Annotated in this window: 51 protein-coding genes (2 of these 51 cut by a window edge); 38 read left to right on the top strand and 13 right to left on the bottom strand. The window is 71.9% G+C overall.

Annotated features, from left to right (window positions below; genetic code table 11):
• The 8 genes from LXT12_RS07070 to LXT12_RS07035 all read left to right on the top strand — a co-directional run.
• A protein-coding gene (locus tag LXT12_RS07070) for a 3-hydroxyacyl-CoA dehydrogenase NAD-binding domain-containing protein (RefSeq protein WP_233390724.1) crosses the window boundary here: on the top strand, positions 1-1,662 show its 3' portion. 432 nt of this gene lie to the left of the window's left edge; the window shows 1,662 of its 2,094 coding nt (coding positions 433-2,094); the start codon falls outside the window, past its left edge; the stop codon is at positions 1,660-1,662.
• Between the two features lie 118 nt (positions 1,663-1,780).
• The gene (locus tag LXT12_RS07065; RefSeq protein ID WP_233390722.1) at positions 1,781-2,956 is read left to right on the top strand and encodes an acetyl-CoA C-acyltransferase; all 1,176 of its coding nucleotides are present in this window, start codon (positions 1,781-1,783) and stop codon (positions 2,954-2,956) included.
• Positions 2,957-2,960: 4 nt separating this feature from the next.
• Complete coding sequence (locus tag LXT12_RS07060) at positions 2,961-3,386, top strand: PaaI family thioesterase (RefSeq protein ID WP_233390720.1); 426 nt, start codon at positions 2,961-2,963, stop codon at positions 3,384-3,386.
• A 42-nt stretch (positions 3,387-3,428) separates the two neighbouring features.
• The gene (locus LXT12_RS07055; RefSeq protein ID WP_233390719.1) at positions 3,429-5,225 is read left to right on the top strand and encodes an acyl-CoA dehydrogenase; all 1,797 of its coding nucleotides are present in this window, start codon (positions 3,429-3,431) and stop codon (positions 5,223-5,225) included.
• Between the two features lie 17 nt (positions 5,226-5,242).
• On the top strand, positions 5,243-6,034 hold the full coding sequence (locus LXT12_RS07050) for an SDR family oxidoreductase (RefSeq protein ID WP_233390718.1): 792 nt from the start codon (positions 5,243-5,245) through the stop codon (positions 6,032-6,034).
• Between the two features lie 7 nt (positions 6,035-6,041).
• Positions 6,042-6,479, top strand: coding sequence for a PaaI family thioesterase (locus tag LXT12_RS07045; RefSeq protein WP_233390717.1), 438 nt, complete (start codon positions 6,042-6,044; stop codon positions 6,477-6,479).
• Between the two features lie 258 nt (positions 6,480-6,737).
• A complete protein-coding gene (locus tag LXT12_RS07040) occupies positions 6,738-7,376 on the top strand; it encodes an RpiB/LacA/LacB family sugar-phosphate isomerase (protein WP_233390716.1) in 639 nt (212 codons plus the stop codon).
• A 42-nt stretch (positions 7,377-7,418) separates the two neighbouring features.
• Entirely contained in the window at positions 7,419-9,716 is a 2,298-nt protein-coding gene (locus tag LXT12_RS07035) for a DEAD/DEAH box helicase (protein ID WP_233390715.1), read from the top strand.
• 188 nt (positions 9,717-9,904) lie between these two features.
• Here the strand turns inward: LXT12_RS07035 and fba are convergent, their stop codons facing one another.
• From fba to LXT12_RS06985, 10 genes are read right to left on the bottom strand one after another with little or no spacing between them, the layout of a single operon-like run.
• The gene (gene fba, locus LXT12_RS07030) at positions 9,905-10,936 is read right to left on the bottom strand and encodes a class II fructose-bisphosphate aldolase (protein ID WP_233390714.1); all 1,032 of its coding nucleotides are present in this window, start codon (positions 10,934-10,936) and stop codon (positions 9,905-9,907) included.
• Positions 10,937-10,971: 35 nt separating this feature from the next.
• Complete coding sequence (gene tkt / locus LXT12_RS07025; RefSeq protein WP_233390713.1) at positions 10,972-12,984, bottom strand: transketolase; 2,013 nt, start codon at positions 12,982-12,984, stop codon at positions 10,972-10,974.
• Between the two features lie 10 nt (positions 12,985-12,994).
• Positions 12,995-13,873, bottom strand: coding sequence for a phosphoribulokinase (locus tag LXT12_RS07020; protein WP_233390711.1), 879 nt, complete (start codon positions 13,871-13,873; stop codon positions 12,995-12,997).
• A 25-nt stretch (positions 13,874-13,898) separates the two neighbouring features.
• On the bottom strand, positions 13,899-14,972 hold the full coding sequence (locus tag LXT12_RS07015; RefSeq protein ID WP_233390709.1) for a class 1 fructose-bisphosphatase: 1,074 nt from the start codon (positions 14,970-14,972) through the stop codon (positions 13,899-13,901).
• Positions 14,973-14,988: 16 nt separating this feature from the next.
• Entirely contained in the window at positions 14,989-15,669 is a 681-nt protein-coding gene (locus LXT12_RS07010) for an HAD-IA family hydrolase (RefSeq protein WP_233390708.1), read from the bottom strand.
• Positions 15,666-16,361, bottom strand: a complete 696-nt coding sequence (gene rpe / locus LXT12_RS07005) for a ribulose-phosphate 3-epimerase (RefSeq protein ID WP_233390707.1) — start codon at positions 16,359-16,361, stop codon at positions 15,666-15,668. The genes LXT12_RS07010 and rpe overlap by 4 nt, the downstream gene beginning before the upstream one ends.
• The gene (locus tag LXT12_RS07000; RefSeq protein WP_233390706.1) at positions 16,358-17,164 is read right to left on the bottom strand and encodes an HAD-IA family hydrolase; all 807 of its coding nucleotides are present in this window, start codon (positions 17,162-17,164) and stop codon (positions 16,358-16,360) included. The genes rpe and LXT12_RS07000 overlap by 4 nt, the downstream gene beginning before the upstream one ends.
• Positions 17,154-18,059, bottom strand: coding sequence for a CbbX protein (gene cbbX / locus LXT12_RS06995; RefSeq protein ID WP_233390705.1), 906 nt, complete (start codon positions 18,057-18,059; stop codon positions 17,154-17,156). The genes LXT12_RS07000 and cbbX overlap by 11 nt, the downstream gene beginning before the upstream one ends.
• Before the next feature lie 10 nt (positions 18,060-18,069).
• Complete coding sequence (locus tag LXT12_RS06990) at positions 18,070-18,489, bottom strand: ribulose bisphosphate carboxylase small subunit (RefSeq protein WP_233390703.1); 420 nt, start codon at positions 18,487-18,489, stop codon at positions 18,070-18,072.
• Positions 18,490-18,515: 26 nt separating this feature from the next.
• Positions 18,516-19,982 carry a form I ribulose bisphosphate carboxylase large subunit gene (locus LXT12_RS06985; RefSeq protein WP_233390702.1) on the bottom strand — a complete coding sequence of 489 codons (1,467 nt, stop codon included), beginning with the start codon at positions 19,980-19,982 and terminating at the stop codon, positions 18,516-18,518.
• 102 nt (positions 19,983-20,084) lie between these two features.
• Here LXT12_RS06985 and LXT12_RS06980 point away from each other — a divergent pair, with 102 nt between their 5' ends.
• The 23 genes from LXT12_RS06980 to LXT12_RS06865 all read left to right on the top strand — a co-directional run bounded on the left by LXT12_RS06980 (position 20,085) and on the right by LXT12_RS06865 (position 41,968).
• Positions 20,085-21,086: a LysR family transcriptional regulator gene (locus LXT12_RS06980; protein ID WP_233390701.1), complete on the top strand. Its 1,002-nt coding sequence runs from the start codon at positions 20,085-20,087 to the stop codon at positions 21,084-21,086.
• Positions 21,083-22,384, top strand: a complete 1,302-nt coding sequence (locus LXT12_RS06975) for a DUF3422 family protein (protein WP_233390700.1) — start codon at positions 21,083-21,085, stop codon at positions 22,382-22,384. Before LXT12_RS06980 ends, LXT12_RS06975 begins: the two co-directional genes overlap by 4 nt.
• Positions 22,385-22,631: 247 nt before the next feature.
• The gene (locus tag LXT12_RS06970; protein WP_233390699.1) at positions 22,632-23,720 is read left to right on the top strand and encodes a hydrogenase small subunit; all 1,089 of its coding nucleotides are present in this window, start codon (positions 22,632-22,634) and stop codon (positions 23,718-23,720) included.
• Positions 23,721-23,737: 17 nt separating this feature from the next.
• Positions 23,738-25,594 (top strand): nickel-dependent hydrogenase large subunit, encoded by a 1,857-nt coding sequence (locus LXT12_RS06965; RefSeq protein WP_233390698.1) that lies wholly within the window; start codon positions 23,738-23,740, stop codon positions 25,592-25,594.
• A gap of 23 nt (positions 25,595-25,617) precedes the next feature.
• A complete protein-coding gene (locus LXT12_RS06960) occupies positions 25,618-26,223 on the top strand; it encodes a HupE/UreJ family protein (protein WP_233390697.1) in 606 nt (201 codons plus the stop codon).
• A 25-nt stretch (positions 26,224-26,248) separates the two neighbouring features.
• On the top strand, positions 26,249-26,983 hold the full coding sequence (cybH, locus tag LXT12_RS06955; protein ID WP_233390696.1) for a Ni/Fe-hydrogenase, b-type cytochrome subunit: 735 nt from the start codon (positions 26,249-26,251) through the stop codon (positions 26,981-26,983).
• Positions 26,984-27,027: 44 nt separating this feature from the next.
• On the top strand, positions 27,028-27,459 hold the full coding sequence (locus LXT12_RS06950; protein WP_233390695.1) for a HigA family addiction module antitoxin: 432 nt from the start codon (positions 27,028-27,030) through the stop codon (positions 27,457-27,459).
• A 20-nt stretch (positions 27,460-27,479) separates the two neighbouring features.
• Positions 27,480-28,148 carry a HyaD/HybD family hydrogenase maturation endopeptidase gene (locus LXT12_RS06945; RefSeq protein ID WP_233390819.1) on the top strand — a complete coding sequence of 223 codons (669 nt, stop codon included), beginning with the start codon at positions 27,480-27,482 and terminating at the stop codon, positions 28,146-28,148.
• A 3-nt stretch (positions 28,149-28,151) separates the two neighbouring features.
• Positions 28,152-28,964 carry a HypC/HybG/HupF family hydrogenase formation chaperone gene (hypC, locus tag LXT12_RS27110; RefSeq protein WP_419964761.1) on the top strand — a complete coding sequence of 271 codons (813 nt, stop codon included), beginning with the start codon at positions 28,152-28,154 and terminating at the stop codon, positions 28,962-28,964.
• Positions 28,965-28,979: 15 nt separating this feature from the next.
• Complete coding sequence (locus LXT12_RS06930; protein WP_233390694.1) at positions 28,980-29,843, top strand: hydrogenase expression/formation protein; 864 nt, start codon at positions 28,980-28,982, stop codon at positions 29,841-29,843.
• Positions 29,840-30,052, top strand: a complete 213-nt coding sequence (locus LXT12_RS06925; RefSeq protein WP_233390693.1) for a rubredoxin — start codon at positions 29,840-29,842, stop codon at positions 30,050-30,052. Before LXT12_RS06930 ends, LXT12_RS06925 begins: the two co-directional genes overlap by 4 nt.
• Positions 30,049-30,528 (top strand): [NiFe]-hydrogenase assembly chaperone HybE, encoded by a 480-nt coding sequence (gene hybE, locus LXT12_RS06920; RefSeq protein ID WP_233390692.1) that lies wholly within the window; start codon positions 30,049-30,051, stop codon positions 30,526-30,528. Before LXT12_RS06925 ends, hybE begins: the two co-directional genes overlap by 4 nt.
• A gap of 73 nt (positions 30,529-30,601) precedes the next feature.
• On the top strand, positions 30,602-31,717 hold the full coding sequence (locus LXT12_RS06915) for a hypothetical protein (RefSeq protein ID WP_233390691.1): 1,116 nt from the start codon (positions 30,602-30,604) through the stop codon (positions 31,715-31,717).
• Entirely contained in the window at positions 31,710-32,054 is a 345-nt protein-coding gene (locus LXT12_RS06910) for a hydrogenase maturation nickel metallochaperone HypA/HybF (RefSeq protein ID WP_233390690.1), read from the top strand. The genes LXT12_RS06915 and LXT12_RS06910 overlap by 8 nt, the downstream gene beginning before the upstream one ends.
• Positions 32,055-32,064: 10 nt before the next feature.
• The gene (hypB, locus tag LXT12_RS06905; protein ID WP_233390689.1) at positions 32,065-32,994 is read left to right on the top strand and encodes a hydrogenase nickel incorporation protein HypB; all 930 of its coding nucleotides are present in this window, start codon (positions 32,065-32,067) and stop codon (positions 32,992-32,994) included.
• The gene (locus LXT12_RS06900; protein WP_233390688.1) at positions 32,994-34,103 is read left to right on the top strand and encodes a Kae1-like domain-containing protein; all 1,110 of its coding nucleotides are present in this window, start codon (positions 32,994-32,996) and stop codon (positions 34,101-34,103) included. The genes hypB and LXT12_RS06900 overlap by 1 nt, the downstream gene beginning before the upstream one ends.
• On the top strand, positions 34,094-34,312 hold the full coding sequence (locus LXT12_RS06895; protein ID WP_233390687.1) for a HypC/HybG/HupF family hydrogenase formation chaperone: 219 nt from the start codon (positions 34,094-34,096) through the stop codon (positions 34,310-34,312). The genes LXT12_RS06900 and LXT12_RS06895 overlap by 10 nt, the downstream gene beginning before the upstream one ends.
• A 46-nt stretch (positions 34,313-34,358) precedes the next feature.
• Positions 34,359-35,507: a hydrogenase formation protein HypD gene (gene hypD / locus LXT12_RS06890; protein WP_233390686.1), complete on the top strand. Its 1,149-nt coding sequence runs from the start codon at positions 34,359-34,361 to the stop codon at positions 35,505-35,507.
• Positions 35,504-36,559 (top strand): hydrogenase expression/formation protein HypE, encoded by a 1,056-nt coding sequence (hypE, locus tag LXT12_RS06885; protein ID WP_233390685.1) that lies wholly within the window; start codon positions 35,504-35,506, stop codon positions 36,557-36,559. The genes hypD and hypE overlap by 4 nt, the downstream gene beginning before the upstream one ends.
• Before the next feature lie 134 nt (positions 36,560-36,693).
• Positions 36,694-38,142 carry a sigma-54-dependent transcriptional regulator gene (locus LXT12_RS06880; protein WP_233390684.1) on the top strand — a complete coding sequence of 483 codons (1,449 nt, stop codon included), beginning with the start codon at positions 36,694-36,696 and terminating at the stop codon, positions 38,140-38,142.
• 5 nt (positions 38,143-38,147) lie between these two features.
• Positions 38,148-39,158, top strand: a complete 1,011-nt coding sequence (locus LXT12_RS06875; protein ID WP_233390683.1) for an NADH-quinone oxidoreductase subunit B family protein — start codon at positions 38,148-38,150, stop codon at positions 39,156-39,158.
• A complete protein-coding gene (locus LXT12_RS06870; protein WP_233390682.1) occupies positions 39,155-40,615 on the top strand; it encodes a nickel-dependent hydrogenase large subunit in 1,461 nt (486 codons plus the stop codon). Before LXT12_RS06875 ends, LXT12_RS06870 begins: the two co-directional genes overlap by 4 nt.
• A gap of 6 nt (positions 40,616-40,621) precedes the next feature.
• Positions 40,622-41,968, top strand: coding sequence for a sensor histidine kinase (locus tag LXT12_RS06865; RefSeq protein ID WP_233390681.1), 1,347 nt, complete (start codon positions 40,622-40,624; stop codon positions 41,966-41,968).
• On the opposite strand, the gene LXT12_RS06860 is transcribed toward LXT12_RS06865, so the two are convergent.
• Entirely contained in the window at positions 41,943-42,596 is a 654-nt protein-coding gene (locus LXT12_RS06860; RefSeq protein ID WP_233390680.1) for a TetR/AcrR family transcriptional regulator, read from the bottom strand. The two genes, LXT12_RS06865 and LXT12_RS06860, sit on opposite strands and share 26 nt — an antisense overlap.
• A gap of 144 nt (positions 42,597-42,740) precedes the next feature.
• Between LXT12_RS06860 and LXT12_RS06855 the strand changes: the two genes are divergently transcribed.
• The 7 genes from LXT12_RS06855 (at position 42,741) to LXT12_RS06825 (ending at position 54,000) form a co-directional block, all read left to right on the top strand.
• Positions 42,741-44,465, top strand: coding sequence for a PHA/PHB synthase family protein (locus LXT12_RS06855; RefSeq protein WP_233390679.1), 1,725 nt, complete (start codon positions 42,741-42,743; stop codon positions 44,463-44,465).
• 1 nt (position 44,466) lies between these two features.
• On the top strand, positions 44,467-45,876 hold the full coding sequence (locus tag LXT12_RS06850; RefSeq protein ID WP_233390678.1) for an efflux transporter outer membrane subunit: 1,410 nt from the start codon (positions 44,467-44,469) through the stop codon (positions 45,874-45,876).
• A complete protein-coding gene (locus tag LXT12_RS06845; RefSeq protein WP_233390676.1) occupies positions 45,873-46,946 on the top strand; it encodes an HlyD family secretion protein in 1,074 nt (357 codons plus the stop codon). The genes LXT12_RS06850 and LXT12_RS06845 overlap by 4 nt, the downstream gene beginning before the upstream one ends.
• Positions 46,946-49,678: a ribosome-associated ATPase/putative transporter RbbA gene (gene rbbA, locus LXT12_RS06840; RefSeq protein ID WP_233390675.1), complete on the top strand. Its 2,733-nt coding sequence runs from the start codon at positions 46,946-46,948 to the stop codon at positions 49,676-49,678. Before LXT12_RS06845 ends, rbbA begins: the two co-directional genes overlap by 1 nt.
• A 568-nt stretch (positions 49,679-50,246) precedes the next feature.
• Positions 50,247-51,377 (top strand): ABC transporter permease, encoded by a 1,131-nt coding sequence (locus tag LXT12_RS06835; protein WP_233390817.1) that lies wholly within the window; start codon positions 50,247-50,249, stop codon positions 51,375-51,377.
• A gap of 17 nt (positions 51,378-51,394) precedes the next feature.
• The gene (locus LXT12_RS06830; protein ID WP_233390674.1) at positions 51,395-52,804 is read left to right on the top strand and encodes a bifunctional enoyl-CoA hydratase/phosphate acetyltransferase; all 1,410 of its coding nucleotides are present in this window, start codon (positions 51,395-51,397) and stop codon (positions 52,802-52,804) included.
• A complete protein-coding gene (locus tag LXT12_RS06825; RefSeq protein ID WP_233390673.1) occupies positions 52,801-54,000 on the top strand; it encodes an acetate/propionate family kinase in 1,200 nt (399 codons plus the stop codon). Before LXT12_RS06830 ends, LXT12_RS06825 begins: the two co-directional genes overlap by 4 nt.
• On the opposite strand, the gene LXT12_RS06820 is transcribed toward LXT12_RS06825, so the two are convergent.
• Positions 53,990-55,510, bottom strand: coding sequence for a sodium:solute symporter (locus tag LXT12_RS06820; RefSeq protein WP_233390671.1), 1,521 nt, complete (start codon positions 55,508-55,510; stop codon positions 53,990-53,992). The two genes, LXT12_RS06825 and LXT12_RS06820, sit on opposite strands and share 11 nt — an antisense overlap.
• A protein-coding gene (locus LXT12_RS06815) for an N-acetylmuramic acid 6-phosphate etherase (RefSeq protein WP_233390669.1) crosses the window boundary here: on the bottom strand, positions 55,507-55,675 show its 3' portion. Its footprint extends 725 nt past the window's final position; the window shows 169 of its 894 coding nt (coding positions 726-894); its start codon lies off the right edge, out of view; the stop codon is at positions 55,507-55,509. The genes LXT12_RS06820 and LXT12_RS06815 overlap by 4 nt, the downstream gene beginning before the upstream one ends.

Below are 55,675 nucleotides of genomic sequence, written 5' to 3'. Positions count from 1 at the left end.
GGCGTGGAGCCTGCGCTCAACATGATCGTCAGCGGCGAGCCGGTGGAAAGCCAGCTGCTGGCCCAGGTGCCCGGCCAGAAGCTCTTCGACCGCATCGTCGAAGGCGACCTGATGGACGGTGCCCTCAAGTTCGCGGAGGAGGTGTCCGAGAAACGCCCGCTGCCCAAGGTGCGCGACCTCAAGGCCCGCCACCCGGATGCCCAGGCTTACTTCCAGTTCGCGCGCAACATGGTGCGCGGCATGAGCAAGAACTTCCCGGCGCCGCTGCGTTGCCTGGAGGCCGTGGCCGGCGCGGTGACGATGAAGTTCGAGGACGGCCTGCGCGCGGAACGCGAAGGCTTCGCGGCGCTGATGATGACGCCCGAATCCAAGGCCCTGCGCCATGCCTTCTTCGCCGAGCGCGCGGCCAGCAAGATCGCCGACGTGCCCGAGGACACGCCGCTGCGCGACATCAAGAAGGTGGGCGTCATCGGCGCCGGCACCATGGGCGGCGGCATCTCGATGAACTTCCTCAACGCCGGCCTGCCGGTCACCATCCTGGAGACCAAGCAGGAGGCCCTGGACCGCGGCGTCGCCACCATCCGCAAGAACTACGAGGCCCAGGTCAAGAAGGGCAAGCTCAAGGAAGACAAGTACGCCCAGCGCATGGCCCTGCTGAGCACCACGCTGAGCTACGACGACCTCAAGGACTGCGACCTCATCATCGAGGCCGTGTTCGAGGAGATCGGCGTCAAGGAGGCGGTGTTCAAGCAGCTCGACGCCATCGCCAAGCCCGGCGCCATCCTGGCCTCCAACACCTCGACGCTGGACGTCGACAAGATCGCCTCCTTCACCGCCCGCCCGCAGGACGTGGTGGGCATGCACTTCTTCAGCCCGGCCAATGTGATGAAGCTGCTGGAGGTGGTGCGCGGCAAGGCCACCGCCAAGGACGTGCTGTCCACGGTGATGGCCATTGGCAAGAAGATCAGGAAGACGGCCGTCGTCTCGGGCGTGTGCGACGGCTTCATCGGCAACCGCATGATCGAGCAGTACAGCCGCCAGGCCGGCTTCCTGCTCGACGAGGGCTGCAGCCCGCAGCAGGTGGACAAGGCCGTCGAGAAGTTCGGCTTCGCCATGGGCCCCTTCCGCATGGGCGACCTGGCGGGCAACGACATCGGCTGGGCCATCCGCAAGCGCCGCTACGTCGAGAAGCCCCACATGAAGTACTCGGCCAGCGCCGACCGGCTGTGTGAGCTGGGCCGCTACGGCCAGAAGACCGGCGCGGGCTGGTACGACTACCAGCCCGGCAAGCGCGACGCCATCCCGTCGCCCGTCGTGGCCGAGATGCTGGCCAAGCACCGCGAGGCCATCGGCGCGAAGACGCGCGACATCAGCGACGAGGAGATCGTGCACCGCCTCGTGTTCGCCCTGGTCAACGAAGCGGCCCACCTGCTGGAGGAGGGCATCGCCCAGCGCGCCTCCGACGTGGACATGGTCTACCTCACCGGCTACGGCTTCCCGCTGTGGCGCGGCGGCCCGATGTGCTATGCCGACACCGTGGGCCTGTTCAACGTCGTGCAGGCGATGAAGCGCTTTGCGAAGAACCCGATGGACGATGCCGCGTTCTGGACGCCGGCGCCTTTGCTTGCCCGCCTCGTGGCGGAAGGCAAGAGCTTCACCTGACCCGGGCCCAGCAACACAGCCACAGAGGCACAGAGACACAGAGGGAATGCATTGAGTTCACAGAGCTTCTCTGTGTCAGCGTGCCTCGGTGGCTTTGTTCGAACTTAAGGATTCCAAGATGAGCAACGCATTGATCGTCTCCACCGCCCGCACCCCGCTCGCCAAGAGCTGGAAGGGTTCGTTCAACATGACCCATGGCGCGACGCTGGGCGGCCACGTCGTCAAGGCGGCCCTGGAGCGCGCCGGCATCGAAGGCGGTGCCGTCGAGGACGTGCTGATGGGCTGCGCCAATCCAGAGGGCGCGACGGGCGCCAACATCGCCCGCCAGATCGCGCTGAGCGCCGGCCTGCCCGTGTCGGTGAGCGGCATGACGGTGAACCGCTTCTGCTCCAGCGGCCTGCAGACCATCGCCCTGGCGTCCCAGCGCATCATCGCCGGCGAGGGCGAGGTCTACGTGGCCGGCGGCGTCGAGAGCATCTCGTGCGTGCAGCAGGAGATGAACCAGCACATGCTGGAGGACACCTGGCTGAACCGCAACAAGCCCGAGATCTACTGGAGCATGCTGCAGACCGCCGAGAACGTGGCCAAGCGCTACAACATCTCCAAGGAGCGCATGGACCATTACGGCGCCGGCAGCCAGCAAAAGGCCTGTGCGGCGCAGGCGGCGGGCCTCTTCAACGAGGAGATGGCGCCCATCACCGTGACCATGGGCGCCGTCGACAAGGTCATGGGCCTGGTGACCCGCAAGGTCACCGTCAGTGCCGACGAGGGCCTGCGCGAGGGCACGACCTACGAGGGCATCAAGGACATCCGCACGGCCCTGCCGGGCGGCGTCGTCACGGCGGGCAATGCCAGCCAGTTCAGCGACGGCGCGGGCGCCTGCGCCGTCGTCAGCGAACACTACGCCTCCACGCACAACCTCAAGCCGCTGGGCCGCTTCCTCGGCTTCGCCGTGGCCGGCTGCGAGCCCGACGAGATGGGCATCGGCCCGGTGTTCGCCGTGCCCAAGGTGCTCAAGAAGCTCGGCCTCACCGTGGCCGACATCGACCTGTGGGAACTGAACGAGGCTTTCGCCGTGCAGGTGCTGTACTGCGCCGACGTGCTGGGCATCCCCATGGACCGCCTGAACGTCAACGGTGGCGCCATCGCCATCGGCCACCCCTACGGCGTGTCCGGCCAGCGCCTGACGGGCCATGCCCTCATCGAAGGCAAGCGCCGCGGCGCCAAGCGCGTCTGCGTGACCATGTGCATCGGTGGCGGCATGGGCGCCGCGGGCGTCTTCGAAGTGCTGTAAGGCGATGGCCGTTTCTCCAGAGGTCTTCCTGCAGATGGGCCGCGAGGTCCTGGCCCAGCAGGCCTTCAGCCGGCTGCTGGGCGCCGAGCTCGCCGCGCTCGCGCCCGGCCAGGTCGAGCTGCAATTGCCGCTGCGGGACGACCTGCTGCAGCAGAACGGCTTCGCCCACGGCGGCGTCGTCAGCTACCTGGCCGACAACGCGCTCACCTACGCCGGTGGCACCGCCATGCAGGTGCCCGTCGTCACGTCGGAGTTCAAGATCAACTACGTGCGCCCGGCGGTGGGCGAGCGCCTCATCGCCCGCGCCGAGGCCCAGGCCGTCAGCAAGACCCAGGCGGTCTGCCGCTGCGAGGTCTATGCCGTCAAAGACGGGGCCGAGAAGCTCTGCGCCCTGGCCCAGGGCACCATCGTCCGCCTGGCCCAGGACTGACACCGCCGCACGGCGCGGCTTTCTTCTTCAACGGTGGCCCGCATGCGCCAGACCCTCGACTTCCTGCTCTTCGACTGGCTCCGCGCCGGCGACCTGACCACGCGCGAGCGCTTCGCCGAGCATTCGGCCGAGACCTTCGCCGCCGTGCTCGACACCTGCGAGCGCATCGCCCGCGAGAAGTTCGCGCCCTTCAACCGCCTGGCCGACACCGAGGAGCCCCGCTTCGACGGCGAGCGCGTGCACCTGCCCCAGGCCACGCACGAGGCCACCCAGGCCTATGCCGAGTCGGGCATGCTGGCCGCGGCCCAGGACTACGACGTCGGCGGCATGCAGCTGCCCTGCGTCATCGAGATGGCGGGCAACGCCTTCTTCAGCAAGGCCAGCGTCGCCATGGGCGGCTATGCCATGCTGACCTCGGGCAACGCCAACCTCATCATGGCCCATGGCACGCCGCTGCAGCGCGAGGTCTTCGCCAGGAACGAGTTCGCCGGCCGCTGGTTCGGCACCATGTGCCTGTCCGAGCCCCAGGCGGGTTCGTCGCTGTCCGACGTGGCCACCCGCGCCGAACTGGAGGACGAGGCCGACCCGCTCGGCCCGCGCTACCGCCTGACGGGCCACAAGATGTGGATCTCGGCCGGCGAGCACGAGATCACCGAGAACATCGTCCACCTCGTGCTGGCCAAGATCCCCGGCCCCGACGGCAGGCCCGTCCCGGGCACCAAGGGCATCTCCCTCTTCATCGTGCCCAAGAAGCTCGTCGACGAGCGGGCCGAGCTGACCGGCGAGCGCAACGACGTCGTCCTGGCCGGCCTCAACCACAAGCTCGGCTATCGCGGCACGACCAACTGCCTGCTCAACTTCGGCGAGGGCCGCTTCACGCCGCTGGGCCGCAAGGGCGCCGTCGGCTACCTCGTCGGCCGCCCCGGCGATGGCCTGCGCTGCATGTTCCACATGATGAACGAGGCCCGCATCGGCGTGGGCCTGGGCGCGGTGATGCTCGGTTATGCCGGCTACGAGGCCAGCCTCGAGTACGCGAAGCAGCGCCCGCAGGGGCGGCCCATGACCGCGGCCGGAAAAGACGCCGCCAGCCCGCAGCGGCCCATCATCGAGCACGCCGACGTGCGCCGCATGCTGCTGGCCCAGAAGAGCTATGTGGAAGGCGGCCTGGCGCTGGAGCTGTACTGCGCCCGCCTCGTCGACGAACTGCACACGGGCGACGACGCGGCCGGCGCGCAGGCCCTGCTCGACGTCCTCATCCCCATCGCCAAGAGCTGGCCCAGCGAATGGTGCCTGGAGGCCAACTCCCTGGCCATCCAGGTGCTGGGTGGCTATGGCTACACGCGCGACTTCCCCGTCGAGCAGTACTGGCGCGACCAGCGCCTGAACATGATCCACGAGGGCACCCACGGCATCCAGGCCCTGGACCTGCTGGGCCGCAAGGTCGTGCAGCAGGGCGGGGCGTCGCTGGCGGCGCTTGCCGCGCGCGTGCAGCAGACGATCGAACGCGCCATCCACACGGACTGGGCGCCCCAGGCCCACCAGCTCGCCGCGGCCCTGGCCCAGGTGGGCGGTGCCACCAAGAAGGCCTGGAGCACCGGCGAGCCCGAGGAGGCCCTGGCCAATGCCACGCCCTACCTGCAGGCCTTCGGCCACACCGTGCTGGCCTGGCTGTGGCTGGACGTGGCGCTGTCGGTCCAGGGCGAGGGCGACTTCGCCCAGGGCAAGCGCGCTGCGGCCCGCTACTTCTTCGCCTACGAGTTGCCCCGGATCGACGCCTGGCTGGCCGTCGTCGCGCGCCGCGAGCCGCTGTGCCGCGAGATCCGGGCCGAATGGTTGTGAACACAGGAGACACCACGATGAGCACCAAAGTCCAAGACCTCTTCGACCTCAGCGGCCAGGTGGCCCTGGTCACCGGTGGCTCGCGCGGCCTGGGCCTGCAGATCGCCGAAGCCCTCGGCGAGGCGGGCGCCAAGATCATGCTGACCTCGCGCAAGGCCGCCGACCTCGAAGAGGCCGCCGCCCACCTGCAGGACCGCGGCATCGATGCCCGCTGGATCGCGGCCGACGCCGCCCGGCCCGAGGAGGCGCGCCGCGTCGTCGCCGAGACCATGGAGCGCCTGGGCCAGATCGACATCCTCGTCAACAACGCGGGCGCCACGTGGGGCGCGCCGGCCGAGGAGCATCCGCTGGAGGCCTGGGACAAGGTCATGGACCTCAACATCCGCAGCCTCTTCGTCTTCGCCCAGGCGGTGGCCCAGGCCAGCATGATCCCCAGGCGCTCGGGCCGCATCATCAACGTGGCCTCCATCGCCGGCCTGTCCGGCAACTCCGGCGCGATGAAGACCATCGCCTACAACACCAGCAAGGGCGCCGCCGTGAACTTCACGCGTGCCCTGGCCGGCGAGTGGGGCGCCTACGGCATCACCGTCAACGCGTTGGCGCCGGGCTTCTTCCCGAGCAAGATGACCAAGGGCCTGCTCGCCACCGTGGGCGCCGACAAGATGGCGGCCCACGCGCCGCTGAACCGCCTCGGCGACGACGACGACCTCAAGGGCGCGGCCCTGCTGTTCGCGTCGCGGGCCGGCAAGCACATCACCGGCCAGGTTCTCGCCATCGACGGTGGCGTCAGCGCCGTCCACGGCAACTGAGCGCGAGATGGACTTTCCGGTCCACATCCCCTTCGTCGAGCAGTTGGGCTTCACGCTGCATGCCATCGGCGATGGCGAGGCCGAGCTGCGCCTGACGGTCAGCGAGCAGCACCTCAACTCCTGGCGCGTGGCTCACGGCGGCGTCGTCATGACGCTGCTGGACGTGGCCATGGCGCACGCGGCGCGCAGCGTCAACCTCCACCTGCCCGACCTCGGCCCCGGTGTCGTCACGGTGGAGATGAAGACCAGCTTCATGCGCCCCGGCGAGGGCGAGCTGCGGGCCGTCGGCCGGCTGCTGCACCGCTCCACCACCATGGCCTTCTGCGAGGGCTCGGTGTTCGGCGCGGGCGACAGGCTCTGCGCCCATGCCACGGGCACCTTCAAGTACCTGCGAGCCTTGCCGGCGGGGCGGCAGCTCAAGCCGCTGGGCGGCGAGGGCGACTGAGCCCAGCCGGGGTGACGACCCCGCGCTTCCCTCGGGATTGGGTGGGTTTCTGAAACGCCGTTCCGGAAACGTGCACAATCGCGGCAGCGTCTGCACCCCCACCGGGTGCGCGGTTGGCCAGGCGGCCGTCCGGACCATGCCGTCCGGCGCCCGGAAAGGGCGGTACGTCCCTGGCATGACGGCCTGCGCCGGAAGCCCCTCTGGGCCCGGGCGCCCGGCCCTTCGCCCTCTCCAGCTCCGCCCCGAAAGCCACCCGCCATGAAGATCGCCCTCATCATCGAGAACAGCCAGGCCGCCAAGTCCGAGATCGTCCACAACGCCCTCAAGACCGTCGCCGAGCCCCTGGGCCACAGCGTCCACCACTACGGCATGTACACGCCCGAGGACAAGGCCTCGCTCACCTACGTCATGAACGGCCTGCTGGCCGGCATCCTGCTCAACAGCCGCGCGGCGGACTTCGTCGTCACCGGCTGCGGCACGGGCATGGGGTCCATGCTGGCCTGCAACAGCATGCCGGGCGTCTTCTGCGGCCTGGTCATCGACCCGACCGACGCCTTCCTGTTCGGCCAGATCAACGACGGCAACTGCCTGTCCATGCCCTATGCCAAGGGCTTCGGCTGGGCGGCGGAGCTCAACCTGCAGGACTGCTACCGCAAGCTCTTCGAGCACGAGCGCGGTGCCGGCTACCCCAAGGAGCGCGCCGCCATCATGGCCAGGAACCGCGGCATCCTGAAGGACCTCAAGGCCGCCTCCTGCAAGGACATGCTGACGGTGCTCAAGAGCGTCGACCCCGAGCTCCTCAAGGCCGTCGTCTCGGGCGAGAAGTTCCAGGAGCTGTTCTTCACGAACTGCCAGGACGACGCCATCGCCGGCCACATCAAGTCGGTCCTCGCCTGAGGCGAGCCTCGCGCCGGTCTCGCGGGCTGCGAGACTGTCGCGATGTCCTCGGCACCTCCCCATCTCCGGCTGCGCACGCTGACACGCGGCGATGGCCTGCTCGGCCTGCGGCCTCGAGGCCCCCTCGGCGCGCGCGGCGAGCCCGTGACGGTGGCCGTGCTCGATCTTCCTGACGCCGCCACCGAGCAGACACTGCAGCAGTTCGGCCTGGTGCGCCTGGACCCGGCCCTGCTGCAGTGGCGGGGCGAGCCCGCAACGCTGGGCGGCTCGCTCTGGACGCTGCCTCAGGAGGAGTTCTTCGGCGACTTCCAGGCCGACAAGCTGCCCGAACTGCAGGCGCGGGGCTGGCAGGTCGCCATCGAGCCGGGCTTCGCCCACCACAGCCGCTTCGTCAGCGGCTGGCAGCTCGACCTGGCGCCCGAGGAGCCCGGGGCGGCCCGGCCGAGCCGCCGCGTCGAAGGCCTGGGCCTGGACCGCCGCCAGGGCGCCTGGCTGGTCAGCCTGGGCATCGAAGTCGACGGCGAGCGCATCGACCTCGCCCCCCTCATCGCCAACCTGCTGCGCCGCGACAAGCGCTGGCTGGACGCGGTCGCCGTGGCCGCCATCGACGACGAGGCCGTCATCGCCCTGCGCGCGCCGGGAGGGCGACGCTTCCACACGCCGGCTGCGCCGCTCAAGGCCATCATGCTGGCCCTGCTGGACCTGCTCAAGCCGGCCCAGCTCGACAAAGGCGAGCCCCTTCGCCTGGACGCCTGGGACGCCGCCCGGCTGCGCTGCATCGAAGACCAGGGCCGGGGCCGCTGGCAGATCCACGGCGACGCCGGCCTCAGGGCCCTGGCCCGGCGCCTGCTCGAGCAAGGGCCACCCGCGCCGGTGCCGCCGCCGCCGGGCCTCGGCCTCGAACTGCGGCCCTACCAGCTACAGGGCCTCGCCTGGCTGCAATACCTGCGCGAACAGGGCCTCGCGGGCATCCTGGCCGACGACATGGGCCTGGGCAAGACGGCCCAGGCCCTGGCCCACGTCTGGGTCGAGAAGCAGGCGGGCCGGCTGGACCGGCCGGCCCTCGTCGTCGTGCCGACCTCGCTGCTCTTCAACTGGCGGCAGGAGGCCGCACGCATCGCGCCGGGCCTGAGCGTGCTGACCTGGCACGGCGCCGGGCGGGAAGGCAGGCAAGGGGCCGGCGCCGATCTCGCGAACGCCGACATCGTGCTGACCACCTACGCCCTGGTCTGGCGCGACCTGCGCCTGCTCTCGGCCCGGCCCTGGCACCTGCTGATCCTGGACGAGGCCCAGGCCGTCAAGAACGCCCACGCCCGCGCGGCGCGGGCGCTTCGCCGCCTCGATTGCCGCCATCGCCTGGCCCTCACGGGCACGCCGCTGGAGAACCACCTCGGCGAGCTCTGGGCGCTGTTCGATCTGCTGATGCCCGGCTTCCTCGGCGATGCGCGAACCTTCGCCCGCCACTGGCGCAAGCCCATCGAGGTCAACCGCGACGGCCCGCGCGCGCGGCTGCTGGCCGCGCGCGTGCGCCCCTTCATCCTCAGGCGCATGAAGGCCGAGGTGGCGGCCGAGCTGCCGCCGCTGACCGAGCTGGTGCAGCGCGTGCCGCTGGGCGGCGCCCAGAAGCAGCTGTACGAGAGCGTGCGCGTGGCTGCTGACCACATGGTCAGGCGCATCCTGGCGCGCGACGGCTTCAGCGCCACCAGCCTCATCGGCGTGCTCGACGCCATGCTCAAGCTGCGCCAGGTCTGCGGCGACCCGCGCCTGCTCAAGGGCGTGCAGCTGCCGGCCGGCGTGCACAGCGCCAAGCTCGAATGGCTGACGGAGCACCTGCCGGACTTCGTCGCCCAGGGCCGGCGCGTGCTGGTGTTCTCGCAGTTCACCGCCATGCTCGACCTCGTCGCCGAGGCGCTGGACGGCCTGGGCCTGGCCCACCTGCGCCTCACCGGCCAGACGCCCGCCGGCCAGCGGGGGGATCTGGTGCGGCGCTTCCAGGCGCGCGAGGTGCCGCTGCTGCTGGCCAGCCTCAAGGCCGGCGGCGTGGGCCTGAACCTGACCGCCGCCGACACCGTCATCCACCTCGATCCCTGGTGGAACCCGGCCGTGCAGAGCCAGGCCAGCGCCCGCGCCCACCGCATCGGCCAGAGCCAGCCGGTATTCGCCTACCAGCTCGTGGCCCAGGGCAGCATCGAGGAGCGCATGCTGGAACTGCAGGCTCGCAAGCGGGCCCTGGCAGACGGCCTGCTGGGCCGTGACGACGGCTCGGCGTTGGGCAAGTTCAGCGCGCCCGAACTGCATCTGCTGCTGGCGCCGCTGGAAGCCGATGACAGCGGCGCCTGAGAGGGGCACGAGGAAGGGCGCAGAGCCCGTGCGAGTCCCCGAGACGTGGTGCGCGCCGCGACCGGAATGGACATCGGCCGTGAGGCAGGCAGTGGTGCTGCGGGGAGAGAGGCAAGGAGTCTGCGCCCTGGACCTAACTATCGGCCAAGGCGGCGCCGCGGACTGTAGGACGGGGTCGGGTCGGCCCCTCAGCCGGGCGAACGCCGGCTTGTCGGTGCCACCTGCAGCCGCGACGCCATGCCGGCGCTGCCGAAGGCCTCGAAGCGGTCGACGCAGAGCTGGCGCGCGGCGGCCAGGCCCTCGGCCAGGAAGCGCCGCGGATCGAACTCCTCCTTGCGGCGGGCCATGGCCCGCCGCATCGCACCCGTCATGGCCAGGCGGATGTCGGTGTCGATGTTGATCTTGCGCACGCCGTGGCGTATGCCTTCCTGGATCTCTTCCACCGGCACGCCGTAGGTCTCCCGGATGTCGCCGCCGTGCTCGCGGATGACGGCCAGCCACTCCTGAGGCACGGAGGACGAGCCGTGCATCACCAGGTGGGTGTCCGGAATGCGGGCGTGGATCTCCTTGATGCGGTCCATGGCCAGCAGGTCGCCGCTGGGCTTGCGGCTGAACTTGTAGGCGCCGTGCGAGGTGCCGATGGCGATGGCCAGCGCATCGACGCCGGTGCGGGCGACGAAGTCGGCGGCCTGGTCGGGGTCGGTCAGCATCTGCTCGCGGGTGAGCACGCCTTCGGCGCCGACGCCTTCCTCCTCGCCGGCGGTGCCGGACTCGAGCGAGCCCAGGCAGCCCAGCTCGCCCTCCACCGACACCTCCACCGCATGCGCCATCTCGACGACGCGGCGCGTCACGGACACGTTGTAGTCGTAGGAGGCGGGCGTCTTCGCGTCCTCCATCAGCGAGCCGTCCATCATCACGCTGGTGAATCCCGAACGGATGGACTGCATGCACACGGCGGGGCTGGCGCCGTGGTCCTGGTGCAGGACGATGGGCAGGCCCGGCCAGGTCTCGGCGGCGGCCTCCACCATCTTGCGCAGGAAGGGCTCGCCGGCGTATTGGCGGGCGCCGGCCGAGGCCTGCAGGATCACCGGGCTGTCGGTCGCATGGGCGGCCTGCATGATGGCCTGGATCTGCTCCAGGTTGTTGACGTTGAAGGCGGGGACGCCGTAGCCGTGCTCGGCGGCGTGGTCGAGCAGCCGGCGCAGGGAGATCATGGGCATGGGGACTCCGAGAGGGTGGGGGCGGATGGAGGCGCTCAACCGAGCAGGGCGAGGGCGCGTGCGGCGACCGCTTCGGCGGTGAGGCCGAAGAGCTGGAACAGTTCGGGCGCCGGGGCGGACTCGCCGAAGCGGTCCAGGCCGACGACGTCGCCGTCCTCGCCCACGTACTTCCACCACAGGCCGCTGCGGCCGGCCTCGACGGCCAGGCGCGGCAGGTGGCGGGGGATGACCTCGTGGCGCCAGGCGGCGTCCTGGCGCTCGAATCGCTCCAGGCAGGGCACCGAGACGACCCGTGCCGGCACGCCCGCCTCGGCCAGCTTGGCGGCGGCGGCGAGGGCGAGGCCCACCTCGGAGCCGCTGGCCAGCAGCGCGACGCGCTCGCCCTCGGGGCGGCGCAGCACGTAGGCGCCGCGGGCGATGGCGTCCAGTCGCGGCCGGCCGTCGCCGGCATGAGGCAGGGCCTGGCGCGACAGCAGCAGGCAGCTCGGTCCGTCCAGGCGCCGCATCGCCTCGCGCCAGGCGACGGCGGTCTCGGTGGCGTCGGCCGGGCGCCAGACGTCCACGCCGGGGATGAGGCGCAGGCTGGATGCGTGCTCGACGGGCTGGTGGGTCGGGCCGTCCTCGCCCAGGCCGATGGAGTCGTGGGTGTAGACGTGCACGACCGGCAGCCGCATCAGCGCGGCCATGCGCACGGCGTTGCGGGCGTAGTCCGAGAACGCCAGGAAGGTGCCGCCGAAGGGGCGGTAGCCCCCGTGCAGGGCCACGCCGTTCATGATGGCCGCCATGCCGAACTCGCGCACGCCGTAGTGCACGTGGTTGCCGGTGCCGCTGCCCTTGAGGGCGCGGTGGCCGGTCCAGTCGGTGAGGTTGGATCCGGTCAGGTCGGCCGAGCCACCCAGCAGTTCGGGCGTGGCGGGGCCGAGTTCCTGCAGCACGTCCTGCGAGGCCTTGCGTGTGGCGACGGCCGCGGCGCGGGCCTCGGCGCGGGCGCAGGCCTGCGCGAGGGCTTCTTCCGTCTCGGCGGTGAGCGGCGTGCTGCGGTCCTGGCGGCGCAGCAGCTCGCGGGCGAGGTCGGGGTAGGCGAGGGCGTAGGCGGCCATGCGCTGCCGCCAGGCGGCATTCAGTGCCGCGCCGCGTTCGTGCGCCGACCAGGCCTGCCGAAGCGGCTCGGGCACCTCGAAGGGCGCGGCCGTCCAGCCCAGGGCGGCACGGGTCAGGGCGATCTCCTCGGCGCCCAGCGCCTCGCCGTGCACCTTGGCCGTGCCGGCGCGGTTGGGCGAGCCCTTGCCGATGGTGGTGCGGCAGCAGACCAGCACCGGCCGGTCGGCGGCCTGGGCGGCGGCGATGGCACGGTCCAGCGCATCGAAGTCGTGGCCGTCGACGCCGCGCAGCACCGTCCAGCCATAGGCCTCGAAGCGGCCGGGCGTGTCGTCCGTGAACCAGCCGCTGACGGCGCCGTCGATGGAGATGCCGTTGTCGTCGTAGAAGGCGACGAGCTTGTTCAGCCGCCAGGTGCCGGCCAGCGAGCAGGCCTCGTGGCTGATGCCCTCCATGAGGCAGCCGTCGCCGAGGAAGGCATAGGTGCGGTGGTCGACGACGGTGTGGCCGGGGCGGTTGAACTCGTCGGCCAGCAGCTTCTCGGCCAGGGCCATGCCCACGGCGTTGGCGATGCCCTGGCCGAGCGGACCGGTCGTCGTTTCCACGCCCGGCGTCACGCCGACCTCGGGATGGCCCGGCGTCTTGCCGTGCAGCTGGCGGAAGCGCCGCAGCTCGGCCATCGGCAACTCGTAGCCGCTGAGGTGCAGCAGGGCGTAGAGCAGCATGGAGCCGTGGCCGTTGGAGAGCACGAAGCGGTCGCGGTCGGGCCAGGCGGGGTCGGCCGGGTCGTGGCGCAGGTGGTGGCGCCACAGGGCCTCGGCGATGTCGGCCATGCCCATGGGCATGCCGGGATGGCCGGAGTGCGCGGCCTGCACCGCGTCGACGGCGAGCATGCGCAGCGCGTTGGCGCAGTCCTGGCGCAGCGTGAGGGTGGGGAGGTCGTGTTTCATCGCCATCCCCTCATGCGGCCAGCAGGTTGCGGCGCCTCTCCACCAGCCGCATGATCATCGGCGTGAAGATCAGCTGCATGGCCAGCTCCATCTTGCCGCCGGGCACCACCAGCGTGTTGGCCCGCGACATCCAGGAGTCGTGCAGCATGCTGAGCAGGTAGGGGAAGTCGAAGCCGCGCGGGTTGGCGAAGCGGATGACGACCAGGCTCTCGTCGGCCGTCGGGATGGTGCGCGCGATGAAGGGGTCTGAGGTGTCCACCACCGGCACGCGCTGGAAGTTGATGTGGGTGCGCGTGAACTGCGGGCAGATGTAGTGCACGTACTCGTGCATGCGGCGCAGGATGACGTCGGTGACGGCCTCGGTGGAGTAGCCCCGCGTGCTGCGGTCGCGGTGGATCTTCTGTATCCACTCCAGGTTGATGACGGGCACGACGCCGATGAGCAGGTCCACGAAGCGGGCCACGTCGACCTTGTCCGTCGTCACGCCGCCGTGCAGGCCCTCGTAGAAGAGCAGGTCGCTGGCGGGCAGCGGCTCCCAGGCGGTGAAGGTGCCGGGCGGCTGCTGGTAGGGCGCGGCCTCTTCCTCGTTGTGCAGGTATTTGCGGCTGCGCCCCTGGCCGGTCTCGGCATAGCTGCGGAACAGCTCCTGCAGTTCCTCGAAGAGGTTGGCGCTTTCGCCGAAGTGGCTGAAGTGGGGCTGGTCGTTCTTCTCCGCCTCCGCCATGGCGGCCTTCATGGCTTGGCGGTCGTGGCGGTGGAAGCTGTCGCCTTCGATGACGGCGGCGGCCACGCCCTCGCGGCGGAAGATGTTCTCGAAGGTTCGCGTGACCGAGGTGGTGCCCGCGCCGGACGAGCCCGTGATGGCGATGATGGGGTGCTTGGCTGACATGGTGTTCCTGCTCGGTGCTAGGGGTTCAGGCGTTGGCGGCGAACAGGCCGCGGCGGCCGAAGAGGGGCGAGTCGTAGCTCTGGCCGGGCTCTTCGGCGTGGTAGGCCTCGATGCGTTCCACCTCCCGGGCCGAGCCGAACACGAAGGCGATGCGCTGATGCAGCGCGTCTGGCTGCACGTCCATCAGCCGGCGCCGGCCCGTGCTGGCGCGCCCGCCTGCCTGCTCGATTAGGAAGGCGATCGGGTTGGCCTCGTAGAGCAGCCGCAGCCGGCCCGCCCGGGACGGATCCTTGCTGTCGCGCGGGTAGAGGAAGACGCCGCCGCGCATCAGGATGCGGTGGGTCTCGGCCACCAGCGAGGCGATCCAGCGCATGTTGAAGTCCTGGCCGCGCGGCCCTGCGCGGCCGGCCATGCATTCGTCCACGTAGCGCTTGACGGCGGGTTCCCAGAAACGGCTGTTGGAGGCGTTGATGGCGAACTCGCAGGTCTTCTCGGGCACCTGCAGGTCGCGGTGGCTGAGCACCCATTCGCCCAGTTGCGGGTCCAGCGTGAAGGCGTGCGTGCCGCGGCCCAGGGTCAGCACCAGCATGGTGGACGGGCCGTAGATGGCATAGCCGGCACAGACCTGGGCCGTGCCGGGCTGCAGGAAGTCGCCGGGCTCGGGGTCCTGGCCCGGCGTGGCGGCGCGCAGCACCGAGAAGATGCTGCCCACCGACACGTTGACGTCGATGTTGGAGGAGCCGTCCAGCGGGTCGAAGAGCAGCAGGTATTTGCCGCGCGGATGCTGGCGTGGCAGCGCATAGGGCGCTTCCATCTCCTCGGACAACATGCCAGCGAGGTGACCACCCCATTCGCTGGCGCGCAGGAACATGTCGTTGGCGAGAACGTCCAGCGTCTTCTGCTCCTCGCCCTGCACGTTGCCGGTGCCGGCGCTGCCCAGCACGTCGGCCAGCGCGCCGAAGGCCACCTTGCGGGCGATGGCCTTGCAGGCGAGCGACACGTCGGTGACCAGGGCGTTGAGGTCGCCGGTGGCATCGGGGTGGCGGCGGCGCTCCTCGATGAGGAACTGGGTGAGGGTGGAACGTCCGGCGGTAGGCATCAGGGTCTCCTGGTTTTCAAGTCATGGGGGCGGGCTGCTGCAGCCGCGCGAGCAGGTCCTGCGGGGCGTCGAGCCGCCAGGCATCGGCCGCGGGTCCGGGGGCGGGCCCGTAGCCCCATCCCGCCCAGGCCGCACGGCAGCCGGCGGCGCAGGCGGCCTGCAGGTCGGCGGGGCCGTCGCCCACCATCAGCAACGCGGCCGGCGGCAGGTCCAGGCCCTGCGCCGCCTGCTCGATCAGCCGTGGCGAGGGCTTGCGCTCGGCGGGTGTGTCGGCGCCGTGGACGGCGGAGAGATGGCCCAGCAGTCCGGCGGCATCGAGCACGGCGCGTGCCAGCGGCGTCGGCTTGTTCGTGACGACCACCAGCGGATGCGCCTGCGACAGCGCCCGCAGCAGCGCCGCCACGCCGGGGTAGGGCGAGCCCTGGGCGGCAGCCGCGCGCAGCGTGGCGGCGTCGAAGTCGCGGCGCAGCCGCCAGGCGAGGGTGGCGGGGCTGACGCCGTCCAGCGCCGAGGCCCGCAGCGCGCGGTGGACGAGGGCATCCGGCCCGTCGCCGATCCAGCCGCGCACGGCGGCCACGTCGAAGCCGGGCAGGCCGGCACGGGCCAGCGCGTCGTTGAGTGCGAGGGCGACGCCGGCGGCGCTGTCCACCAGCGTGCCGTCGAGGTCGAAGGCGATGGCGCGCAGGCGCTCGCTCATGGCCGGCCTCCGGCGGCCTCGCCGCGCAACGCGGCGATGGCGCCACGGTAGTCGCTGCCGCCGAACACGGCCGAGCCGGCCACGACGGTGTCGGCCCCGGCGGAGACGACGCGGCGGATGTTGCGCGGGTTGACGCCGCCGTCCACCTCCAGCCAGATGTCGCGCCCGCTGGCGTCGATGCGCTTTCGCAGCAGCTCGATCTTGGGCAGGCTGCTCTCGATGAAGGCCTGGCCGCCGAAGCCCGGGTTGACGGACATCAGCAGCACCAGGTCGAGCCGGTCCATCACGTGGTCGACGAGGTGCAGCGGCGTGGCGGGGTTCAGCGCCAGGCCGGCCTTCATGCCGAGGGAGCGGATCAGCTGCAGGCTGCGGTCCACGTGCAGGCTGGCCTCGGGGTGGAAGCTCACGAGCGAGGCGCCGGCCTCGGCGAACAGCGGGATCAGCGCGTCCACCGGTTGCGCCATCAGGTGCACGTCGATGGGCACCGGCCCGCCGTCGGCCGTGCGGCAGTGCGGCCGGATCGCCTGGCACACCATCGGCCCCACCGTCAGGTTGGGCACGTAGTGGTTGTCCATCACATCGAAGTGGATGAGGTCGGCCCCGGCGTCGATGACGGCGCGGACCTCCTCGCCCAGGCGGGCGAAGTCGGCGGACAGGAGGCTGGGGGCGATGCGCAGGGTGGGGGCGTTCATGGCGGGAGGCCGCGGTACAGGGCCTGCAAGGGAGTGAGGGAAGGGGGCGGGCTGGCGAGCTCGCACAGCTCCTCGAAGCGCAGCCAGGCGGCGGTGCCGAGCTGGCAGCCGGGCTCGCCGGCCAGCGGCGCGTCGGGCCCGCCCAGGCCGGGCAGCACCAGGCCGGCGGCGGTGAAGTCGCCGCCCTCGGTCCAGAAGGTGGGCGTCACCAGCGTCCACAGGCCCGCGCCGGTGGCGGCGCGCAGGCCGTGGACCGAGTCCTCCAGCGCGACGGCCCGTTCCGGCGTGAGGCCCAGCGTGGCCAGGGCCAGGCGGTAGATGTCGGGCGCGGGCTTCTTGGCGCGCACCTGGTCGCCGCAGGCGACGACGGCGAAGAGGTCCAGCCCGCGGGGGCCGAGGGTGGCGGCCAGCAGGGCATGGATGTTGGCCGCCGTCGTGGTGCTGGCGATGGCCAGGCGGCAGCCCGCTTCCACGGCCTCGTGCACGAGGCGGGCCACGCCCTCGCGCAGCGGCACGCCGCCGTCCAGCACGGCCGAGGTGTAGAAGCGCGTCTTGTCGGCGTGAAGGGTGGGCACCAGGGCGCGCAGGCGGGCGCGCTCGGCCGGAGGCAGGGGCAGGCTGTCGATGTAGCTGGCGATGCGCTCCTTGCCGCCGCTCACCTCCAGCAGGCGGCGGTAGTCGCTGCGGCTCCAGCTCCAGCCCAGGCGGTGGCGTTCGAAGGCGAGGTTGAAGGCCACGCGATGGGCCTCTTCGGTGTCGGCCAGCGTGCCGTCGACGTCGAAGACCAGGGCTTCAATCGCCATCGCGGGCCTCCTGCATCGCGAAGACGCGGCTGGCCAGCACGTCGCCAGCCTGCAGCGTGCAGAGCTGCTCCCGGGTCGGGGCGGTGCCGGCCGTGAACAGCCGGGTGGCGTGGCGCAGGCGCATGCGGTCCAGCGCGTTGCGGATGGAGCGGGCGTTGGCGAAGTGTGGCTGCCGGCGGCGCAGCGCCACGTAGCGCGCGAAGGCCGGCGCCGCCTCGTCGTCGAAGCGGTAGTTGAGCTGCTCCAGCATCAGCCCGGCGATCTGCATCAGCTCGGGCTCGCTGTAGTCGGGGAAGTCGATGTGGTGGGCGATGCGCGACGCCATGCCCGGGTTGCTGGAGAAAAAGGTCTCCATGCGGTCGCGGTAGCCGGCCAGGATGACGACGAGGTCGTCGCGGTGGTTCTCCATGACTTGCAGCAGGATCTCGATGGATTCCTGGCCGTAGTCCCGCTCGTTCTCGGGCCGGTAGAGGTAGTAGGCCTCGTCGATGAAGAGCACGCCGCCCATGGCCTTCTTGACGATCTCGCGTGTCTTGGGCGCGGTGTGGCCGATGAACTGGCCCACCAGGTCGTCCCGCGTCACGGCCACGAGGTGGCCCTTGCGCACATAGCCGAGCTGCCTGAGCACGGCGGCCATGCGCAGGGCCACCGTCGTCTTGCCCGTGCCGGGGTTGCCGGTGAAGCACATGTGCAGCGAAGGCGGCGTGGACTGCAAGCCCTGCGCGGCACGCAGCTTGTCGACGAGCAGCAGGGCCGCGATGTCCCGGATGCGGCCCTTGACGGGCGCGAGGCCGACCAGCTCGCGGTCGAGCTGGGCCAGCACCTCGCGCACGCCCGAGCTTTCGAGCAGCTCGGCGGGCGTTGGGTCGGCAGCGGGCGAGGGCAGGGCGTTCATGTCCGTGACCTCAGTAGCGTTGCCCTTCGGGCGCGCGCTGGACCGAGTAGCTCTCGATGGCATAGCGCACGGTCCGGCCCGGCTCCTCGGTGCGGACCAGCCGGAAGCCCGGCTCCACCGCGGGGCGGTTGACGATGAAGGACAGCACGACCGACTCGGTGCCGTGCGAGGAATCGAAGGCGGTCAGCCGGATGTACTGGTTCGGGAAGGCCTCGCGGCAGCGCTGCAGCTCCAGCATCACGCCGGCGGCGTCGCCGATGTCGAACATCGGGTTGCCGAACATCTCCCAGTAGGTGTTGCGGGGATGGGGGTCGTCGGTGGTCTCGATGCCGATGGCCCAGCCGCGGGACAGGCAGTGGTCGAGCTGCCGGACGATCTGCGCGTCGCTGAGGTCGGGGAGGAAGGAGAAAGTGCCTTGGGTGAGTCGCATGATGGCGTCCTGGTGGGTCGGAAGGCTCAGGCCACGGAGGCCGTGGGCAGGTAGTCGGAGGTGTCGGTCGGCGCGTAGTCGAAGCTCACCTCGCCCCAGGTCTGCAGCGCCGCCGCCAGCGGCGTGCACCAGCGCGCGGCCTCGCGCAGGATCTCCGGCCCCTCGGCGCGGATGTCGCGCCCCTCGTTGCGGGCCAGCACCATGGCTTCGAGGGCCACGCGGTTGGCCGTCGCGCCGGCCTGGATGCCCTGGGGGTGGCCGATGGTGCCGCCGCCGAACTGCAGCACCACGTCGTCGCCGAACAGGTCCAGCAGCTGGTGCATCTGGCCGGCATGGATGCCGCCCGAGGCCACCGGCATGACCTTGCGCAGGGCGCCCCAGTCCTGGTCGAAATGGAGGCCGCGGGGCAGGTCGACCACCGTGCGCGTGTCACGGCAGACGTTGTAGTAGCCCTGCACGGTCAGCGGGTCGCCCTCGAGCTTGCCGACGGCGGTGCCGGCGTGGATGTGGTCGACCCCCGCCAGGCGCATCCACTTGGCGATGACGCGAAAGCTCACGCCGTGGGTCTTCTGCCGCGTGTAGGTGCCGTGGCCCGCGCGGTGCAGGTGCAGGATCATGTCGTTCTGCCGGCACCAGTGGCTGAGCGACTGGATGCCGGTATAGCCCACGACGAGGTCGACCATGATGACCACGGAGCCCAGCGACCTGGCGAACTCGGCGCGTCGGTACATCTCCTCCATCGTGCCGGCGGTCACGTTGAGGTAGCTGCCCTTGACCTCGCCGGTGGCGGCGCTGGCCTTGTTGACGGCGTCCATCACGAAGAGGAAGCGGTCGCGCCAGTGCATGAAGGGCTGGGAGTTGATGTTCTCGTCGTCCTTCATGAAGTCCAGCCCGCCCTTGAGCCCCTCGTAGACGACGCGGCCGTAGTTGCGGCCCGACAGGCCGAGCTTGGGCTTGGTGGTCGCGCCCAGCAGGGGGCGGCCGAACTTGTCCAGGCGCTCGCGCTCCACGACGATGCCGGTCGGCGGGCCGGCGAAGGTCTTGACATAGGCCACCGGGAACTTCATGTCCTCCAGCCGCGCGGCCTTCAGCGGCTTGAAGCTGAAGACGTTGCCGATGATGGAGGCGGCGACGTTGGTGATGGAGCCTTCCTCGAAGAGGCTGAGGTCGTAGGCGACGTAGCAGAAGTACTGGCCGGGGTTGTTGGGCACGGGGTCGACCCGGTAGGCCTTGGCGCGGTACATGTCGCAGGCCGTCAGGCGGTCGGTCCAGACCACGGTCCACGTGGCGGTGCTGGACTCTCCGGCCACGGCGGCGGCGGCCTCGATGGGGTCGACCCCGTCCTGCGGCGTGATCCGGAACAGGGCCAGCACGTCGGTGTGCCGGGGCTGGTAGTCGGCGTCCCAGTAGCCCATCTGCGCGTACTTGAGGACGCCCGCGGAGTAACGCTTCCTCGCGTCGGTGATCTGCGTGGCTTCTGTCATGTTGCCCATGGGCGCTCTCCTTGATCGGGACGGTGGCGATGGACGCGAATGTAGGGACGCGAATACATTCGCAATAGTTAATTCTTTTGCGCCACTCATTGGCTTTTACTGATGCTGAAGAACGCCACCTTCCGCCAGCTCGCCGCCTTCCATGCGGTCGCGCGCCTGGGCAGCGTCTCGCGCGCCGCGGGCGAGCTGCACCTGACCCAGCCGGCCGTGTCCATCCAGCTCAAGCTGCTGGAGGAAAGCGCCGGCGCGCCGCTGCTGGAGCGCGCGGGGCGGGGCATCCGGCTGAGCGCGGCAGGGGAGGTGATGGCCGGCTACGCGGCGCGCATCCTCGACCTCTGGCGCGAGGCCGGCGACGAGATGGCGGCCCAGCACGGCGTCTTCTCCGGCACGTTGCGCGTGGGCGCCGTGACGACGGCCGAGTACCTGCTGCCGCCGCTGCTGGTGGCCTTCGCGGGCGAGCACCCGCACGTGAAGGTCAAGCTGCACGTGGGCAACCGCGACGAGATCGTCGCCATGCTGGGCGGCCAGGAGGTGGACATCGCCATCATGGGCCGGCCGCCCGGCGAGCTCAAGACCACGGCCGTCGCCTTCGCCAAGCACCCCATGGCCTTCCTGGCCTCGCCGCACCACCCGCTGATGTCCCGGCGCAGGCTCTCGCTGGCCGACCTGCACGATGCCAACCTGCTGGTGCGTGAACGCGGTTCGGGCACGCGCACCACGCTGGAGCGGCTGCACAAGGACGCCGGCCTGCCGCTGCGCATCGGCTCGGAGATGTCCAGCAACGAGGCCATCAAGCAGATGTGCGTGGCCGGCTTCGGCGCGGCCTTCCTGTCGCTGCACACCTGCGGGCTGGAGCTGCAGGCCGGGCTGCTCGGCCTGCTGCCCATGGCCGGCAACCCGCTGGAGCGGGAGTGGTATGCCATGCACCTGGCCTCGCGCCGGCTGCCGCAGGTGGCCTCGGCCTTCAAGCAGTTCCTCGCCGACGAGGGACAGCGTCTCATCCTCGAACAATTGCGCGGCGGGCCGGCCGGCGCCGGCACCGCCGTCCCCCGCCGGCGCTCCACGACGGCGCAGGCACGCAATGTGCGGAAGGAAAAGGCATGAACCTCCTGCCCTCCACCCAAACCCTGGCCCTGCCGCGCGAACTGCCGCAGCGCCAGCGCCTGGCCGACGAACTCCACGCCCGGCCCTTCGAAACCCTGGCCAGCCCCGGCCGCGTGCTCTCTGTGGCCACGCTCCGGACCGACGCGGCCCAGGACGCACTCTGCCTGGCCCATCTGGCGGAGCTGGCGGCCCTGGACCCGGCCGCAGGCGCCATCGGCGGCCCCACCCACCAGCGCCTGCAGTGGCGTGGGCTGCGCATCAAGTGGGAGCGGCACACCGAGTTCTTCAGCCTGAGCGTGTTCTGCGAGGCGGCGCAGGGCGGCGCCTTCGACACTGCTTGGCTCGGCGTGCTGCCCGAAGGCTGGCTGGCCCGCCTGCCGGGCGAGATGGTGTCGGCCACGCTGGTGGCCTTGCTGCCCTGTGCCGGCGAGCCGCCCCACGTGCGCGAGGTGGCGCCGCTGTTCGGCAGCGAGCCCGTGGTGGGCAACCGCGTGGCCGACGGCGCCGCCACGGTGGTGACCGACCTGCGCAGCGTCGGCGGCCTGACCCGCTACCTGGTGTTCGACCACGCCCTCAACCGCCGCCGCGCCGGCCGCACGGTGCAGCGCCTCGTCGAGATCGACACCTATCGCATGATGGCCCTGCTGAGCCTGCCGCTGGCCTCGCGCCGCATGGGCGAACTGGGCGCCGAGGAGGCGCAGCTGGCCTCGCTGATGGAGCGCTTCCGCGGCGCCGCCGAAGGCGACGAGGCGCTGCTGGGCGAGCTGGTGGCCCTGGCCGCCCGCGTGGAGCATGCCCTGGCCGACCACGGTGCGCGCTTCTCCGCCACGCGCGCCTATGCAGGCATCGTGGAGCGCCGCATGGCGGAGCTGCGCGAGGCCGTGGTGCCGGGGCTGCAGCCGCTGTCGGAGTTCCTGCACCGGCGCTTCAGGCCCGCGGTGGAGAGCTGCACCGCGACGGCGGCGCGGCAGGCGGAGCTCTCCAAGCGCATCGCCCGCGCGGCCCAGCTGCTGCAGACGCGCTCCGAGGTCGAACGCGAGCGGCAGAACCAGTCGCTGCTGGCCTCGCTGGACCGGCGCCAGGGCCTGCAGCTGCGGCTGCAGGAGATGGTGGAGGGACTGTCAGTCATCGCCATGACCTACTACGGCGTGGGACTGGCCGCCTATGCCCTCAAGCCGCTGGCCAAGGCCCTGGGCGCGAGCGAAGCCTGGGTGCTGGGCGCGGCGGTGCCCTGCGTCGCGCTGGCGGTGGTGCTCAACCTGCGGCGCCTGCGGCGCGGCCTGGCCTCGGCGCACTGAGGCCTGTCGGCACCGCGCTGCAAGCGCCGCTTCCGGTGCGGCGCCATGGCTGGAAGCGCTGCTTGCAGCGAGGCCGCGGCGGCGCCTCGGGCCGGGAATTTTTCTTGAGCCATATCAAGGGCTTGCGGCGCGCTTTCGGTGTTTTCCCTGGACGGCGCGGAACTGGCGCGCGACTTGTAAGAAGGCTGTCACCCGCCGCGGAGGCGGCCCCGACAACAAGCCCGTACAGGCCAGGAGACAAGCCCAGATGGAAACCTTCTACGAGGTCATGCGCCGGCAAGGCATCTCGCGCCGCAGCCTGCTGAAGTACTGCTCGCTCACCGCCACGTCGCTCGGCCTGGGCCCGGCCTTCGTGCCGCAGATCGCCCACGCCATGGAAACCAAGCCGCGCACGCCGGTGCTGTGGCTGCACGGCCTGGAGTGCACCTGCTGCTCCGAGTCCTTCATCCGCTCGGCGCACCCGCTCGCCAAGGACGTGGTGCTGTCCATGATCTCGCTGGACTACGACGACACCCTGATGGCCGCCGCTGGCCACCAGGCCGAGGCCATCCTTGAAGAGATCATGACCAAGTACAAGGGCAACTACATCCTGGCCGTGGAGGGCAACCCCCCGCTCAACCAGGACGGCATGAGCTGCATCATCGGCGGCAAGCCCTTCATCGAGCAACTCAAGCATGTGGCCAAGGACGCCAAGGCCATCATCAGCTGGGGCAGCTGCGCGAGCTGGGGTTGCGTGCAGGCCGCCAAGCCCAACCCGACGCAGGCCACGCCGGTGCACAAGGTCATCTTCGACAAGCCCATCATCAAGGTACCGGGCTGCCCGCCCATCGCCGAGGTGATGACGGGCGTCATCACCTACATGCTGACCTTCGACCGCATCCCCGAGCTGGACCGCCAGGGCCGCCCGAAGATGTTCTACAGCCAGCGCATCCACGACAAGTGTTACCGCCGGCCCCACTTCGACGCCGGCCAGTTCGTCGAGGCCTTCGACGACGAGTCCGCGCGCAAGGGCTACTGCCTCTACAAGGTCGGCTGCAAGGGCCCCACCACCTACAACGCCTGCTCCACCGTGCAGTGGAACGCCGGCACCAGCTTCCCCATCAAGGCCGGCCACGGTTGCATCGGCTGCTCGGAGGACGGCTTCTGGGACAAGGGCTCGTTCTACAACCGGCTCACGGACATCCACCAGTTCGGCATCGAGGCCAATGCCGACAAGGTGGGCGCCACGGCCGCCGGCGTGGTGGGGGCCGCCGTGGCGGCCCATGCCGCCGCCTCGGCCATCAAGCGTGCCGCCCACAAGCGCGAGCCCAGCAACGACACGACCACCAAGGTCTGACAAGAGCGAGACAAGACATGGGTGCTTACGAAACTCAAGGCTTCAAGATGGACAACTCCGGGCGGCGCATCGTCGTCGACCCGGTGACCCGCATCGAGGGCCACATGCGCTGCGAGGTCAACGTCGACAGCAACAACGTCATCCGCAACGCCGTCTCCACCGGCACGATGTGGCGCGGCCTGGAGGTCATCCTCAAGGGTCGCGACCCGCGCGACGCCTGGGCCTTCGTCGAGCGCATCTGCGGCGTGTGCACGGGCTGCCATGCGCTGACCTCGGTGCGCGCCGTGGAGGACGCCCTCGGCATCACCATCCCCAAGAACGCCTACCTGATCCGCGAGATCATGGCCAAGACGCTGCAGGTGCACGACCACGTCGTCCACTTCTACCACCTGCATGCGCTGGACTGGGTGGACGTCGTCTCGGCGCTCAAGGCCGACCCCAAGAAGACCAGCGAGCTGCAGCAACTGGTGTCGCCCTCGCACCCGCTGTCCTCGCCCGGCTACTTCCGCGACATCCAGAACCGGCTGAAGAAGTTCGTCGAGAGCGGCCAGCTCGGCCCCTTCATGAACGGCTACTGGGGCAGCAAGGCCTATGTGCTGCCGCCCGAGGCCAACCTGATGGCCGTGACCCACTACCTCGAGGCCCTGGACCTGCAGAAGGAATGGGTCAAGGTGCACACCATCTTCGGCGGCAAGAACCCCCACCCCAACTACCTGGTGGGCGGCGTGCCCTGCGCCATCAACCTCGACGGCAACGGCGCCGCGGGCGCGCCCATCAACATGGAGAGGCTGAACTTCGTCGAGGCCCGCATCCGGGAAATGATCGAGTTCAACAACAACGTCTACCTGCCGGACGTGCTGGCCATCGGCACGATCTACAAGCAGGCCGGCTGGCTGCACGGCGGCGGCCTGTCGGCCACCAACGTGATGGACTACGGCACCTACGAGAAGGTCATGGGCGACCACGCCACCCAACAGCTGCCCGGCGGCGCCATCCTGGGCGGCAACTGGGACGAGATCCACGCCGTCGACCCCCGCGACCCCGAGCAGGTGCAGGAGTTCGTGGCCCACAGCTGGTACAAGTACGCGGACGAAGCCAAGGGCCTGCATCCCTGGGACGGCGTGACGGAGCCCAACTACCAGCTCGGCGCCAAGACCAAGGGCACGCGCACCGCCATCGAGGAGATCGACGAGAGCGCCAAGTACTCGTGGATCAAGTCGCCGCGCTGGCGCGGCCATGCCGTCGAGGTCGGCCCGCTGTCGCGCTACATCCTCGGTTACGCGCATGCCCTGAAGGGCCACAAGCACGCCCAGCGCGTCAAGGAGCAGGTCGAGAGCTCGGCCCGCATCGTCAACACCGACTTCCCCAAGGCCCTGGGCCTGCCGACGACCGACTACACGGCCAAGCAGCTGCTGCCCACCACCATCGGCCGCACCCTGGCGCGCTGCCTCGAGTCGCAGTACTGCGGCGAGATGATGCTGGAGGACTACAAGGAGCTGGTCGGCAACATCAAGGCCGGCGACCTCGCCACCGCCAACGTCGACAAGTGGGACCCCTCCACCTGGCCCAAGGAGGCCAAGGGCGTGGGCACGGTGGCCGCGCCGCGCGGGGCGCTGGGGCACTGGATCCGCATCAAGGACGGCCGCATCGAGAACTACCAATGCGTCGTGCCCACCACCTGGAACGGCTCGCCGCGCGACGCCAAGGGCCAGATCGGCGCCTTCGAGGCCAGCCTGATGAACACGCCCATGGTCAACCCCGAGCAGCCGGTGGAGATCCTGCGCACGCTGCACTCTTTCGACCCCTGCCTGGCCTGCTCCACGCACGTGATGAGCCCGGACGGCCAGGAACTCACCACCGTCAAGGTGCGCTGAACCCCACAAGAACAGGAGACGACATGACACGATTCAACTCGCTGGCCCGCCGCGGCGGCATCGCCATGCTGGCCCTGCTCGCCGGCACTGCGCAGGCCCATCCCGGGCATGACGCTTCCGGCCTGGCCGCCGGCCTCGCCCATCCCTTCGCCGGTTTCGACCACCTGCTGGCCATGGTGGCCGTGGGGCTGTGGTCGGCCGCCGCGCTGCCTGCGGGCCGGCGCGTGGCGGGCCCGGCCGTCTTCCTGGCGATGCTGCTGCTGGGCGCGGCGCTGCCGCGGTTCGGCCTGCAGCTGCCGGGGCTGGAAGCCGGTGTGGCGGTGAGCGTTGCCGCCCTCGGCGCGCTGATGATCGCGGCCCGTTCGACGGCGCTGCGCCTGCCGGTGCCGGCAGGCCTGGCTCTCGTCGGCGTGGCTGCGCTGCTGCACGGCATGGCGCACGGAGCCGAGCTGGCCGCCGGCCAGTCGTTCGCGGGCTATGCAGCAGGGTTCATGGCAGCCTCGGCGCTGCTGCACGGTGCAGGCCTGGCGGTCGGCGGCTGGCTGCAGGCCGGCCGCGCCTGGGCCTGGCGCGCGACCGCGGGCCTGGTGGGCTTCAGCGGCCTGGCCCTGCTGGCCGGGCGCCTCTGAGCCGGCCACCACAGGAGGGCACGCCATGTCCGACACCACCACCCACCACGGCCTGAGCCGCGACGACATCACCGACGCCGGCGAAGTCGCCGCCGCGCGCTCCATCAAGTCCGTCTACGTCTACGAGGCGCCGGTGCGCGCCTGGCACTGGGTCAACGCCGCCGCCATCGTCGTGCTGGCCCTGACCGGCTATTTAATCGGCTCGCCCCTGCCCACCCAGCCCGGCGAGGCCAGCGCCAACTTCCTGATGGGCTACATCCGCTTCGCCCACTTCGCCGCCGGCTACGTGCTGGCGGTGGGCCTCATCGGCCGGCTCTACTGGGCGGCGGTTGGCAACCACCACGCCCGCGAGCTGTTCTGGGTGCCGCTGCTGCAGCGGGCCTACTGGGCGGAGCTGTGGGGCATGGTGAAGTGGTATGCCTTCGTCAGCCCGCGGCCGGGCCGCTTCGTGGGCCACAACCCGCTGGCGCGGCTGGCGATGTTCTTCGGCTTCTTCCTGCTGACCGTCTTCATGCTGGTCACCGGCTTCGCCCTCTATGCCGAGGGCTCGCAGGCGGGCTCGTGGCAGGACCGGCTCTTCGGCTGGGTCATCCCGCTGTTCGGCCAGTCGCAGGACGTGCACACCTGGCACCACCTGGGCCTGTGGGCCATGGTGGTCTTCGTCATCCTGCACGTCTACGCCGCCATCCGCGAGGACATCATGGGCCGCTCCAGCGTGGTCAGCACCATGATCTCCGGCCATCGAACCTTCAAAGATTGACGTCCGTGAGCCCCTCGTCCAGCCCTGCTCCGCTGAACGCGGGCATGCCCGGTCGGTCCCCCGAGGGGACGGCGATGCCCGGCGGCGCGACCGCCGAGCACATCGCCAGCGCGGGCCGGCTTGGGAGCGGCCCGGCGCTCGGCCCGCAGGCGGAGCCCACCCGTCGCGGTCTGCGGCACCCGCCGGCGGGCGTGCCCGTGCGCCTGCCGACCCACCCCGGCCGCTTCCTGCAGCGGCACTACCTCGCGCCGCTGGCGCTCTCGCAGAGCGACGCGGCCCGGCGCCTGGGCATGTCGCGGCGACGCCTGCACGAGATCGTGCACGGCCAGCGCGCGGTGTCGCCCGACACTGCCCTGCGCTGCGCCCTGGTGTTCGGCAGCGACGCCGCCTTCCTGCTGGCGCTGCAGTCCGCCTGGGACAGCTTCCACGCCTGGAAGCAGATGCGCTCCCGGTCGCGCCTCGCCTCCCACCCCTGATCCGCCTTGCCATGAGTCCGATGCGCCCCGATTCGCCCGAAAACGCCTGTCACCCCTACGGTGACACCTCCGAGACGATCTGCGTGCTCGGCATCGGCAACGTGCTGTGGGCCGACGAAGGCTTCGGCGTGCGCTGCATCGAGGCCCTGCAACAGCGCTACGAATTCGCGCCCCACGTGCAGCTCGTCGATGGCGGGACCCAGGGCCTCTACCTCGTCCAGCACGTGCAGCAGGCCGGCCGCCTGCTGATCTTCGATGCCATCGACTACGGCCTGGCGCCCGGCGCCCTCAAGCTCGTCGAGAACGAGGACGTGCCCCGCTTCATGGGCGCCAAGAAGATGAGCCTGCACCAGACCGGCTTCCAGGAGGTGCTGATGCTGGCCCAGCTGACCGAGCGCTACCCGAAGGAGGTGCTGCTCGTCGGCTGCCAGCCCGAGGAGATCGACGACTACGGCGGCAGCCTGCGGCCGGTGGTCAAGCAGGCGCTGGAGCAGGCCCTGGCCGTCGGCGTCGAGGCCTTGCGGCGCTGGGGTGCCCAGCCGGTGCCGCGGCAGCGCCCGCTCAGCGAGGTCGAGACCGTGACCTTCGCCGAGCTGGCCCTGGGCCGCTACGAAGCCCAGCGCCCGCCCGAGGCCCTGGCCTGCCGCAGCGGCGACGAGCGCTTCATGCCTGCGCGGCAGGAGACCTGACCGATGTGCATCGGCATTCCCATGCAGGTGCTGGCCATCGAGCCCGGCCATGCGCTGTGCGCCGGCCGCGGCGAGCGGCGCCGGGTGCGCACCGCCCTCGTCGGCGAGCCGCGGCCGGGCGACTGGCTGCTCGTCTTCCTGGACAGCGCCCAGGAGCGCATCGACGCCGGGCGTGCCGGCGAGGTGAACGCCACGCTGGACCTGCTGGCCGCCGTGCAACTGGGCGAGGGCGGCGGCGCGGACGCGGCCTTCGTGCTGCCCTCGCAACTGAGCGCCACCGACCTGGCCGCCCTGACTGGCGCCGCCCCCCCAACCGGAGACCGTCCGATGAACACCGAATCCCTGCTGACCCTGCCCGTGCAGGCGCCCCAGGCCCTGCCCGACACCTCGCCCCTGGTCAGCCGCCTGGCCGAGTCCTTCGGCGCCAGTTGGGTGGACGCCGACACCCTCGACGCCTGGGCCGCCCAGGGCGGCGACCGCGTCGTGCTCTTCGCCGGCGACGCGGTGCGCTTCCCCGAGGGCCAGGACGTCGCCGTGGTGCTGCCCGAGCTGCAGCGCAGCCTGCCCGGCCGCTTCCAGATCGGCGTCGTCCGCCGGCAGGACGAGGACGCGCTGGCCCGCCGCTTCGGCTCGCAGCGCTGGCCCACGCTGCTCTTCCTGCGCGACGGCGCCTACGTGACGACGCTGTCGGGCATGCACGACTGGGACGTCTTCCTGCGCAAGACCGAGGAGGCCCTGGCCATGCCGGTCTCGCGCGTGCCCGGCATCGGTATCCCCCTCGTCGCCGCCGGCGCCAGCGACGCGGGCTGCCACTGAACCACCGGACACGACATGAAAGACTTTCCCATCCCCGTGCGCGTCATCGGCCCCGGCAGCCAGGCCGAGGACGAAACCCTGGCCTACATGCCCATGCCCCAGGGCATGGAGACCTTCCGCGCGCCGCTGCTGCCCGAACCCGCGGAAATGGCCGCCCGCCACCGCGCCCATGCCGCGCTGCGGGACACCCTGGCCCAGCTCGAAGCTGTCTGCGAGGGCGGCGGCAACCGCCGCGTCGACCTCGCCGGCCTCGCCGAGGAAGACCTGGCCCTCGTCAACCAGGTGCTCGGCGAGGGCGAGGTCAGCGCCATCGTGCAAGGGGGCCATGCGCAGGTGCAGGTCCAGGTGCAGGAGGCGGTGTTCGCGGGCGTGTGGCGCGTCGTGACGACGCTGGACGGCCGCGTCGTGTCCGACGTCGTCGAACTCGGCCACGTGCCCGAGGTCCTGAAATCCACGGCCCGCGAGGACGTCGAGCCGGCCGTGCCGCGCTGGCAGGGGGCGCTGCCGCCGAACGTGCAGAACGCGCCCGCCCTGCTGGCCGAGATCGAGGACCAATGGCGCGTCTGGCGCCCGGGCCAGCCGGCCCACGTCGTCAACCTCACCCTGCTGCCCGTCTCGGTGGAGGACATCGGCTTCCTCGACCACCACCTCGGCACCGGCCGCGTGCTCATCCTCTCGCGCGGCTACGGCAACTGCCGCATCACCAACACGCTGCGTCCCAACACCTGGCGGGTCGTCTACTACAACTCGCAGGACGTGGTGATCCTCAACACCGTCGAGGTCAGCGAACTGCCCGAAGTGGCACAGGCGGCCGTCGAGGACCTGCAGGACTCGCAGGAGCGGTTGCGCGAGGTGCTGGCCTGGGTGGAGGGCACATGAGTTTCGAGGGCAGCTACCTGGGCGACGCGGCGCGCCTGCCCGCGCAGGCCCGGCTCGAGTGCAAGATCTGCTGGTGGGTCTACGACCCGGCCGTGGGCGACGAGGTGTGGCAGGTGGCGCCCGGCACGGCCTTCGCCGACCTGCCGTCCTGGTGGCGCTGCCCGCAGTGCGACGGCGAGGCCGAGCAGTTCATGGTGCTGACGACATGAATGCGCTGACCGCCCGCGTGCAGGCCCTGCAGGCGCTGTTCCGCCACGTCGAGAGCACGCGCATGGCGGGCGTGCCGGTGCTGAACCGGGCCCTGTGCGTCGAGGCCGTCGGCTTCGAGCCGGTGGCCGGCGAACCGGGCGAGGCTCCCGCGGCCATGGGCGTGCTGCTGACACCCTGGTTCATGAACCTCGTCTGGCTGCCGCTGCAGCCCGAGGCGACCGAGGCCGGCGTGGGAAGGACGCGGCTGCGCCGCATCGGCGACACGTCCTTCGAGTTCATCGGCGGCCACGAGCCCGGCTTGGGCGCCTACGAGGCCTGCTCGCTCGCCTCGCCCATGTTCGACTTCGCCGACCAGGACCAGGCTCGCGCCACCGCCCGGGCGGTGCTGGCCGAGCTGCGGCCGGCGGCGCCGCCCGTCTCGAAGGGGCGCCGCGGCTTCCTGTTCGGCCGCTCGACCGCGGAGGCGGGGCCATGAGCGCCGCGCCGGGTCGCCCCAAGCAAGCTCATTCCCGCTCGGCGGGAAAGGCCGAAGGCCGAAGGGTGCACCAATGAGCGGCCTGGACCGCCTGGCGGGCGTGCTGCGGCTGCGCCCCTGGGCTCCCCGCCCGGGCAGCGTGCGCAACGAACGGCCCGACTGGGCGGGCACGCTGGCGCGCGGCAGGTTGCCGGCCGAGGTGCCCGGCTTGCTAGCCAGCCTCTACAGCCTGTGCGGACACGCCCATCGGCTGTGCGCGCAGATGGCGCTGCAGGCGGCGGAACGGGGCGAGGCGCCCGCCGATGCCGCCGCGGCCCGCACGCTGCAGCACGAGACCCTGTGCGAGCACGCCCGGCGCATCGGCCTGGACTGGCCCGCAGCGCTGTCGCCCGCCGCCGCAGGCGACGCGACCCGGTCGCTGCAGGCCTGCCCGCCGCTGCGCTCGCGCGAGGCGGACCTGCGCGACGCGCGCCTCTGGCTGCAAAAGCACCTGCTGGCCATGCCCGCCGCCGACTGGCTGCGGGGCTGGGAAGCCTCGCCGGCCTGGTGGTCCGACTGGAGCACGGCCGGCCACGGCTGGCTGCCGGCCCTGGTGCGCGATGCGCGTGCCGCCGCCGACTGGCCGGTGGCCGCCGCCGAACCGCTGCACGCCCATGCCGGCACCGTGTCGCTGCGCCAGCTGGCCGCCAGCCTGCGCGGCACGCCGGGCTTCAGCCGCCAGCCCCTCTGGCAGGACGACTGCGCCGAGACCGGCTGCTGGACCCGCCTGAACGACGCCGCCCGCCCCCTGCCCGCGACGCCCTGGCAGCGCCTGGGTTCGCGCGTGGCGGAGCTGGTGCGCCTGAGCCTGCCCGACGAGCCCGGCCGCAGCGGCAGCGGCTGGCTGGCCTTCGGCGCGCTCCAGGTGGCGCCGGGCGAGGGCCTGGCCTGGGTGGAGATGGCGCGTGGCCTGCTCGTCCACCACGCCGCCCTGGACGGGGCCGGGCGGGTGGCCGCCTACCAGGTGCTCGCGCCGACGGAGTGGAACTTCCATGCCGAGGGCGCCGTCGCCGCGGCGCTGGAGCGGCTGCGCCCGGCGCATGGGGCTTTCGCCCAGCGCCGCATCGCCGCGCTGATGGCGGCTTACGATCCCTGCGTGCGCTTCGAGGTGGAGTCGCAGCCCATGGAAGAGGAACGCGCCCATGCATGAAGCCAGCCTCGCCGGGGGCATCCTGAAGCTGGTGGAAGACGCCGCGCGGCGGGAAGGCTTCCGGCGCGTCACCGCGCTGCGGCTGGAGGCGGGGCGCCTGGCCGGCGTCGAGGTGCGCGCCCTGCGCTTCGCGCTGGAGGCCATCGCGCCCGGCACGGTGATGCAGGGCGCCGAGATCGCCATCGACGAACCCGAAGGCCAGGCCTGGTGCCTGCCCTGTGCCGCCACCATGCCCCTGGCCCGCCGCGGCGACCCCTGCCCGCGATGCGCCAGCCACCAGCTCCAGCCCACCGGCGGGACCGAGCTGCGCGTGCTTGACCTGTTGGTAGACGATTGAGGAGACGACGATGTGTGTGGTGTGCGGATGCGCCGATGGCGGCGCCGGAACGGCGAAGGCCGACGACCCTGATCATGGCCACGTCCACGTGGACCCCGCGCATGGCGACCTGCACTTCGGTGCCGGCGCGGCGCGTGTGTCGGTGCCGGGCATGAGCCAGGCCCGCACCGTCAAGCTCGAGGCCGACATCCTCGGCGAGAACCGCCGCATCGCGAAGCGCAACCGCCAGCACTTCGAGGCCCACGGCGTGACGGCCCTCAACCTGTTGTCCAGCCCCGGCTCGGGCAAGACCACGCTGCTGTGCGCCACCATCGAGGCGCTGAAGCGGCGGGCGGCGGCGGTCGAGGTCGCCGTCATCGAGGGCGACCAGCAGACCAGCTTCGATGCCGACCGCATCCGCGCCACCGGCGCGCCGGCCATCCAGGTCAACACCGGCAAGGGCTGCCACCTCGACGCGCCCATGGTGGCCGAGGCCTTCGCCCAGCTGCACAGCCACGACCACCACCACCATCACCACGGGCACGGCGAAGCGACCGGCAGCCTGCTCTTCATCGAGAACGTCGGCAACCTTGTCTGCCCGGCGCTGTGGGACCTGGGCGAGGCGGCCAAGGTGGTGGTGCTGTCTGTCACCGAGGGCGAGGACAAGCCGCTCAAATACCCCGACATGTTCGCCGTCGCCGAGCTGATGCTGCTGAACAAGGTCGACCTGCTGCCCCACCTGAGCTTCGACGTGCAGCGCTGCATCGACATGGCCCGCCGCGTGAACCCGACGCTGCAGGTCATCCAGCTCTCGGCCACCACCGGCGAAGGCATGGACGCCTGGCTGGACTGGCTGCTCGAATGGACGGCGCCCCGGGACGACGGCCAGGCCGCGCTGCGCGAGCGCGTCGCCGCGCTCGAAGCCGAGCTCGCCCAGGCCCGCGCCGCGCTGGAGAGCTGATGCCGCCCGTCCTCGCCTTCGGCGCCTGGCTGAAGAACGCCGCCTGCCTGCTGGACGGCAGTGCCGCGCAGTGGTCGGCGGTGCACGGCGACCTGGGCGACCCCGCCGCCTGCCGCGCGCTGGACGCCTCGGTGCGCCGGCTGGCCGCCGAATCGCCGCTGCCGGTGGCCGCCGTGGCGCACGACCTGCATCCCGACTTCTTCAGCACGCGGCTCGCATTGGAGCTGGCCGCGGCCTGGGGCGTGCCGGCGGTGGGTGTGCAGCACCACCATGCCCACATCGGCGTCACGCTGGCCGACCACGGCCTGGAGGAGCCCGTCGTCGGCCTGGCCCTCGACGGCGTCGGCCTCGGCACCGACGGCACGGCCTGGGGGGGCGAGCTGCTCTGGGTGGCGCCCGAAGGCTGGCGGCGCCTGGGCGGCCTGTGGCCGCTGCACCTGCCCGGCGGCGACGTGGCGGCGCGCGAGCCCTGGCGCATGGCCGCGGCGGCCCTGCATGCCTTGGGTCGGGGCGGCGAGATCGAGGCGCGCTTCGCACCCGTGGTCGGTGCGACTGCGGCGCGAGGCGTGCAGCGCATGCTGGCCGCGCAACTGAGCTGCCCCGTCACCAGCAGCGCCGGCCGCTGGTTCGACGCCGCCGCGGGAGCGCTCGGCCTGAGCGTGCGCCAGGCGCACGAAGCGCAGGCCGCCATCGCGCTGGAGGCGCTGGCGGCCGGCTGGCTGGAGCATGCCGGCGTGACACCTGCCGACGGCCTCGTCGACCCCGGCGCCCTGGAGCGCCTGGACCTGCGCCCCTTGCTGGCGCGCCTGCTCGACGGCCCCGGCGGCGCCGAGGCGGCGGCCTGGTTCCACGTCTCGCTGGCCGGGGCCCTGGCCGACTGGGCCGCCGCCGCAGCGCGCGAGACCGGCGTCCGCACCGTCTGCCTCGGCGGCGGCTGCTTCTTCAACGCGGTGCTGAGCGCGCGGCTCGCCGAGCGGCTCGCCTCGCACGGCCTGCGCGTGCTCAGGCCGCGCGCCACGAATTGCGGCGATGCCGGCCTGGCCCTGGGCCAGGCCTGGGTCGCCTCCCGCCAGCTCGCCTTCCAAACCGGGACCGTCCCATGTGCCTAGCCATCCCCACCCGACTGATCGAACTCCGGCCTGGCGCCCAGGCCCTCGTGGACCTGGGCGGCATCCGCAAGGAGATCTCCGTGGCCCTCGTGCCCGAGGCGGTCGTCGGCGACTACGTCATCGTCCACGTGGGGCATGCCATCGGGATGATCGACCCCGAGGAGGCCGAGCGCACCTTGCGCATGTTCGGCGAACTGGCAGCGCAGTGACAACCAAAGGCAACCACCTCCGTGGTTGCATTTCCGGATGCCCGACATGAAATACATCGACGAGTTCCGCAATGGCGACATCGCCCGCAGGATCGCCGCCCGGCTGCATGCCGAGGCCCGGCCCGAGCGGTCCTACAGCTTCATGGAGTTCTGCGGCGGCCACACGCATGCCATCTCGCGCTACGGCGTGGCCGAGCTGCTGCCGGCCAACGTGCGCATGGTGCACGGCCCCGGCTGCCCGGTCTGCGTGCTGCCCATCGGCCGCATCGACCTGGCCATCCAGCTCGCGCTGGCGCGCGGCGCCATCGTCTGCACCTACGGCGACACCATGCGCGTGCCGGCCTCCGACGGCCTCTCGCTGGTGCGCGCCAAGGCCCGCGGCGGCGACATCCGCATGGTGTATTCCGGCGCGGATGCGCTGGAGATGGCGCGCCGCGAGCCCGGCCGCGAGGTGGTGTTCTTCGCCATCGGCTTCGAGACGACCACGCCGCCCACCGCCCTCACCATCCGCCGGGCCCGCGAGGAGGGGTTGAAGAATTTCAGCGTGCTGTGCTGCCACGTGCTCACGCCGGCGGCCATCACCCACATCCTCGAGTCGCCCGAGGTGAGGCAGTACGGCACCGTGCCGCTGGACGGCTTCGTCGGCCCGGCCCACGTCAGCATCGTCATCGGCTCGGCGCCCTACGAGCCCTTCGCAGCGGCCTACCGCAAGCCCGTCGTCATCGCCGGCTTCGAGCCCCTGGACGTGATGCAGGCAGTGCTGATGCTGGTGCGCCAGGTCAACGAGGGCAGGGCGGAGGTGGAGAACGAGTTCACCCGCGCCGTCGGCCGCGAGGGCAACCGCCACGCCCAGGCCCTGGTGGACGAGGTGCTGGAGGTGAGGCCGAGCTTCGAGTGGCGCGGCCTCGGGGAGGTGCCGCAGAGCGCGCTGCGCATCCGGCCGGCCTATGCCGAGTTCGACGCCGAGGTGCGCTTCGGGCTGGACTACCGCGCCGTGCCCGACAACAAGGCCTGCGAATGCGGAGCCATCCTGCGCGGCGTCAAGAAGCCCACCGATTGCAAGATCTTCGGCACCGTCTGCACGCCCGAGAACCCGGTGGGCTCGTGCATGGTGTCGTCCGAAGGCGCCTGCGCGGCGCATTACTCGTATGGGCGCTTCCGGGACATCCCGGTGCGCGTGGAGGCCGTGGCATGAGGAAGGACTACATCCGTCCGCTGGACATCAGGAACGGCCGCGTGGACATGAGCCACGGGGCCGGCGGCCGGGCCTCGGCCCAGCTCATCGAGGAACTCTTCCAGGCCGCGCTGTCCAACGAATGGCTGGCCCAGGGCAACGACGGCGCGGCCTTCACCCTGCCGCCCTGCGAGCCGGGCGCGCGCCTGGTGATGGCCACCGACGCCCACGTCGTGTCGCCGCTGTTCTTTCCCGGTGGCGACCTGGGCTCCCTGGCCGTGCACGGCACCATCAACGACGTGGCCATGTGCGGCGCGCGGCCGCTCTATCTGTCGGCCAGCTTCATCCTGGAAGAGGGCTTCCCGCTCGCCGAACTCAAGCGTGTGGTCGACTCGATGGCCGCCGCCTCACGCGCGGCCGGCGTGCCCGTCATCACCGGCGACACCAAGGTGGTGGAGCAGGGCAAGGGCGACGGCGTCTTCATCAGCACGACCGGCATCGGCCTGGTGCCGGCGGGGGTGGACGTGTCGGGGGCCAATGCGCGGCCGGGCGATGTCGTGCTGCTCTCCGGCACCATCGGCGACCACGGCGTGGCGGTGTTGTCCAGGCGCGAGTCGCTGGAGTTCGAGACGACCATCGAGTCAGACTCCGCTGCCCTGCACGGCCTGGTGGCTGACATGCTCGCGGCTGTGCCGGGTGGCGTGCGCGTGCTGCGCGACCCCACCCGCGGCGGCCTGGCCACGACGCTCAACGAGATCGCGCGCCAGTCCGGCGCCGGCATGCTGCTCGACGAGGCCGCCATCCCCGTCAAGCCGCAGGTCGATGCGGCCTGCGAGCTGCTGGGGCTGGACCCGCTCTACGTCGCCAACGAGGGCAAGCTGGTGGCGGTCTGCGCGCCCGAGGCTGCCGAGGCCGTGCTGGCCGCCATGCACGACCATCCGCTCGGCCGCCAGGCGGCGCGCATCGGCGTGGTGGTGGAGGACGCCCACCGTTTCGTGCAGATGGACACCCGCTTCGGTGGCCGCCGCGTGGTGGACTGGCTCAGCGGCGAGCAGCTGCCGCGCATCTGCTGACGCCTCCGTCGCCCGCAGCGACGACTTAAGATGCCCCGCCGGCCGCCGCCGCCGGGCCGCCGCCCGAACCCCGTGTCCCGCATGCGTCCAACTCAGCCCGGTTCCCCTCCTTCCGGTCCCACCGAGGGGGCGGCATGACCCCGCCCCCCTCCCAGCCCGTCGTGCTGGTCGTCGACGACGAAGTGCGGTCCCAGGATGCGATGCGCCGCACCCTCGACGAGGACTTCGCCGTGCTCACCGCCAGCGGCGCCGACGAGGCCCGCCTGCACCTTGAGCGCCAGGACGTGAGCGTCATCCTGTGCGACCAGCGCATGCCTGGCGTCACCGGCGTGGCCTTCCTGAAGGAGGTGCGCGAGCGCTGGCCCGACACGGTGCGCATCGTCATCTCCGGCTACACCGACTCCGAGGACATCATCGCCGGCATCAACGACGCCGGCATCTACCAGTACATCCTCAAGCCCTGGATTCCCGAGCACCTGCTGGGCACGGTGCGCAACGCGGCCGAGGCGCGCACCCTGCAGCGCGACATGAACCGGCTGGACCTGGAGCTGCGCACCAGCACACCGGTGCTGCGCCAGCGGGCCGAGCGCAAGCTCGAGCGCGCCCGCGCCACCTTCGACTTCGATCGCATCGAGCGCCTGCCGGGCAGCCCCATGGACGGCGTCTGTGCCCTGGCCGAGCGCATGGCCCGCGTCGACCTGAGCGTGCTGGTGCAGGGCGAGTCCGGCACCGGCAAGGAGCTGCTGGCGCGCGCCATGCACTACGCCAGCCCGCGCGCGGCCGGCGCCTTCGTCGTCGAGAACTGCGCGGCCCTGACCGACACGCTGCTGGAGTCCGAGCTCTTCGGCCACAAGCGCGGCGCCTTCACCGGCGCCTTCGACGACCACGTCGGCCTCTTCCAGCGGGCCGACGGCGGCACCCTCTTCCTCGACGAGATCGGCGAGACCTCGCCGGCCTTCCAGCTGCGGCTGCTGCGCGTGCTGCAGGAGGGAGAGGTGCGGCCCGTGGGCGCCACCCGCGTGGTGCCGGTGGACGTGCGCGTGATCGCCGCCACCCACCGCGACCTGGAGCAGCGCGTGCGCGACGGCCTCTTCCGCGAGGACCTCTACTACCGCATCGCCTGCGTCACGCTCACCGTGCCGCCGCTGCGCGAGCGTAGCGGCGACATCGGCCCCATCGCCCGCCGGCTGCTGGCCGACGTGGCGCCCGCGCTCGGTCGGGGCCCCGTGCAGCTGGCGGATGAAGCGCTGGCCGCGCTGCTGGCCTACCCCTGGCCCGGCAACATCCGCGAACTGCGCAACGAGATCTCGCGCGCCGTGGCGCTGAGCGATGGCGACGAGGTCGGCGCCGCGGCCTTCTCGTCGCGCGTGCTGCAGGGCCAGGCCGGACGCAGCGTGCAGGCCCAGTCGCCGGTGCTGCCATCCAGCGGCACCCTGGTCGAGCGGCTGGACGCCGTGGAGGCCATGCTGCTGCGCGAGACCCTGCTGCGCCACCGCTGGAACAAGACCCGCGCGGCGGCGGAGCTCGGCCTGTCGCGCGTCGGCCTGCGCGGCAAGATGAAGCGCTTCGGGCTGGAGGATTGATCGGAATGGACGAGCAGGCCTTCAACGTGCTCTGGCTGCAGTCCGGCGGCTGCGGGGGCTGCAGCATGTCACTGCTGTGCGCCGACACGACCGATTTCCACGGGCAGCTGCGCGATGCCGGCATCCGGCTGCTCTGGCACCCGTCGCTGTCGCTGGAGACCGGTGGCGACGTGCTCGCGCTGCTGGACGACGTGCTGCAGGGCCGGGTCCGCCTGGACGCGCTGTGCGTGGAAGGCGCGCTGCTGCGCGGGCCCAATGGCACGGGGCGCTTCCACCTGCTGGCCGGCACCGGCCTGCCGATGATCGATTGGGTGCAGCGCCTGGCCGCCCGGGCCGGCGTCGTCGCCGCCATCGGCAGCTGCGCGGCCTGGGGCGGCATCACCGCCGGCGGCGCCAACCCCACCGACGCCTGCGGCCTGCAGTACGAGGACGAGCGCATCGGCGGCCTGTTGGGCGCGGCCTTCCGCTCCGGGCGCGGCCTGCCGGTCGTCAACGTGGCCGGCTGCCCCACGCACCCGGGCTGGGTGCTCGACACCCTGATGGCCCTGGCCGCCGGCGAGCTGCAGGCCGACGATCTCGACGCCCTCGGCCGCCCGCGCTTGTACGCCGACCAGCTGGTGCACCACGGCTGCACGCGCAACGAGTTCTACGAGTTCAAGGCCAGCGCCGAGAAGCCCTCGGACCTGGGCTGCATGATGGAGCACATGGGCTGCAAGGGCACCCAGGTGCATGCCGACTGCAACACGCGGCTGTGGAACGGCGAGGGCTCGTGCACGCGCGGCGGCTATGCCTGCATCGCCTGCACAGAGCCGGGCTTCCAGGAGCCGGGCCATCCCTTCCACGAGACGCCCAAGATCGCCGGCATCCCCATCGGCCTGCCCACCGACATGCCCAAGGCCTGGTTCGTCGCGCTGGCGTCGCTGTCCAAGTCGGCCACGCCCAAGCGGGTCAAGGTGAATGCCACGGCCGACCATCGTGTCGTCACGCCGGCCATCAAGCGCACCCGACTCAAATGACGCGCCTCATCGTCGGCCCCTTCAACCGTGTCGAAGGTGACCTGGAGGTCACGCTGGACGTGGCCGACGGCCGCGTGCGGGCCGCCCACGTGAACTCGCCCATGTACCGCGGCTTCGAGCAGATCCTGTGCGGCAAGGCGCCCCACGATGCCCTGGTCTACGTGCCGCGCATCTGCGGCATCTGTTCGGTGTCGCAGTCGGTGGCGGCGGCCCAGGCGCTGGCCGACCTGGCCGGCGTGGCCATGCCGGCCAACGGCCGCCACGTCACCAACGCCATCCTCGCCATCGAGAACCTGGCCGACCACCTGACCCACTTCTACCTCTTCTTCATGCCCGACTTCGCCCGCGCCGCCTACGCCGGCCGCGCCTGGCATGGCGAGGCGGTGGCGCGCTTCACGGCCGACCGCGGGGAACAGGTGCGCCAGGCCATCGCCGCGCGGCAGCGCTGGTTCGAGCTGCTCGGCACGCTGGCCGGCAAGTGGCCGCACACCCAGGGGCTGGAGCCGGGCGGCTCGACGCGCGCCGTGGAGCCGGCCGAGCGCACGCGGCTGCTGGCGCGGGTGCGGGAGTTCCGCGGCTTCCTGGAGCGCGAGCTGTTCGGGGGCACGCCGCTCGAAGCCTTCGACGCCCTGGCGAGCGAGGAGGCGCTGTGGGCCTGGCATGCCGCGCAGCCCGCGCGCGGCGACTTCCGCCTCTTCCTGTCCGCCATGCTCGACCCGGCGCTCGCGGCCCTCGGCCCCGGCCCGGGCCGCTACCTCAGCTACGGCGCCTATCCGCGGCCCGAAGGCGGCCATGCCTTCGCCGCCGGCGTGTGGGACGCCGCGCTGCGCCAGCTGCAGCCGCTGGACACGGCCGCCATCCGCGAGGACGCGACGCATGCCTGGCTGTCCGATGCCGGCGGCCCGCGCCACCCGAGCGAGGGCCTGACCCAGCCCGAGGCCGACAAGCCCGGGGCCTACACCTGGAACAAGGCGCCGCGCCTGTCCGGCCAGGTCGTCGAGACCGGTGCCATCGCCCGCCAGCTGGCGGCTGGCCATCCGCTCGTGCACGACGCCGTGGCCCGCCATGGCGGCACGGTGTTCACGCGGGTGCTGGCCCGGGTGCTGGAGCTGGCGCGCGTCGTGCCTCTCATCGAGGCCTGGCTGCAGGCCCTGCAGCCGCAGCAGCCCTATTGCGAGGCCGCGCGGCTGCCGGCCGATGGCGAGGGCATGGGGCTGAACGAGGCGGCCCGCGGCAGCCTCGGACATTGGGTGTCGGTGCGCGGGGGGCGCATTGCCAACTACCAGATCGTCGCGCCCACGAGCTGGAACTTCTCGCCCCGCGACGCGGGCGGCACGCCGGGCGCGCTGGAGCAGGCCCTCGTGGGCGCGCCCGTGCGCGAAGGCGAGGACACGCCGGTGGCCGTGCAGCACATCGTGCGCTCCTTCGACCCCTGCATGGTCTGCACCGTGCACTGAGCCACCATGCCGCCACGCCCGCCTTTCCGCACCGAGCCGCCGGCGCCGCCCCAGGGTATGGACGACGCCGCCTGGGTCGACGTGATCCAGAAGATGGACGAGGTCTATTCCCAGCTCGTTCACGACGAGATCGAGCTCGAGAAGAAGAACGCCGAACTGGAGCAGTCGCAGCAGTTCATCCTGAGCGTGCTGTCGGCGATGTCGGACGTGCTGGTCGTCTGCGATGCCCAGGGCCTGATCGAGGAGACCAATGCGGCGCTGTGCGACGTGGTCGGCCGCAGCGAGCAGGAGCTGCGCGGCACCTCGCTCTACGACCTGCTGGCCGGCGAGGCCAGCGTGGCCCGGGCGCGCGCCGTCATGGCCAACCGCAGCCCGACGCGGCGGGGCGAATCCATCGAGCTCGACCTGCGCGGCGCGGGTGGCGAGAGCGTGCCGGTGGACGCCAACTGCACGCCGCGCTTCGCGGCGTCCGGGCGGCGGGTCGGCACCGTGCTGGTGGGCCGGCCGACGGCCGAGATCCGCCGCGCCTACCAGGAGCTGCGCACCGCCCACGAGGCGCTCAAGCACACCCAGCAGCAGCTGCTCCACTCCGAGAAGATGGCCTCGCTCGGCCGGCTGGTCGCCGGCGTGGCGCACGAGTTGAACAATCCCATCAGCTTCGTGCTCGGCAACGTGCACGCCCTGGCGCGCTACAGCGAGCGCCTGCGCGACTACCTGCAGGCCGTCCACGCCGGCAGCACGCCGGCCGAGCTGCAGGCCCTGGGCGCGCGGCTGCGCGTGCCCCACATCCTGCACGACCTGCCTTCGCTGCTGGAGGGCACGCTCGAAGGCGCCCAGCGCACCGCCGACATCGTCAACGGCCTCAAGCGCTTCTCCGCCATCGACGCCGACACCCGCCAGGAGGTGGACCTGAACCAGGTCGTGGACCGCTCGGTGCTGTGGATTGGCAAGGGCGCCCCCGGCCACCTCAGGCTGCTGTGGCAGCCGGGCCCGCCACGCCTCGTCAGGGGCAATGCGGGGCAGCTTCAGCAGGTCGTCATGAACCTGCTGCAGAACGCCGTGGACGCCACCGGCGAGCAGGCCTCGGGCGAGCCCGAGGTGCGCATCCTCATGGACGAGTCGGGCGGGCTGGTCCACCTCCGCGTCGAGGACAACGGGCCGGGCATTGCGCCCGAGGACCTGTCACGCATCTTCGACCCCTTCTTCACGACCAAGCCGGTCGGCAAGGGCACGGGCCTGGGGTTGTCGATCAGCTACGGCATCGTGGAGCAGCACGGCGGATCGCTGCGGGCGAGCAACCTCCCCGGCGGCGGTGCGCAGTTCGAGATCACGCTGCCGAAGCTGGCGGCCTAGGCTGCAGCAAGCGCAGCAGCAGCTCGCGGTGGCCGCGGCGCAGCCGCTCGCGGCCGGGGGCCATGGCGGGGGGCAGCACCGTCTGCATGATGAGGCCGTGCACGGCCGGCGACAGGGCCAGCCAGGGCTCGCGCACCAGCAGCGGCGGCTCTGCGCCTCCATCGGCGGGCTGCTGCACGGCCAACTGAGCGGCGACCGCCTCCTCGTAGGGCTGCACGACCTGGAGATGCCATTGCGCGACCAGCGCCGGCACGCGCTCGCCCTCGGCCACCAGCAGACGCAGCCCGGCGCGCAGGCCCGGCTCGCTGAAGCGGGCGTAGATCTCGTCCAGCAGCCAGTCCACCCACTGCTCCAGGCTCAGCGGCCCGGCCGGCCGCGCCAGGCTGGGCGGCGCGAGCAGGCGCGACAACAGGGCCTCGAAGACCTGTTCCTTGCTGGCGAAATGGGCATACAGCCCGCCCTTGGACAGGCCGCTGCGCAGGGCGATGTCGTCCATGCGCGCGGCGGCATAGCCATGTTCGGAGAACACGGCCAGGGCGGCGTCCAGGATCTGCCGGTTGCGCACGGCCGGCGGCAGGCGCAGGCGCATGCCCTCGCGCCGGGCCGGCGCGGCGGACGGTGTGTCCATCGACCATGTCTCCTTGATGACGGCCAGTAGATACCGACCCGCCGGTCGTTAGCTTGACGTGAGTCAAGTTTGCGCCGGGGCCGTCTGCCTACATTGGCCGCTGACCGTGCCGTTTGGCCGGTCCGACGACCGCAGGGAGGACCGATGCACAGCCCCGAGACCGAGAGCCCGAGCCAGCGCCTGGACGCGCAGTTCCACGCCGCGCTGGCGCGCTGGACGCGCTCGCTGTCCGTCGTCTCGCCGGCCCTGGCCCTGGCCGACTGGGCCCTGCACCTGAGCCTTTCGCCCGGCCGGCGCATGGAACTCGCGGCCCTGGCCCACGAGCAGGCGATGACCCTGGCCGCCCAGGCCCGCGACGGCCTGCTCGGCGCCAGGGACGGCGAGGGCACGCCCGCGCCCGACCGGCGCTTCGCCGCCCCCGAGTGGCAGCACTGGCCCTTCAGCGCGCTGGCGCAGGGCTTCCTGATGCAGGAGGCCTGGTGGCGCGAGGCGACGCGCGAGGTCTGGGGCGTGGACAGGCACCATGGCGACCTCGTCGCCTTCTGGGCCCGCCAGTTGCTGGACATGGGCTCGCCGGCCAACCTGCCCTGGACCAACCCCGAGGTGCTGCGCCGCACCTGGGCCGAGGGCGGGCTGAATTTCGCCCGCGGCGCCCAGGCCTGGGCCGACGACCTGCAGCGCCTTCTGACGGGCGCGCCGCCGGCCGGTACCGAAGGCTTCGCCGTCGGCCGCAACCTGGCCGTGACGCCGGGCAAGGTGGTCTGGCGCAATGCGCTGATGGAGCTGATCCAGTACGCGCCGCAGACCGCCGCCGTCCAGGCCGAGCCCCTGCTCATCGTGCCGGCCTGGATCATGAAGTACTACATCCTCGACCTGGCGCCCGGCAGCTCGCTCGTCGAGTACCTGGTGCAGCAGGGCCACACGGTCTTCGTCATCTCCTGGAAGAACCCCGGCGCCGAGCAGCGCGACCTCGGCATGGAGGACTACCTGCAGCTCGGCGTGGCCGAGGCGCTGCAGGCCGTCAACGCCATCGTGCCGCGCCGCAAGGTGCACGCCGTGGGCTACTGCCTGGGCGGCACGCTGGCGGCCATCGCCGCCGCAGCCATGGCGCGGGACGGCGACGATCGCCTGGCCTCGTTGACGCTGTTCGCGGCCCAGACCGATTTCAGCGAGCCCGGCGAGCTGGGCCTGTTCATCGACGAGAGCCAGCTCAGCCTGCTGGAGGCGCAGATGCGCCAGCGCGGCTACCTGCGTGCCGACCAGATGGCCGGCGCCTTCCAGATGCTGCGCTCCTACGACCTGCTGTGGTCGCGCATGGTGCAGCAATACCTGCTGGGCGAACGCCCGGCGCTGAACGCGCTGATGGCCTGGAACGCCGACGCCACGCGCATGCCGGCCCACATGCATGGCGACTACCTGCGCGAGCTCTTCCTGCGCAACGACCTCGCCGAGGGCCGCTACCTGGTCGGCGGCCACGCCATCGCGCTGAGCGACCTGCAGCTGCCGATGTTCGTCGTCGGCACCGAGACCGACCACGTCGCCCCCTGGCGTTCGGTCTACAAGCTGCACCACCTCTGTCCGGCCGAGATCCGCTTCGTGCTGACCAGCGGCGGCCACAACGCCGGCATCGTCAGCCCGCCGGGGCAGGGCCACCGGCACTACCGCATGGCGACGGCCGCGCCGGGCCGGCCCTATGTCGCACCGAAGGACTGGTTCGAGCAGGCCCCCGTCGCCGAGGGCTCCTGGTGGCCGGCCTGGGCGGCCTGGCTGGCCGAGCGCGGCGGCCCGCGCGTGAAGCCGCCGCGCCTCGGAGCCAAGGCCGCGCCCGTCCTCGGCGACGCTCCGGGCACTTACGTGCTGGAGCGTTGAAGTGGCGAGTCATCTCCCGAAGGCGGCGCTCGCGGCAGGCCTGGCCCTGCTCGCCGGCTGCGCGCCGCTGCCTCCCCAACCCGCCGCCGAGCCCGGCCTGCCGGCCCGCTTCGCGCTGGAGCCCGAGCCGGCGCCGCTGCCGCCGCCGGCCTGGCGAGACTACTTCGCCGACCCCGTCCTGCAGGCTCAGATCGAGCAGGCCCTGGCCCACAACCGCGACCGCGCCCTGGCCCTGGCGCGGCTGGACGAGGCGCGTGCCCTGGCCGGCCTGCAGGCCAGCCAGCGTTCGCCCCAGCTGGCCCTCGACGCCCAGGGCCAGCGCGCGCGCGTGCCGGCCGACCTCAACCTCACGCGCCGGCCGCTGCTGGGCGACCATTTCCAGCTCGGCCTGGGCCTGGCGAGTTGGGAGCTCGACCTGTGGGGCCGCCTGGCCCGGCTCGACGAGGCCGCCCGCCAGGCCTGGCTGGCCAGCGACGCGGCGGCCCAGGCGCTGACGCTGTCGCTCGTCCACCAGGTCGCTCAGACCTGGCTGCAGCTGGCCGAGCTCGACGAGCGCCTGCGCCTGGGCCGCCGTGCCCTGGACAGCCGCGAGGAGACGCTGCGCATCTTCACCCGCCGCGTGGAGGTGGGCGCGACCTCGCGCCTGGCCCTGACCCAGGTGCAGCTGCTGCAGACCCAGGCCGCCGCGCTGGTGTCGCAGCTGCAGCAGCAGCGCGACGCGCAATGGCAGGCGCTGACGCTGCTGACCGGCGGAGCCCCCGCACCCGGCGAACCGCGCCTGGCCGACCTGCCGCCGCTGCGTGCCGGCCTGCCGGCCGAGCTGCTGAGCCAGCGGCCCGACCTCCTCGCCGCCGAGCACCAGCTGCGCGCGGCTGAGGCCAGCGTGCAGGCGGCCCGCGCCGCCTACCTGCCGCGCATCAGCCTGACCGCTGCGTTCGGCAGCGCCAGTGCCGAGCTGTCGGGCCTGCTCAAGGCCGGCAGCACGGCCTGGAGCGTGACGCCCGACGTGGCCCTGCCCCTGCTCGACGGGGGCCGCCGCGAGCAGAACCTGGCCGTGCAGCAGGCGCGCCGCCAGCAGGCCCTGCTGGCCTACGAACGGGCCGTGCAGCAGGCGCTGCGTGATGTGAACGATGCCCTCTCGGCCCGCGAGCGCCTGGCCGAACAGCTCGACATCGCCGGCCGCACCCTGGCCGCCCAGGCCGAGCGCGCCCACCTGGCCCTGCGCCGCTACGACACCGGCGCCGCCGCCTTCCTCGAGGTGCTGGACGCCCAGCGCGACCTGCTCGCCGCCGAGCAGCAGCAGGTGCAGGCCCGCCGCGCCCTGCTGGCGAGCCAGGCCAGCCTCTACGCCGCCCTCGGCGGCGGCGACCTCGTCCACCCCGGCTCCGAACCCAAGGGAACCCTGCCATGACCGCCCCCGCCCTCAAGAAAGCCTTGTGGCCCGTCGCCACCGCCCTGGCCGTGCTGGCCCTGGCCGGGTGGGGCTGGACACGGCTGCGCCCGCAAGGGCCGGGCGCCGCCTTCGTGCAGGGCAATGGCCGCATCGAGGCCACCGAGATCGACGTGGCCACCAAACTGCCCGGTCGGCTGCAGGCCGTCATGGCGGGCGAGGGCGACTTCGTCACCGCCGGCCAGCCGCTGGCGCGCCTGCAGGTGCAAAGCCTGGAGGCCCAGTACGCCGAAGCCCAGGCGCGGCTGAAGCAGGCCGAGTCCACCGTGGACAGCGCCCAGGCCCAGGTCGCCGTGCGCGAGAGCGACCGGCGCGCGGCCCAGGCGGTGGTGGCCCAGCGCGAGGCCGAGCTCGATGCTGCCCGCCGCCGCCTGGCCCGCTCACGGGCCCTGGCCCAGGAAGGTGCTTCCTCCGAGCAGGAACTCGACGACGACCGCGCTCGCGTGCGCAGCGTCGAGGCGGCCCTCGCCGCCGCCCAGGCCCAGGTGGCCGCGGCCACCGCCGCCGTCGAGGCCGCGCGTACCCAGGCCACCGGCATGCGCGCCACGGTCAAGGCGGGCGCCGCGACGGTGGACCGCGTCAAGGCCGACCTCGACGACGCCGTGCTGACGGCGCCCCGTGCCGGCCGCGTGCAATACCGCATCGCCGAAGCCGGCGAGGTGCTGGGCGCCGGCGGCAAGGTGCTCAACCTCGTCGACCTCAGCGACGTCTACATGAGCTTCTTCGTGCCGGAGGCCGTCGCCGGGCGGCTGGCCCTGGGCAGCGAGGTGCGGCTGGTGCTGGATGCCGCGCCCGGCCTCGTCATCCCGGCCAAGGTGTCCTTCGTGGCCAGCACGGCCCAGTTCACGCCCAAGACGGTGGAGACGGCCAGCGAGCGCCAGAAGCTGATGTTCCGCGTGCGCGCCCAGATCGCGCCCGAGCTGCTGCGCCGGCATGCCGAGCAGGTCAAGACCGGGCTGCCCGGCGTGGCCTGGGTGCGGCTGGACGCGAACCAGCCCTGGCCCGCCACGCTGGCCAAGGTGGTCGACTGATGACAGGCGCCCCGCTGGCCCGGCTGCGGGGCCTGGCCCTGCGCTACGGCACGACCCAGGCGCTGGCCGACGTCACGCTCGAGCTGCCGGCCGGCCGCGTGCTCGGCCTCATCGGGCCGGACGGCGTGGGCAAGTCCAGCCTGCTGTCGCTCGTCGCCGGGGCGCGCTCGCTGCAGGACGGGCGGCTGGAGGTGCTGGGCGGCGACATGGCCTCGCGCGCCCACCGCGAGCGCGTCTGCCCGCGCATCGCCTACATGCCCCAGGGCCTGGGCCGCAACCTCTACCCGACCCTTTCGGTGGAGGAGAACCTGCAGTTCTTCGGCCGCCTCTTCGGCCACGGCGCGGCCGAGCGGCGCCGCCGCATCGACGAACTCTGCCGAAGCACGGGCCTGCTGCCCTTCCTGGCGCGGCCGGCCGGCAAGCTCTCCGGCGGCATGAAGCAGAAGCTCGGCCTGTGCTGCGCCCTCATCCACGACCCCGACCTCCTCATCCTCGACGAGCCGACCACGGGCGTGGACCCGCTGTCCCGGGCGCAGTTCTGGCAGCTGATCGCGCGCATCCGCGCCCAGCGGCCGGGCATGAGCGTCATCGTCGCCACGGCCTACATGGAGGAGGCCGAGGCCTTCGACCACCTCGTGGCCATGGACGCCGGCCGCGTGCTCGCCACCGGCAGCCCCGCCGAGCTGCGCGGCGGGCATGCCTCGCTGGAGCAGGCCTTCATTGCCTTGCTGCCCGAGGAGCGGCGGCGCGGCCACCGCGAGGTCGTCGTGCCGCCGCTGGCCGAGGGCGCCGACGAGCCGCCGGCCATCGAGGCGCGCGGTCTGACCATGCGCTTCGGCGACTTCACGGCGGTGGACCACGTCGACTTCCGCATCCGCCGCGGCGAGATCTTCGGCTTCCTCGGCTCCAATGGCTGCGGCAAGTCGACGACGATGAAGATGCTGACGGGCCTGTTGAGCGCCAGCGAGGGCCGGGCCTGGCTGTTCGGCCGCGAGGTCGACCCGCGCGACCTGCAGACGCGCCGCCGCGTCGGCTACATGACCCAGGCCTTCTCGCTCTACGGCGAGCTGAGCGTGCGCCAGAACCTGGTGCTGCACGCCCGCCTCTTCGCCGTGCCGGCCGGCGAGCTGCCCGGCCGCGTCGACGAGATGCTGAGCCGCTTCGGGCTGAAGGCCGTGCAGGACAGCCTGCCGGAGACCCTGCCGCTGGGCATGCGCCAGCGCCTGTCGCTGGCCGTGGCCATGGTGCACCGGCCCGAACTGCTCATCCTCGACGAGCCGACCTCGGGCGTGGACCCGGTGGCCCGCGACATGTTCTGGCAGCTGATGGTGGAGCTGGCGCGGCGCGACGGCGTCACCATCTTCATCTCCACCCACTTCATGAACGAAGCCCTGCGCTGCGACCGCATCTCGCTGATGCACGCGGGCAAGGTGCTGGTCAGCGACACGCCGGCCGCCATCCAGGCCGGCCGTGGCGCCGCGACGCTGGAGCAGGCCTTCATCGCCTACCTGCAGGAGGCCACGGGCGAGGCCCAGGCGCCCGAGCCGACGGCGCAGGCCGAGCCTCCCGTGCCGGCCACGCCGCCGGGCGCTGCGCCCAGGCCGCGCCGCTTCAGCCTGGCCCGGGCCTGGAGCTACAGCCTGCGCGAGGCGCTGGAGCTCAGGCGCGACCCGGTGCGCGCGACCCTCGCCCTGCTGGGCACGGCCATCCTGATGTTCATCATCGGCTACGGCATCAGCCTGGACGTCGAGCACCTGCGCTTCGCCGTGCTCGACCAGGACCAGACCGGCCTGAGCCGCAACTACTCCCAGCGCCTGGCGGGTTCGCGCTACTTCGTCGAGCAGGCCCCGCTGCAGGACCATGCCGACCTGGACCGCCGCATGCGCGCCGGCGAGCTGGCCATGGCCGTCGAGATCCCGCATGGCTTCGCCCGCGACGTGGCGCGCGGCCACGCGGCCCAGGTGGGCGTGTGGGTGGACGGCGCCATGCCCACGCGCGGCGAGACCTCGCGCGGCTATGTGCAGGCCATGCACCAGCTCTGGCTGGCCGAGATGGCCCGCGAGCGCCTGGGGCTGGCGCTGGCGGCGCCCAGCAGCGTCGAGCTGCGCTACCGCTACAACCCGGACGTGAAGAGCCTGCCGGCCATGGTGCCCGCCGTCATCCCCATGCTGCTGATGATGATCCCGGCCATGCTGACGGCCCTGTCCGTGGTGCGCGAGAAGGAGCTGGGCTCCATCCTCAACCTCTACGTGACGCCGGTGCGGCGCAGCGAGTTCCTGCTCGGCAAGCAGCTGCCCTACGTGCTGTTGGCCATGCTGAACTTCTTCCTGCTGGTGGCGCTCGCGGTGACGGTGTTCGGCGTGCCGCTCAAGGGCAGCCTCGCGGCGCTGTCGCTTGCCGCGCTGTTCTACGTGACGGCGGCCACGGGCCTGGGCCTGCTGGCCTCCACCTTCACGCGCAGCCAGATCGCGGCCTTGTTCGTCACGATGATCGGCACTCTCATCCCCTGCGTGCAGTTCGCGGGGCTGATCGACCCCGTCTCTTCGCTGGAGGGCGTGGGGGCCTTCGTCGGCCGCATCTACCCGGCCGCCCATTTCCTGACCATCAGCCGCGGCGTGTTCAGCAAGGCGCTGACGCTCGGCGACCTGGGCAGCAGCCTGTGGCCGCTGGCCGTCGCGGTGCCGGTGATCCTGGGAGCGGCGATGCTGTTGCTGAGGAAGCAGGAGAAGTGATGCTGCTGGGTGATGCTGTCTGTCCGCCCAGGCCCAGCGGGGAGTTCGCCCCGGTCCAGCCTCGCTGCGTCGAACTCCGAGGCCAGCGCCAAACTCCCTGCGCTCACTGCGTTCGCTACGGTCAGACAGTGGCGCTGAGTCAGTTGTTGAAGCGCGCTGCGCGCGCGCCTCGGAGTTCTGCACTTCTCGGCGGTTTAGAAGGGGAAGCCCCGAACAGCCGAAACAGCCAACAGCCAAACGCGCCAGCCGGCCGGCGCCGGCTGCTCCTTCACTCCCCCTTTGAGCCCGCCGAGCAGCGCAAGGCCTTGAGGGCGCGAGCGAAGCTCGCTTCAACAACTGACTCCGCGCAACTGTTTGAGCGGAGCGTAGCGAAGCGAGTTTTGCGCGGGCCCTCAAGGCCTGAGCAGCGCAGGGAACCCCGTAGCGCAGCGCAGGGGCGGGCGGTTCGGGGGCGGCTTCTTTGCCTACTTTCTTGGGCGCCCAAGAAAGTAGGTCGCCCGCCGGGGCGAACTCCCGGCATGGGCCTGGCCGCCAGCCGATCTCCCCAGAGGCGGACCGAGTGACCGCCATGCACCGCCTGAACCTCGCCCATGTCTACCGCCTCGGCGTCAAGGAGCTGTGGAGCCTGTGGCGCGACCCCATGATGCTGGTGCTGATCGCCTACACCTTCAGCATCTCCATCTACGTGGCCGCCACCGCCATGCCCGAGAGCCTGCGCCATGCCGCCGTCGCCATCGTCGACGAGGACGCTTCGCCGCTGTCGGCCCGGCTGGTGGCGGGCTTCTACCCGCCGCAGTTCCGCAGCCCGGACCTGATCACGGCGCGCGAGATCGACCCCGGCATGGACCGCGGCGACTACACCTTCGTCCTCGTCGTCCCGCCGGGCTTCCAGCGCGACGTGCTGGCCGGCCGCCAGCCGGCCCTGCAGCTCAACGTCGACGCCACGCGCATGAGCCAGGCCTTCACCGGCGGCGGCTACATCCAGCAGATCGTCTACAACGAAGTCAACGCCTTCGTGCAGCGCCACGCCGGAGCCACGGCCATGCCGGTGGAGCTGGCGCTGCGCATGCGCTTCAACCCCAACCTGGAGCACGCCTGGTTCGGCTCGCTGATGGAGATCATCAACAACGTGACCATGCTGTCCATCATCCTGACCGGCGCGGCCCTGATCCGCGAGCGCGAGCACGGCACGGTGGAGCACCTGCTCGTCATGCCGGTCACGCCGGGCGAGATCATGCTGGCCAAGGTCTGGTCCATGGGCCTGGTGGTGCTGGTGGCGGCGATGGCGTCGCTGGCCCTGGTCGTGCAGGGCGCGCTGCGCGTGCCGGTGCAGGGCTCGGTGGCCCTGTTCGGTCTGGCCGCGGCCCTGCACCTGTTCGCCACCACCTCCATGGGCATCTTCCTGGCCACGCTGGCCCGCTCGATGCCGCAGTTCGGCATGCTGCTCGTGCTGGTGCTGCTGCCGCTGCAGCTGCTCTCGGGCGGGGTGACGCCGCGCGAGAGCCTGCCCGAGGCGGTGCGCTGGATCATGACGGCCGCGCCGACGACGCACTTCGTCGCGGCCAGCCAGGCCATCCTCTACCGTGGCGCGGGGCTGGACGTCGTCTGGCCCCAGCTGCTCGCCGTGGCCGCCATCGGCAGCGCGCTCTTCGCCGCCGCGCTGTCACGCTTTCGCAAGACCATCAGCCTGATGGCCTAGTCTCCCCAAGGAACCTCATGAACCTCCCGGTCCTCCAACGGCTGCACAACCGCAGCTTCGACGAGATCGCCGTCGGCGACAGTGCCTCCATCGAGCGCACCGTCACGGCGGCCGACCTGCAGCTCTTCGCCGCCCTGTCCGGCGACTTCAATCCCCAGCACCTGGACGCCGGCTTCGCCGCATCGACCCACTTCCACGGCGTCGTCGCCCACGGCATGTTCGGCGGCGCGCTGATCTCCGCCGTGCTCGGCACGCGGCTGCCCGGCCCCGGCACCATCTACCTCGGCCAGACGCTGAAGTTCGTCGCGCCCGTGCGCATCGGCGACGTGCTGCGGGTGCGCGTGACGGTCAAGGCCCGCGAGGCCACGCACCGCCGCGTCACGCTGGACTGCCTGTGCCTGAACCAGCACGGCCAGGCGGTGATCGAGGGCGAGGCCCAGGTCATCGCGCCGCAGGAGCGCATCGAGTGGCAGGCCGGCCAGCTGCCCGAGGTGCGCCTGAGCGAGGGCGGCGGAGGCCTCGCGCGGCTGCTGGCGGCGGCGCGGCCCCTGGGCGCGATCAAGGTCGCCGTCGTGCATCCCTGCGACGCCGTCAGCCTGGGCGCCGCGCTGGACGGGCGCGAGGCCGGCCTCATCGAGCCGGTGCTGGTGGCGCCGCGCGCCCGCGTCGAGGCCGTGGCCGCGGCGGCCGGCCTGAGCCTGGCCGGGCTGCGCATCGAGGACGTGGCCCACAGCCATGCCGCCGCCGCGCGTGCCGCCGAACTGGCCGGGCAGGGCGAGGTGCAGGCGCTGATGAAGGGCAGCCTGCACACCGACGAGCTGATGGGCGCCGTGCTGGACGCCGCCGCCGGCCTGCGCACAGAGCGCCGCGCCAGCCACTGCTTCCTGATGCAGACGCCGGCCTATCCGCGGCCGTTCATCATCACGGACGCCGCCCTCAACATCGCGCCCACGCTGGCGCACAAGGCCGACATCGTCCGCAACGCCATCGAGCTGGCCCATGCCATCGGCGTCACGCGGCCCAAGGTGGCCATCCTGGCGGCGGTGGAGACGGTCAACGCCCAGATGCCCGCGACGCTGGACGCCGCGGCCCTGTGCAAGATGGCCGACCGCGGCCAGATCGCCGGCGCGGAGCTGGACGGGCCCCTGGCCTTCGACAACGCCGTCTCTATCGCCGCGGCGCGCATCAAGGGCATCGAGTCCAACGTCGCCGGCCAGGCCGACGTGCTGGTCGTGCCCGACCTGGAAAGCGGCAACATGCTGGCCAAGCAGCTCGAATACCTCGGCGGCGCGGCCAGCGCCGGCATCGTCCTCGGCGCCCGCGTGCCCATCGTGCTGACCAGCCGGGCCGATGGCGCGGAGTCCCGCATCGCCTCCTGCGCCCTGGCCGTCCTGCTGGCCCATCACTACCGGAGTACGCCCCCGTGAACCTGCCCGCCACGCCCGGCGCCGTGATCGCCGTCCTGAACTGCGGTTCGTCCAGCATCAAGTTCGCCCTCTTCGACGCCGGCGGCGCCGAGCTGCCACGGCAGGCCTGGTGGGGCGGCAAGGTGCAGGGCATCGGCAGCGCCCAGCCGCGCCTGCAGACCCAGGACGGCCTGGATCGCGCGCTGGCCCTGGGTGGGGACGAGCCCTATCACGACGCCCTGGCGGTGATCCGCGAGGCCATCCGCGCGCGGCTGGGCGAGGTGCCGGTGCTGGCCGTGGCCCACCGCGTCGTGCACGGCGGCGCCCATCACGCGGCGCCGCTGCGCGTGGACGCGGCCGTGCTGGCCGAGCTGCGCGGCTACATCCCGCTGGCGCCCCTGCACCAGCCCTTCGCGCTGGAGGCCATGGAAGTGCTGCTGCAGCAGCGCCCCGACCTGCCGCAGGTGGCCTGCTTCGACACCGCCTTCCACCACAGCCTGCCGTTGGTGGAGCAGCTGCTGCCGCTGCCCTATGCGGCCTACGAGCGCGGGCTGCGGCGCTACGGCTTCCACGGCCTGTCCTACGAGTACCAGTCCCTCGTGCTGCCCGAACGCCACGGCGAGTTGGCCGGCGGGCGCTGCATCGTCGCCCACCTGGGCAGCGGCGCCAGCCTGTGCGCGATGCGCGGGCTCAGGAGCGTCGCGACCACCATGGGCTTCTCGGCACTGGACGGGCTGATGATGGGCACGCGCTGCGGCGCGCTGGACCCGGGCGCGCTGCTCTACCTGATGGAGGTCGAGGGCCTTGACGTGCACGAGGCGGGCCACATGCTGTACCACGAGTCGGGCCTGCTCGGCGTGTCCGGCCAGTCTGCCGACCCGCGCGCCTTGATAGCCCGCGAGGCCGAGGACCCGCGCTGCGCCGCGGCGCTCGCCCTTTTCGTGCGGCGCATCGTGCGCGAGATCGGCGCGCTGGTCGCCGTGCTCGGTGGCCTGGACCTGCTGGTGTTCACGGCCGGCATCGGCGAGCACCAGGCCGAGGTGAGGCGGCGCATCGTGGCGGAGCTCGGCTTCCTGCACCTGGGCTTGGACGACACGGCCAACGCGGCGAATGCCGCCGTGATCTCGTCGGCCGGCAGCGCGGTGCGCGTCGCCGTGGAGCCGACCAACGAGGAATGGGTGGCCGCGCGGCATGCGCGCGCGCTGGTCAGGCCATAGCGTCCGGGCCCTTGCGCCGCGAGGCGGCCCAGAGCCCTGCGAAGGTGAAGGCCGCGTTGAGCAGCAGCAGCTCCAGCCCGAAGCGGTAGGCGCCGAAGAGCGAGGCCTGCGAGAGGTCGATGAGCCAGCACAGGGCCGGCGCGGCGAGGGCGACGACAGGTGCCGCGTGGCGCCGCAGCTCGCGCCCGCCGACGATGGCGAAGGCGAACAGCCCCAGCAGCGGGCCGTAGGTGTAGCCGGCGAGCTTGAGGATGAGGGTCACCATGCTGGGGTCGTCCAGCCAGCGGAAGGCCAGGGTCAGCAGCAGGAAGACGCCGGCATAGCCCAGGTGCACGCGCCGGCGGATGCGGGCCTTGGCCGCCTCGTCGAGGTCGCTGCGGCGCATCAGGCCGAGCAGGTCCAGGCAGGTCGACGAGGTCAGCGCCGTGATGGCGCCGTCGGCGCTGGGGAAGAGGGCCGAGATCAGCGCGAGCAGGAAGACCAGCTGCACCCAGGCCGGCAGGTACTGCAGCACGATGGTCGGGAAGAGCCTGTCCCCGCTCGCCGCCACGCCGTGCTGCCGGGCGAACAGGGTCAGCAGGCCCCCGAGGAACAGGAAGAGCGCCACCACGACGGCCGTGATCGCGGCCATCAGCATCATGTTCTTCTGCGCGTCGGCGAGGCGGCGCACGGAGATGTTCTTCTGCATCATCTCCTGGTCCAGCCCCGTCATCGCGACGGCGATGGCCGCGCCCGCCAGCAGCTGCTTGCCCCAGAAGCCGGCGCTGGCGGTGTCGTGCACGACGACGCGGGTCAGACCCGCCGCGTCCAGCGCCCGCCAGCCTTCGGCCAGGCCCAGGCCGAGTTGGTGCAGCAGCAGGCCCACGCAGAGGGCCAGGCCGCCCAGCATGCCGGCCGTCTGCAGCGTGTCGGTCCAGACGATGGTCTTGACGCCGCCCTCCATGGTGTAGAGCAGGATCATCAGCAGCACCACGGCGGCGCTCAGCCAGAAGGGCAGGCCCATGCGCTCCAGCACCATGTCCTGCAGCACGCGCACGACGAGGTAGAGCCGCGCCGTGGCGCCGAGGGTGCGCGACAGGATGAAGAAGCCGGCGCCGGTGCGTTGCGCCGAGCCGCCCAGGCGCAGGCCCAGCAGCGTGTAGATGGAGCTGACCTCGGAGCGGTAGTACAGCGGCATCAGCACGAAGGCCACGAGGGCATAACCGGCCAGCTGGCCGGCAATGACCTGCAGGTAGGCGAACTGCCCGCCGGCCACCATACCGGGCACGCTGATGAAGGTGACGCCCGACAGCGAGGTGCCGATCATGCCGAAGGCCACCAGCAGCCAGTGGCTGCTCTTGTTGCCGACGAAGAAGCTGGCGTTGTCGGAGCGCCGGCCCGTCCACCAGGCCACGCCGAGCAGCAGGGCGAAGTAGCCGAGCACCACACCCAGCAGCAGCGGCGCGGACAGGGCGGCGTCGGGCAGGGTGCCGGCGGGCTGGGCGCCGGTGTCGGGCAGGGGCAGGCTCAAAGCGGGTCCCGCAGCGCGCGGCGCAGGCTGCCGCCACGGCCGGACAGGCGTGCCCGCGCATCGACCGGGTCCAGGCCGCATCGCAGGGCGACGACGGCGGTCTTCACTTCGAGGGCGCAGGCCTGCAGCGTGCGCTCGGCCGTCGGTGTGTCGCTGCCGGTGAGT

The sequence above is a fragment of the Pelomonas caseinilytica genome (assembly GCF_021353235.1).
GTDB lineage: Bacteria > Pseudomonadota > Gammaproteobacteria > Burkholderiales > Burkholderiaceae_C > Pelomonas > Pelomonas caseinilytica.
Note: the sequence above shows the minus strand (reverse complement) of the source record. Positions and strands in the feature narration are given on the sequence as shown.

Coding starts and splice junctions, on each gene's coding strand:
- LXT12_RS06860 (WP_233390680.1), bottom strand. CDS start 42,596: ATGGACACACCGTCCGCCGCGCCGGCCCGGCGCGAGGGCATGCGCCTG.
- LXT12_RS06870 (WP_233390682.1), top strand. CDS start 39,155: ATGACGCGCCTCATCGTCGGCCCCTTCAACCGTGTCGAAGGTGACCTG.
- hypB (WP_233390689.1), top strand. CDS start 32,065: ATGTGTGTGGTGTGCGGATGCGCCGATGGCGGCGCCGGAACGGCGAAG.
- LXT12_RS06925 (WP_233390693.1), top strand. CDS start 29,840: ATGAGTTTCGAGGGCAGCTACCTGGGCGACGCGGCGCGCCTGCCCGCG.
- hypC (WP_419964761.1), top strand. CDS start 28,152: ATGTGCATCGGCATTCCCATGCAGGTGCTGGCCATCGAGCCCGGCCAT.
- LXT12_RS06965 (WP_233390698.1), top strand. CDS start 23,738: ATGGGTGCTTACGAAACTCAAGGCTTCAAGATGGACAACTCCGGGCGG.
- LXT12_RS06895 (WP_233390687.1), top strand. CDS start 34,094: ATGTGCCTAGCCATCCCCACCCGACTGATCGAACTCCGGCCTGGCGCC.
- LXT12_RS06975 (WP_233390700.1), top strand. CDS start 21,083: ATGAACCTCCTGCCCTCCACCCAAACCCTGGCCCTGCCGCGCGAACTG.
- LXT12_RS06875 (WP_233390683.1), top strand. CDS start 38,148: ATGGACGAGCAGGCCTTCAACGTGCTCTGGCTGCAGTCCGGCGGCTGC.
- LXT12_RS07055 (WP_233390719.1), top strand. CDS start 3,429: ATGCGCCAGACCCTCGACTTCCTGCTCTTCGACTGGCTCCGCGCCGGC.
- LXT12_RS06915 (WP_233390691.1), top strand. CDS start 30,602: ATGAGCGGCCTGGACCGCCTGGCGGGCGTGCTGCGGCTGCGCCCCTGG.
- LXT12_RS06910 (WP_233390690.1), top strand. CDS start 31,710: ATGCATGAAGCCAGCCTCGCCGGGGGCATCCTGAAGCTGGTGGAAGAC.
- LXT12_RS06980 (WP_233390701.1), top strand. CDS start 20,085: ATGCTGAAGAACGCCACCTTCCGCCAGCTCGCCGCCTTCCATGCGGTC.
- LXT12_RS06990 (WP_233390703.1), bottom strand. CDS start 18,489: ATGCGACTCACCCAAGGCACTTTCTCCTTCCTCCCCGACCTCAGCGAC.
- LXT12_RS06845 (WP_233390676.1), top strand. CDS start 45,873: ATGACCGCCCCCGCCCTCAAGAAAGCCTTGTGGCCCGTCGCCACCGCC.
- LXT12_RS07010 (WP_233390708.1), bottom strand. CDS start 15,669: ATGAGCGAGCGCCTGCGCGCCATCGCCTTCGACCTCGACGGCACGCTG.
- LXT12_RS07045 (WP_233390717.1), top strand. CDS start 6,042: ATGGACTTTCCGGTCCACATCCCCTTCGTCGAGCAGTTGGGCTTCACG.
- LXT12_RS06945 (WP_233390819.1), top strand. CDS start 27,480: ATGCGCCCCGATTCGCCCGAAAACGCCTGTCACCCCTACGGTGACACC.
- hypE (WP_233390685.1), top strand. CDS start 35,504: ATGAGGAAGGACTACATCCGTCCGCTGGACATCAGGAACGGCCGCGTG.
- hypD (WP_233390686.1), top strand. CDS start 34,359: ATGAAATACATCGACGAGTTCCGCAATGGCGACATCGCCCGCAGGATC.
- LXT12_RS06985 (WP_233390702.1), bottom strand. CDS start 19,982: ATGGGCAACATGACAGAAGCCACGCAGATCACCGACGCGAGGAAGCGT.
- hybE (WP_233390692.1), top strand. CDS start 30,049: ATGAATGCGCTGACCGCCCGCGTGCAGGCCCTGCAGGCGCTGTTCCGC.
- cbbX (WP_233390705.1), bottom strand. CDS start 18,059: ATGAACGCCCTGCCCTCGCCCGCTGCCGACCCAACGCCCGCCGAGCTG.
- LXT12_RS07065 (WP_233390722.1), top strand. CDS start 1,781: ATGAGCAACGCATTGATCGTCTCCACCGCCCGCACCCCGCTCGCCAAG.
- tkt (WP_233390713.1), bottom strand. CDS start 12,984: ATGAAACACGACCTCCCCACCCTCACGCTGCGCCAGGACTGCGCCAAC.
- LXT12_RS06900 (WP_233390688.1), top strand. CDS start 32,994: ATGCCGCCCGTCCTCGCCTTCGGCGCCTGGCTGAAGAACGCCGCCTGC.
- LXT12_RS06930 (WP_233390694.1), top strand. CDS start 28,980: ATGAAAGACTTTCCCATCCCCGTGCGCGTCATCGGCCCCGGCAGCCAG.
- LXT12_RS06865 (WP_233390681.1), top strand. CDS start 40,622: ATGCCGCCACGCCCGCCTTTCCGCACCGAGCCGCCGGCGCCGCCCCAG.
- LXT12_RS06830 (WP_233390674.1), top strand. CDS start 51,395: ATGAACCTCCCGGTCCTCCAACGGCTGCACAACCGCAGCTTCGACGAG.
- LXT12_RS07020 (WP_233390711.1), bottom strand. CDS start 13,873: ATGTCAGCCAAGCACCCCATCATCGCCATCACGGGCTCGTCCGGCGCG.
- LXT12_RS06970 (WP_233390699.1), top strand. CDS start 22,632: ATGGAAACCTTCTACGAGGTCATGCGCCGGCAAGGCATCTCGCGCCGC.
- LXT12_RS06950 (WP_233390695.1), top strand. CDS start 27,028: ATGCCCGGTCGGTCCCCCGAGGGGACGGCGATGCCCGGCGGCGCGACC.
- rbbA (WP_233390675.1), top strand. CDS start 46,946: ATGACAGGCGCCCCGCTGGCCCGGCTGCGGGGCCTGGCCCTGCGCTAC.
- LXT12_RS06880 (WP_233390684.1), top strand. CDS start 36,694: ATGACCCCGCCCCCCTCCCAGCCCGTCGTGCTGGTCGTCGACGACGAA.
- LXT12_RS07040 (WP_233390716.1), top strand. CDS start 6,738: ATGAAGATCGCCCTCATCATCGAGAACAGCCAGGCCGCCAAGTCCGAG.
- LXT12_RS06960 (WP_233390697.1), top strand. CDS start 25,618: ATGACACGATTCAACTCGCTGGCCCGCCGCGGCGGCATCGCCATGCTG.
- LXT12_RS06855 (WP_233390679.1), top strand. CDS start 42,741: ATGCACAGCCCCGAGACCGAGAGCCCGAGCCAGCGCCTGGACGCGCAG.
- LXT12_RS07050 (WP_233390718.1), top strand. CDS start 5,243: ATGAGCACCAAAGTCCAAGACCTCTTCGACCTCAGCGGCCAGGTGGCC.
- fba (WP_233390714.1), bottom strand. CDS start 10,936: ATGCCCATGATCTCCCTGCGCCGGCTGCTCGACCACGCCGCCGAGCAC.
- LXT12_RS07060 (WP_233390720.1), top strand. CDS start 2,961: ATGGCCGTTTCTCCAGAGGTCTTCCTGCAGATGGGCCGCGAGGTCCTG.
- LXT12_RS06835 (WP_233390817.1), top strand. CDS start 50,247: ATGCACCGCCTGAACCTCGCCCATGTCTACCGCCTCGGCGTCAAGGAG.
- LXT12_RS07035 (WP_233390715.1), top strand. CDS start 7,419: ATGTCCTCGGCACCTCCCCATCTCCGGCTGCGCACGCTGACACGCGGC.
- LXT12_RS07000 (WP_233390706.1), bottom strand. CDS start 17,164: ATGGCGATTGAAGCCCTGGTCTTCGACGTCGACGGCACGCTGGCCGAC.
- LXT12_RS07015 (WP_233390709.1), bottom strand. CDS start 14,972: ATGCCTACCGCCGGACGTTCCACCCTCACCCAGTTCCTCATCGAGGAG.
- rpe (WP_233390707.1), bottom strand. CDS start 16,361: ATGAACGCCCCCACCCTGCGCATCGCCCCCAGCCTCCTGTCCGCCGAC.
- cybH (WP_233390696.1), top strand. CDS start 26,249: ATGTCCGACACCACCACCCACCACGGCCTGAGCCGCGACGACATCACC.